The sequence below is a fragment of the [Scytonema hofmanni] UTEX 2349 genome, assembly GCF_000582685.1.
In the GTDB taxonomy this organism is placed as follows: Bacteria; Cyanobacteriota; Cyanobacteriia; order Cyanobacteriales; family Nostocaceae; genus Hassallia; species Hassallia hofmanni.
On record NZ_KK073769.1, the window covers coordinates 1248861 to 1289859 of the forward strand.

The following is a 40999-nucleotide window of genomic DNA, read 5'->3' on the forward strand; positions in this document are numbered from 1 at the left end:
GTATGTAAGCTTGCCAAACCGTTAAGTTAGAAAAATCATAGCCACTCAGGTCAACATCAAGCTGCCAGAGTAAATTGAGAATATTACCACCTGCATATCCTGGTTTTCGCGGAGCAACCGACTTCAGCTTTGATAAAAGTTGATTTAAATAGTTTTGCACATTTTCTTGAGTACCCAAGAGGTTTAGTAATTTATCCGCAAGGGGTTTGAGGAGCATCTGAATTTGGGCATTGATGACGTAATCTTTGGCAGTAGCTCTGATTAATGCACAGCTATTATTAAATAGTGCTATTTCCACCGTTTGAATTTCTTGGCATATTTGTTCGATTAAGCGATCGCTAACATATTCCATCACCACTGGTTGTTGAGTAAAATTTCCCGAATTCTTCTCAATTAGTGAGCGCGATTGTAGAGATTCTAAAGTTTCTAATAAATCTTTGAATGAAACAGCAGGAATAATGTCCTCTTGTAACTCTCTAAACGATACCCATTCTCGATTAATTGTCAACCAGTACATTACCTGTTGTTCTAAAGTTGACAAGCGATTAAACTGCTGGTCAAGTAAATCCGAAATATCACCAAAGACAATGGCTCCTTGTTCTAAAAACTGAGCAACATTGCCGTCAAATAACTCATGAATAGTAGTGGCAACAATCTTCAACGCCAAAGGATTGCCTGCATAAAACTCTACCAACGCAAGACATTCGTCTTCTGAGACACAAAAGCCTTTTTCGGTGAGAATTTTCTCACCTTGTACTCCTGTTAAACCAGGCAATCTCAGTGAACGAATCGGAGAGTTTATCCCTTCTTTAATTCTAATTCCTCTGGGTTTCTCCCTAGTGGTCAATACTAGACAACTTTGATGGTTAGTCTCTCCCAAACATCTGAAGAGATGCCCATATCCTTCATATCCTTGGCGATATGTTCCTGCGCGATCGTTACTAGATAGAATAGACTCTACATTATCTAAAACTAACAAACAACGCTCTGCACGTAGATATTGTATTAAACAGGAGATTTTACCGTCTAAGCTCTCTGGTAAAGTTGTTTCTTGTTGATGGGACAAAAAGTTAATTAGGTCGGTCAAAAGCTCATGAATTGGTGGTGCATTACGCAGACTTCGCCAAATAACGTACTGAAATTCGGTTTGCAAAAGCTGTGCTAATTTCACCGATAAAGCAGTTTTACCAATTCCACCCATGCCGATTAAAGTAATCAGTCGGCAATGGTCGTTAATAATCCATTGTTTTAGTGTAGCTAATTCTTCGCTGCGCCCGTAGAAAACTGAGACATCAATTGCCTCTCCCCAGTCTTGATGATTATCAGTGGTTCTTCCTCCAGTATTTTTATCTTGATCTCCAGTCTGGGATGGAACCTCAAAATCCAAATCAGCAATGTCTCTCCACGAGAGTGCCAACTTCTGACAAAGTTCTTCAAAAGTCACATAGTCAACGGGTTTACCAGTTAGGAAGTTGCTAACTGTAGCTAAAGCCAAGCCTACATCTTCAGCCAAAACTCTTTGACTGGGGAAGCCGTTACGCTTGACTGCCAGTTTTACTTTCTGAATCAACTCCTGACGAACCCTGAGCGACCTTGGCATGGCTCGTTTGATTACTATTTATGAATTTTACCAGTAAAGCGTTCAAAGTCAGTCACAACTCAGAAACAAGTCAGTAATCCTCAGGCGATAAGCCAGTATGCAGTGGGTTTTGATGAATATATCAGGTTTGTACCAGGTTTATATCAAGTTTAAACAAAAGGTAACGAAGCATGAGACTCAAGCATCTTTTACTACAAGCCACTAAGTAGAAGGGGTTGCGGGTGATGAAATCCGATCAGGCGACAACTATATTAAATATTAGGAGAAAGTATGAGCAATATTTTATTAATTAATGCTGAAACCAACACCAAAAACCTCTTAATGAAATGCTTGGAGACAGCAGGATTTGAGGTGATTATCACAGAAAATGGTCTGGTTAATGTTCATCTAAAACATGAGAACTTGTCTACTACCACCGAACGTAAAAAATCAGATACTCAGAAGTCCATATTTCCATCTATTCCCCGATTGTGTGAGGTTTTTGAGTTCATTGAATTGAATTATCATCAAAGTATTAGTCTGAAAGAAGTAGCTCAAGCAGTTGGTTATTCTTCAGCTTACTTAACCGACTTAGTGCGACGACTTACTGGAAAAACAGTAAATAATTGGATTATCGAGCGTCGGCTAGCTCAAGCAAGCACCTTACTTTTAGAAACTAACTACTCCGTTGATGAGATTGCTTTAAAAGTAGGCTATCAAAATATCAATCATTTTTATTGTCAGTTTCGCGATCGCTATCAAAATACTCCCCGTGCTTGGAGAGAATCACAGCGTTGTCACGCATCGTAATGATACCCTAAATTATTGCCTTTCTATTAGATGCTAATTAATCAACTAAATATATTATCGCGCATCCTATACTAGATTATGCTATTTGCAAATCTAGTATTTTTTTATTTGAATATTTATGGTAATTTTCAGTTTTCAAGTTGAGATAATTCTGAGAAAATCTTAAATGTTTGACTTAGAAGTTGTTGATGATGATATCTAAAATTTTTTAATTAATAATTAGTATTTTACCTAAAAATAGTTACTTATCAATAATATAAAATCAAGATACTATTATATATGGAAAAAGACAAACAAATAAGTTTGCTTTCCTCTAGCAGCTATTTTGAAATTTTGGAGCGTTAATTATGTCAGTTGAAATCTTTACAGATTCCAATTTCTCTGGAACTACATCAGGTTCTCTCGATCAGGACTATTCTTATATTGGAGATTTTTGGAACGACAAAATATCCTCGATTAAAGTTTACTCCGGCACTTGGGATTTTTTTGAACATGCCAATTTTCAGGGAAGAAGTTTCCGACTTGGACGAGGTGAATATCCCAGCTTTAACAATGAAACGAATGATACTATCTCGTCATTTAAAAAAGTGGGAGAAGGTGGCTCACCTGCTCCGTCAGATAATGGTGTTCTGAAAAGAATCCTTGACCTCACAAACATGGAGCGTGGTAAGGTTGGTTTACCTCCGCTCACATTCAATTCCAAACTCGCTGCTGCTGCACAGAAACACAGCCGGAGCATGGCAATGCAGGACTTTTTCGATCATCGGCAAATGGTGGAGCGAGTCAGAGCGGAAGGTTATCAGTACTCACGAGTAGGGGAAAACATTACCGCAGGCAACCCTACACCAGAAGCTGCTATGCAAAGCTGGATGAATAGCTCAGGACATCGTGCCAACATTCTCAATTCTCAGTTTCGAGAGCTTGGGGTCGGTTACTACTTTTTGGAAAACGATCAGGGTAGCGTCAAATACAAACACTACTGGACTCAAGTGTTTGGCACACCCCAGTAACGCTCAATAGCAGGGCAAACGCACCGTAGCAATGGCAACTTAGATTTACCAGATTATAAATTATTGCAGCAGTGAGTAATTGTTTCGGCAGTTGCTCACTGCTACAATAATTTATAAAGTTTTTCGCATTCATACATTTATCCTGAATAAAGAAACTACAGCTTATATAGAGAGAGAAAAATTATCAGTATCTAAAAATAATTAACTCTCGCTTCTATAAGTTCCGAAAAATAGTTAATTATCAATCCTATTGTGTCGAAATACTATATGTATATAGAAAGGCAAAGAGGGTTAGCAAAGAAGCTGAAACCTCTTTAAATATGTTGAATAATTAAAGATTATTTCTATGATTATTCACTAAAAACTTTCCTTAATAAAATTTTGAAAGAATAAAATCATCATGAATACACATCCTAATGGTGTTTGGATTTGGAATTTGTCAGAAATCGAAAATAACTACCTTGACAGGTTAGTTAAATGCCAAGTTAAGCGCGTCTACCTGAAAGTTTTTGATGGTAAAAGTAGACCCATGTTCTGGAGCCGTCAATGTTCTCCAGAAATAATTAAGGAATTCAAATCTCGCGGTATGGAAGTTTACGGATGGGGATATCATTACGGAACTGATAATATCGCTGAACAAGTATCAGCAGTAAAGCAAGCTCTTGATTGCGGATTAGATGGCTATATCCTTGATTTGGAAAAGGAAGTTGAAGAAAAAAGCACTCACATTTCTGTAGACAAACTTCTGTTTGCGCTTCGTCCTTTGCTCAAGGAAGGTACACTTGGATATACCAGTTTCGGTCATCCTGGACTTCACCCTAATATTCCTTGGGAGATTTTGGACAAGTATTGCGATATAGCTTTACCACAGATTTATTTTGAAAAATTCACTTTCAAGCCTACCACAAAAGAAAAGGTTAAGGATTGTCTAGATGCACATCAGCGCATAGGCTTGGAAAAACCAATTCTGCCGATTTGGGGTTCCGAAAGTGATACACAAAAGCCTGCTACCAAGGCAGAACTTCAGGATTATCTCAATAATTATCCAGGGTCATCAATTTGGCGTCTTCCTAATAAAGGTGAACGTGGAGAAGCTTGGAATTTAACATATTCGTCTTCTGACTTGGAATTACCCATCCTTACCCGTTATCTTCGTCTAGGAGTTGAAGGAGAGGATGTCAAAGCACTGCAAAGAGTCCTAAATGCTAAAGGGTTTAATGCAGGAGAAGTAGATGGAGAATTTGGTTCTCAAACTGAAACTGCTGTGAAGAACTTCCAAAAAGCAACTGGAATTGATGTAGATGGGGAAGTTGGTTCACAAACTTGGGCGGCTCTTGGTGGTAAATTTGAGAACAAACCGCCATCAGACATTCGTGCTAAACTCGCCGATTTTGCTGAACAGGAAGCAGCTAAGAAATTGGTATGGAAGGGACCAAATAGTGAAGCTGAGAAGTATCTCAAGCCTTTCCGGGAACCTATGCAGAAATTAGGTCATATTGGTTCTGAACCAGTCTTTTATAACTGGTGTGCTGCGTTTGTAACTTATTGTTGCCGGGATGTAGGAATTGAGATCCCAATTATTCCTGAAGGATTCTGGGCAACAATGGCTTTAGTTGAATCTTGGAAGTTTTGGGCTAAAAAGAATGGGTATTGGTATCTAAAAGGAAGTATCACTCCTCAACGTGGAGACATCGTTGTTTTTGATTGGCAAAGAAACAATTCACAACTAGATCACATAGGCATTGTTAGGAGATACACAGCTGGAAGTTCTGAGATTCAAACCTCTGAAGGTAATCACAGCGATGATAATATCACCGGGAACTTTACCCAAAACATGGCAAATGTCGCAGGATTTATCAGAATAGGCTGAATTACAGCTATTAATCCAATACGCTTGGTTTAAGCCCAAAATACGAGCGTTGTAGGAAGTATGAGGTTCAAACAAGCAGAACCTGATGTTCCAATACGGTTCGGATAAGAAAATTCGATAAACCAAAAACCTTGTAGAGACGCGATATATCGCGTCTCTACATACCCTCAATCACCACGAAAAATCCTTAACCGAACTGTATTGCCTGATGTTCAACAAAACTTAATTTCTCAAAATTTAGGAGAACCGTAATGAATACTATGAAGTTTCCACAATTTCAAGGAACATCAAAAGAAGGGGATTTTCAATCTGCTCTTTTGGAAGCTAATAAGAAAGCGTTAGAAGCTTTAAGCATAGGCACTTCAGATCAACGCATTGAATGGAAAATCATTAAAATATCAGGTAGCCAAGGTGGATTATTAGGAGAGAACACGATTACTGTGACTATAGAAGCCGAACCACATTAGTGCGATCGCGCCATTATTTGCTTATTCAACCTGACCTAAAAGCGATCGCTACATTACAATTTATTTGACAATCGCGCAATGCGATCGCCGATCTTGTCGGTTGGGTTGAGTACCGACACCAAATAATAAAATTACACCTAATTTATTTTCCCAATAACTCAAAGAAAGTTTCCTTGTCAATACCAATATCTTGAATCATGCCTATGAGAGTCCCTTGTTTTAGGTCTTTTCCGGCATGAATAGGAACAACAACCCTTTGTCCATGACTATCCTTGTAAATAGCATGACTCCCCTTTTGACGATCAAGATAAAAACCTAAATTTTCGATGACTTTGATAAATTCTTTCGCTTTGACACTGGGAAAATTACTCATGCCAAGATACTTAATGGCTTAACAATTAAATCCTCTTTAGGAATTGACTGATTATCAGCCCTTAAACTTTCAATATATAATTCAATAGCTTCTGTAATATTCTCAATGGCTTCTTCAAAAGAATCTCCTTGAGAATGACAACCTTTTAGGACAGGACAAAAAACGTGATAACCTCCATCTGATTCTTTTTCCAGAATAACTGTGTAATTGTAAATTTGTTTATTGTTATTTTCCATGTGTTTTCAGTTTTTTGACGATCTATCTGCTTTGAACTTAGACTGATTCCATAATAAAGGCTTTTAGATTATGTCGATAAAAGGAGTGCGATCGCTCGTCGGTTGGGTTGAACCATGAAACCCAACAACTCAATATTTACACATTCAAGGGAACATTAAGTAATTACTAAAATTTGCATTCTGCCAAACCCAAATACTGAATGCCTTCTGGAGTGACTTGAAAACGACAGGGTAAAACTTCTAAACCGAGAGCGATCGCTTCCCGCAACAACTTACCATATACAGGGTCAGTTATATCACCAGGGGCAAAATGCGTACAATCGCCCCGATTAATAAAGTAAAGCATTACTGCACGACTTTGGGGCAACAACGCCATCAATTCTCGCAGGTGCTTTTGCCCTCTTGTTGTCTCCGTATCGGGAAATAACGCCAATCTTCCTTCCGCGAAAGTTGTGTTTTTCACTTCTAAAAAAATCGGGCGATCGTCATCACTTCCTGTCAAGAAAAAATCAACTCGACTTTTTTTATCTTGCCCATAAACCACCTCACCCCGAATTTGGCTATATCCACCCAATTCCGGAAAAAGGTATGTTGTCAAAGCTAACTTCACCACCCGATTTGGCAAAACAGTATTAACACCTACCCAAGTCGGTTCGTTATCATCTACCTGAATCAATTCCAAAGTATAAGGCAATTTACGCTTAAGATTATCACTTAAAGATAACTGCACCGCACTCCCAGGAGTGGAAACCCCAGTCATTGGTCCTGTATTCGGACAGTGCGCTGTTACTATTTCCCCAGAAGCAAGTTGAATATCTGCAAAAAAACGCTTGTAACGCTTCAGCAAGATACCAGGATATAAAAGCGGGTAGCGGTAAAGCCAATCATTCATCATTGTATGGGGCATTGGGCATGGGGCATTGGGCATTGGGCATTGGGCATTGGGCATTGGGCATATAGATTGATTTTGCAGTAATTTTGCATAAGGTAGCTAAAAATCGATAATAAGCGATAACCAATGCGTGAAAATCAACTTAAACAAAAACTCAAGCGTGGTGAGGTTGTCCTCGGTCCATTTATGAACTGTGCTTATCCTGCGTTTATCGAAATCTGCGGACACGCAGGATTTGATTTTGCGGTGATTGACATGGAGCATGGAGCCTTGCATACACTGGCTGCGGAAGACCTCTGCCGTGCGGCAGATTGCGTCGGAATTGCCCCAGTGATCCGCATCAGAAAGAATGACGCACCGCAAATTCAAAGAGCGCTTGACATTGGTAGTGCTGGGGTGCAAGTGCCGCAAATTGAAACGAAATCTGATGCTTTATCTTGCGTTAAGGGAGCCAAATACAGCCCTCTCGGTTCGCGGGGACTTTCATTTGCCACGCGATCGGGTATGTACACAGCAGCGGGAACGCAAATCACAGACAAGTTAAACGAAGAGTCTTTGGTTGTGGTTCATGTCGAAGGTCAGCGCGGTGTGGAGAACATTGCAGAGATTGTTAGTGTACCGCACATTGACGTTATCTTTCTCGGTCCCTACGACTTATCGCAGTCGCTGGGTATTCCCGGTCAGGTAAGAGATCCGCGTGTTATTAAGTTGATGCAGCAATGCGTCACTATTATTCGCGACTCTGGCAAAGCAGTCGGCACCTTTGCTGACAACCCCGAAGTTGCCAAGCAGTGGATTGATGCAGGAATTCAATACATCGGGCTGGGTGTGGATGTGAGCATCTTCTTAAGAGCCTGTGAGAATTTAGTCAACGCAGTCAGAACGTGACGACGAAAATTGTAGAGACGTTCCGGCGGAACGTCTTTACAGCGGTTAGACATATCATAAAATGTAAATTTATGTAGTCTATTTGACGACATTTACTAAAAAAATAATTTATACTTAGTGTTATAAATCTCCCAAGAGAAAAATTGGGAAAGTCTCTGCAATCAGGAAAAGATGATGCAAAAAGTATCGGAATTCATGCAACTAGAATATGCCTTTATGTTTACATTGCGAAAGGTAAATTCTATAAATCCAGAAGGTTTCAAGCAATTTTTTAACGATTTGCCTCTAGACCCTTATATTAAAGGTAACTATCGCTCTAGAAGGTTATCTCGTTTTATAGTTTCTGAGAAGAAATTAAGCAAATTACCTCATGGCTACCTTTTTCAAAGCAAAGAATACAATCCATTAGTGGGTGATGTTAAAAGAGAGTTTGCAGAATTAGATGATGCATTAATAGAACTTGATATTTTTAAGTATATGGTTTTGGCATTTAGTGATTCTTGTAAACTTCACCCAGAAGCCGAAATAGGAGTTCATCAAATTAGAACGACTTGTTCACCAAATAATTTAGGAAATCCCGCACCTGAAGGTATTCATCAAGATGGTACTGATTTTATCGGGATATTTTCTGTTGCTAGAGAAAATATTCAAGGTGGAGAAACGCATCTTTACACTGCTAAAAAAGAAAAGCCTGTTTTTAATAAAATTTTGAATTCTGGAGAATTACTATTGGTTAATGACCATGAATTTTATCATTTTACTACTCCGATTAAACCTCAGACTGAGGCTCAAGGAACAAGAGACGTTTTTGTTTTAACTTCTCCAAGTTTGCTTTCTAATTAATTAAGTAGAAGTATTGAAAATTTTGGCGTTGCTGATTGAGAGGATGAAAGTTTCGCACACTCGTAGCGAAGAACAATTGATTGTCGTTTAGAGGATGTTTGAAAAGTCCTGTTGTCAGTATCAAAACCTTCTAAATCCCCCTAAATCCCCCTTGAAAAGGGGGAATTTGATTCCGGTTCCCCCCTTTTTAAGGGCAGGGCTGTTTCATTCCCTAAAAAGCTTGCAAATGCAAGCCTTCAGGAGATGGAAAATAAGCTTTGCACTCAATGTTTCGTATCCCAATCGTCAAAATTTCATCACTTTTGCCCAGATATTTATCGCCAATGATCTTGACAAAATCCTTACCTTCTCGAATGAAACAGCCCTGCTTTTTAAGGGGGGTTGTTCGGATCAATAAGTGCCTAAAATCACAGTTAACCACTTTTCAAGCAACCTCTTAGTAACGCCCAAATTTTTTCACTGATGATTTACACTGGAAATTGAACCTCAGATTCTATATTACAAACAAACATGTCTATTTCTGAAATTACTCAAAAACTTTTAGCAGCAAAAGAAGACAAAGGATTAACTTTTGCTGAATTAGCACTCCGAATGCAACGTAACGAAGTATGGATTGCTTCTGTAATTTACCGTCAAGCGAGTGCTTCACCTGAAGAAGCACTCGTATTAGTTGAGGCATTAGGGCTTGATGCGGACTATGCATCATATCTGACGAAATACCCGATAAAAGGTAGTGATTCTATTGTTCCAACTGACCCTTTTATTTATCGGTTTTATGAAATTATGCAGGTATATGGACTTGCACTGAAAAATGTAGTTCAAGAAAAGTTTGGTGATGGAATTATGAGTGCTATCGATTTTACTTTGGATGTAAGCAAGGAAGAAGATCGTTTGGGCGATCGCGTGAAAATTGTCATGTCAGGTAAGTTTCTCCCTTACAAAAAATGGTAATTATCACTAGATAAAAAGCGCTCTTTGAGTAATAAGCTTCATCATCTCTACAATGTGATTTGCCAAAAATGATATAAAAGATAAATGTCTAAGTATGACAACATATATGAGATTGTGCGCCAAATACCAAAAGGTAGAGTGGCAACTTACGGACAAATAGCAGATTTGGCTCATTTGTACGGAAAAGCCCGTTTAGTCGGTTATGCTCTCTATCAAGTTGATATCAGTTTATCAGATATACCTTGGCATCGAGTAATTAATGCCAAAGGGGAGATATCCCATTCAATGCAGCGAAATGGTACAGATTACAAACAGCGATCGCTTCTGGAAGAAGAAGGAATAAAATTTAATTCTGAAGGAAAAATCAATTTGCGTGAGTATCTGTGGCAACCTGAACATACTGAATAATTTCATTCACATATTGCACCATACGTCAACAGGCTGGAAGCCTGCGGCTATACGAACGAAGTCCACCTACGTGGACTACAAAACGTCTAAATTATCTAGCCTCCGAAGGGAGGCTTTGTTTGTATAGCCTCACCCTTCCAGGGTGTAGGTGCAAAATATGATTATAGTTCAAAATTAGTCGCAGACTACTCCCCTCAACGGTAGGATGGAAAAAGCAAAGTGAGTATTATCCAGCCGCAAATCTGCTGAGTAATGCTTAACACACCGAAAAGAAGATTTAACAATAAATATCTATGGATTCGACAGTTCCCCCTAAAAGTCGCAAATTACCAATCCAAGCAATAGGTGCGAAAATTTTCCATTCTTGTAATATCATTAGTTTGTTTATCATGCTCACTAGTGGGCTACAAATTTACAACGCTAACCCTGTTTTTGGCGGACGTGCAGGTTTACATATTCCTCCCCTATTTACTTTAGGAGGTTGGCTTGCGGGAGGCAGGCATTGGCATTTTGCGGCAATGTGGTTATTTTCGTTGAATCTATTGTGGTATGGAATTTATGTTTTAATCACCCGCCGTTGGCGACATCGCTTTGTAAATATAAATGATATCAAAGCATTACAAAAAACTCAAAACTCGAAGCGTTTAAATTATGCTTGGCATCGCATCGTTTATACAGCTATTATTCCCATTTTACTGCTGGCTTTATTTACAGGAATAGGCATGTATAAACCTGCCCAATTCTACTGGATTGTTGATGCATTTGGCAGTTGGGAAGCATTAAGAATTGTTCACTTTTCTTCAGTACCAAGCATTATCCTATTTGTAATAATTCACCGACATTTAGGGCATAAAGTTGGAGGGGAACAGTTGACTGATTCGATGTTTTGAGTTGAATAGATAAATAGACGGTTATTCAGACAAATCACAAAGGACTAATTTTATGAATTTAATTCGCGTACCTAGTTCTCAATTAACACGCCGAAAGTTTTTACAAGTTTCGGGTATTTCGAGCATGGGTTATCTTCTTAGTAGTTGCGGCACACCGTTATTTAGTGATGTTGCAAGCAACCTTTCTGAACCGTTGAATGAGAAGGTTGAAACATTAATATTTAATCCCCAAAAGCCTGTACCGGAATTCTCCAAGAGTGATATTAAACCGGAGGAGTTGCTAGTTAATAGTTTTCAAGGTACTCCAATTATTGACCAAGCAAAATTTCGCTTAATTGTTGATGGTGATGTCAATAAACCTCTCAACTTGAGTATGGCAGATATTCAGGCTTTGCCGCTAACTTCGATGATTATTCGTCATGTTTGTGTTGAAGGTTGGGCAGCAATTGTGCAATGGGGTGGTATACGTCTGCGGGAACTTATTGCCCTTGCCCAACCGAAAACAAATGTCAAATTTGCTTACTTTAAATCTGCTGATGGCTATTACGAAAGTTGGGATATTGATTCAGTATTGCATCCCCAGACTTTGTTAGCTTATCAGAAAAATGGTGAACCTTTGCCATCTGAAAATGGTGCCCCGTTACGTTTAGCTTCGCCAATTAAACTTGGTTATAAGCAGAGTAAATGGGTGACTAAGGTTACTTTGATTAGTGATTTGCCAGCGATGAAAGGTTTCTGGGAAGATCAGGGTTATGAATGGTATGGAGGGTTGTAGAAAGTTATAAATTATAAGTTATGAGTTATGAATTAATAACTCATAACTTAGTTTTGTTTGTAATGTTTTAAATATTTAATATGAACTTTTTTGATAAATTGAATCAGGCGATCGCCCAAAATCAAAGCTTACTATTTGTTGGGCTTGATCCTAATCCAGAAATGATGCCTGCTCGCTACAACTCTGATGATATCATTTCTAGTTTATGGGATTGGTTGCAATTCATTATTGCCGAAACAGCCGAACAAGTTTGCGTTTATAAACCCACACTCGGATTTTATCAAGCTTTGGGTATTTCTGGTTTAGAATTACTGCAAAAAACTTTAGCATCTATCCCGGCTCACATTCCAATTATTTTAGATGCAAAACACAGTGATTTAAATACCAGCACAATTTTTGCCCGTACTGTGTTTAGTGAATGGAATGTGGATGCAATCACTCTCAGTCCTTATGCCGGACAAGATAATGTCGCACCGTTTTTGGTTTATCCTGGTAAAGCGGTGTTTATTTTATGTTGTACTTCTAATTCAGCCGCAGAATCTTTACAACAGTTTCCCACAGCGGAAACACCCTTTTATTTGCAAGTAGTAAAAGAATCAAAAAATTGGGGTACTCCAGAACAATTAGGTTTAGAAGTAGGAACAACAAAGCCTGAGATTTTTGCTCGCATTCGAGCAGATGCACCAGAACGAATTATTATGGCTCGTAGTATCTGGGCAGAAGGTGGCAACCTTAATCAAGTCCTAGCGGCTGGTTTGAATAAGAATGGTGATGGTTTGCTGATTCCTGTTCCTCAAGATATGTTGAGTTCAACAGAATTATCTCAAGAAGTCCAGTCTTTAAATACCCAAATTAATCAGGCAAAAACTGAAATTATCCAAGATGTTTCTAGCTGTTCTCTATGGTTGCCAGATGTTTGTTTTTTGGATCAACATCCGCAACAAGATTTAATTTTGCAACTTTATGATATCGGTTGTATTATGTTTGGCAACTTTGTCCAAGCATCGGGAGCCACATTTCCTTATTACGTCGATTTACGCAAAATAATTTCTAATCCGCAAGTTTTTAATCAAGTTATTATTGCTTATGAAGAAATTTTGGTCAAGCTAAATTTTGATAGAATAGCAGGTATTCCCTACGGCTCTTTGCCTACTGCTACTGGTTTATCTTTGCGTCTTCAATGTCCGATGATTTTCCCTCGTAAAGAAGTGAAAGCACACGGAACCCGCAGGGTAATTGAGGGTGATTTTCATCCTGGGGAAACAGTTGCGGTAGTTGATGATATTCTCATCAGCGGTAAAAGTGTTATGGAAGGGGCTGAAAAGTTAAAATCGGCAGGATTAAATGTGAATGATATTGTCGTTTTTATTGACCATGAACATGGTGTAAAAGACAGATTACGAGAAAATGGTTATCAAGGTCATGCGGTTTTAACTATTTCTGAAATTACACAAACGCTGTATCAAGCTGGACGGATAGATGATGAGCAATTTTCAGCTTTGAAAGATGTATAATATCATCTCCGTTTAATTAACAGTAATAAAAATATCGTAACGCCGTAGAGACGTTCCGCCGGAACGTCTTTACACTGTAAGCCCTGGCGACTAGAAGTCGCGGCTACACGAACGAAGTCCGCCTAGCCTGCGGCAACGGCAAAGCCGAACGCGGACTAGAAAAATCTAGTGTTTTGAAGCCTGCGCTCGTCTGGCTTTGTATTTGAACCAGCGGCTTTCAGCCTAAGTGTAAGCTACAAAATCAATGGTTTTGTCTGTGTAGCTGCGATTTCAATCGCCTTTGTTTGATGAGGGCTTTTATATCCTAAAATTTGTAGGATGGGCAATGCTAATTCTAAATCTGCTAATTTTGAAGTTTTAATTATGACTGTTTCATTCAATCAATTACTTAAATGGTTAGTTATAACGCTGCTATTTCCTTTAATCTTTCTCAATGGTTGGCTACTATTTCGATTTTTTCAATATTTTCAACCTTTGGTGACAACTTTTGTTTTGGCAACTTTGCTAGGATTCATTTTGAATTACCCCGTTTCAATTCTTGAGGAACGTGGAGTTAAGCGTGGCTATGCGATCGCATTAGTTTTTTTCTCTAGTATTATAATTTTAGCTGCTTTGGGTGTTATTTTGGTTCCCATTGTATTAGAGCAATTTCATGAAATGGTTCAACAGCTTCCGCAATGGATTGATTATAATAAGCAAAAACTTGATATTTTAAATGATTGGGCTATCAATCACAGTTTAAAAGTAAATTTTCGTCAAATATTTACGCAAATAACAGACCAATTGCCTAGCGAGTTCGAGTTTATCGGAGACAAAATTTTTAGCGCTATTTTAGATGCTATTGATAGTATTTCTGAGACGTTAATTACAATAGTGCTAACTTTTTATCTTTTAGCCGATGGAAAGAGAATATGGGATGGGATATTTAAAAAGTTACCTTTGAGTTTTGGTCAGAAGGTAAGAGAGTCAATTCAGGAGAATTTTAAAAATTATTTAATTGGTCAGGTAGCTTTGGCTTTGCTGATGGGAGTTTCACTGACAATAGTGTTTTTGATTCTCAACGTTCCCTTTGCTTTACTCTTTGGTTTGGGAGTAGGAATTTTGAGTTTAATTCCTTTTGGTGATGTGGTAAGTCTTGCGGTGATAATTTTAATAATAGCATCGCATGATTTTTGGTTAGCAGTAAAAGTTTTTGCTGCATCTGTTGTAGTTGACCAGTTAATTGACCAAGCGATCGCTCCCCGTCTTTTAGGTAGTTTCACAGGACTTAGACCAATCTGGGTGTTAGTTTCTTTGCTAGTAGGAACTTATATTGGTGGGTTGTTGGGATTGTTGATTGCTGTACCTGTAGCTGGTTTTATCAAAGATGCGATCAATAATTTTGCTTCTATGGCTGATTATTCAGATAATGTTGATGGTAAGGAAAAATCACTCTTAAATGTTAGTGAATGATGGGGATACTTGCATCAGACAGCGATCGCATTAGACATCTGGTAGAAAAGAGACGTAGCATTGCTACGTCTCTACAAGAGTTTCGGGCAACGCATAATTAATTTAAGGTTTTTTTTCCAAATCATTCTGTTTCACCCCCAATCACTCTTGCAGTTCCATTAGGGTAAGATGAATTCAAAGGGGGTTAAATTTGATTGGAAAGATAGAATATTAGGCACTTACTAAATTATGTAGTTGTTTTTCGCATTCTTGGAAGATGAAATTTACAACAGCAAAGAGTTTATCTAACTCCTGAATAGTATAAAAAGTAGTATTTAGAGTAAAAACATCTCTTTCTAATTTGCCAAATTGCCAAGTATTACCATTAGACACAATTCCAAAAACAGTGATATTCATTTCTTGATTAAGACCTCTTGCTGCAATCATTTCTACTAAACATTGTGCCCAGCCTGTTTCAAAATTATCTTGCTTTGCTTCAACTAAAATAAAATAAGGTTTATCAAAAACTATTTGACCCAAAGGAGAGCGTTTAGCAATTATATACTCTGGAAAACCTGAGAGTTTTTCATCATAGTTGAAAGATTGATGGCTCCAGATTGTGAGTTTGGTTTTATACTTCTTCCATACTTCTTTTAAGACTGGATAGATTAAATTCTCACATATTGCAAACTCTGAGTTGGAAAAAACTCCATCCTGCATTACTTCATTTAAGTCTTCTCGGAAGTAATCAGGAACATTAAAGGGTGTTTCTTCAATAAAGTTAGCTTTGGTATAAGTAACTTGATATTCTTTGAGAACTTCACCGATGATTTTGAAATTACTAAAAGCCATATTTACCCCTTCATCTCAGTGCTAGTTTTATTTAATTTACTAGTTGTCAGCTTATCAATTAATTGTTGTACCCAATGGTCTTTAAATTCCCGCGCATCCTCATAAGCACTTTTATCACCCATCACCAATTTTTTGAGATAATCAAGTAATAAATGTGGTTGGTCTGGGGGATAATCAAACCAAAGCATCTCACCAATATCTAGTTTAACAGCACCCAAACCGCGCGATCGCCCACCACCGAGGGGTATTTGTTCGGTTTCAAATTGGTGTAAACCAATCATCAATAATCCTAATTCCCATTCCTCGCTATTTTCGGCTATTGCTTTGAATTCAAATTGCGTTCCTGCGGGTAGTACTTGGAAATCATAAAGTTTTCTGTCTGCTGCGGTTTCGGTGTCTCTGTCAATTGATACACCATCGCGTTTAGCTGTGTCTGAAAACCACGAACCATCACCATCGGGACATCCCGAAACAACATAGGATTTTGGTGCGTTGGCTATTCTTAATAATGCTTGTTTTAATCTTTCGTGAAAGCAGGTTTTTCCGGTGTTTGCAAATCCACAAATTGCTACTTTGATATTAGCTGGATTTTCTTCTCTGCTGATATCTAAAATATCGCCAATTTGATATTTAGGATTCTTGCTAACGGTGATGACATATCTATCTAAACCTTTATCACCTTGCTTGGGGTCAAAAAAGGCGATCGCACTATATATTTCCCCCAATTTATACCCCAAAACCTGGCTCACCAGCACCGATGCGCGTCCGTTAATTTTGATTAACTCACCACCTGGTAATTCCCCGGATGCGATCGCTTCATCCAATCGCAATACCACATCACGGACTATTTTGTCACCGGTCGCTAGTGTTTCCCCAAACCCAACTTGTAAAACATCGCCTTCAAGATTAATGTCATAGGTAGTCATACAACTTACTGCTAGTTAATAAACCCTAATCCAAAATCCAAAGTTAATCAATCAAGTCTCCCAGATTATACGCAGGGTTATGTGTGACGCATATCACGAATTTGCCTAATTTTGGGTCAAATACTGCGATCGCACCGTAAAGATGGCAGAGTCGATGTGCCAAAACAAAGGCTACAGGAATGGATGTGGGACCATTGATTTTCAGTAGTTGTCCTCCCCGTAGTTTGCCAGATTTTGCCATTTCTTCTAGTCGTGCGGCTGCATCTTTGACAATTTGCTCGTTTGATGCAGGTTCGCCAAAGTTGACTTCTAATATGTCTTCGTTTAACTCGATGTTGTAAGTAGTCATTGGTTTACCTTGTTGCATGGATACATCATACACCCGGCGGAATAAGCCTCTTCCAAATCTGCGAAAGACGCAACTATTCCTGAAGCTTCAGGATAAAATTGAAGTAATAGTCAAATTAAGTTTAAGTCTCAGGAAAAGCCTAATGGCAAAAGACCGATTTCACGATGCAGTTAGAATAGACATCTGATAGAAAAGACGTAGAGACGCGAAATTTCGCGTCTCTACAAGGATTCTGGTTAATGCATAATTAATTTTCGGAGTTGTCCAATGGCTGTAGAAGAATATCGGCAAATTATCCAACAGTTAATTTTAGAACGCGCAGAACGCCCATCTCCATTACCGGAAATCGAAAAACAAGCCATTCTTGATACAGAACGTGACCATTATCTTTTATTACACAGTGGTTGACTGTCTATGCAGATGGGTGTAATTTTTTTCATAGTGAAAAATCTATTGTCAAACAAATCGACACCACTCGCCCGAACCTAAACCGCATAACTTCGTTGACTGGTGTCGATACCTTGTGTAGTAAGGTTTCCAGGCTGCAAAATCGACAAACTTTTGACAGTTTTTTGTCATTTTTCAAAGTGGTGTCGATTAGGGCATCTGAAACTCCCTCGCAGTAAGGGTTCCAAAGGTGAACTCTTTACAACTACCTCGCCCCGAAAGGGGATGGAAACCAGATGTTTTGCTGCTTTGGAACTCTTTGATCCGATACTTTACAACTACCTCGCCCCGAAAGGGGATGGAAACTTTAAATAAAAATCTGTTGTCTCTTGCAACTTGTCCTTTAGAAATGCTGTTACCCTAACGGGGATGAAATCCAGCAAAGAAAAAACCAAGAGAATTAAGCTGAATAATATAGAGTAATTTGTTAGACTAAAGCTATATTTTAGGAAGTAAAAGTTAAACTTCTAAACTCATGCCAGCTAGAGACCTCTACCACAATGCAGTTATCAACGCACTGTTAGCAGATGGCTGGAAAATTACCCATGATCCTTTTTATCTAGCCTATGGTGGTAGGGAAGTTTATATTGATTTAGGAGCAGAAAAAGTTACTATTGCCGCAGAGAAAGAATCTGAAAAAATTGTAGTAGAAATTAAAAGTTTTCTTCGTCCTTCCCCAGTAACTGACTTACAAGAAGCTGTAGGAGTTTATGAAATATATCGCAGTCTTTTAAAAGAACTACAACCAGAACGTAGACTATATTTAGCAATTGCGAAACGCGCATATGAAGGAATATTTACGGAGCGGTTTGGTCAATTAATATTGGAAAATTTGAATTTGAAACTAATTGTTTTTGACGAAAAAGAGCAAAGGATTTTGACATGGATAAATTAACAAAATATCGTGAAATCGTTCGTCAATTAATCTTAGAACACGCAACTCATAAACCCGCGAATGGCGAAATTGAACCAAAACCAGTGATTGATTCAGAAAGAGACCATTATGAGGTGATGCATATAGGTTGGGATGGTGTTCGTCGGGTACATGGTTGTTTGATTCATATAGATATTATCGGAGAAAAAGTTTGGATTCAGTATGACGGAACTTCTACCCCTATTGCGGAAGAATTAGTTGAAGCGGGTATTCCCCATGAAGATATTGTTTTAGGTTTTCATCCATTAGAACTGCGACAGTATACTGATTTTGCAGTTTCCTAGTTCTAGCTTGACTATGCCAGCAAAAGATAGACATCTCCAGAAAAGAAAAAACCCCTGAGAAAAGGTTATAGTCCGTTTTAACTGATATCTTGCACCAATCCCAACAACCGCCTTAGAATGAATTCTAAGGCTAATAGCTAAAGTCGTCTTTAGACGACTAAGTAAGGCTTTCAGTCAGTTTTAACTAACTTTAGCTATAAACTGTGGAACTTCAGTTCTGGACGATTTCTGTGTAGAACGAAATAGCCCTGACTCAAAATAACCTTTTATTAAGAGTTGTGGATACAGAAAAGGAGGAAGTTCGGCAATGGATAAACTAGAACAATACCGCAGCGCAATTAAAAATATATTGAGCGAATACTATGAGATAACTATTGCTCAATCTGGTGCAACAGAAGGGTTTGAAGCAAGCGATCGCCTAGCTTTTGATGAAAAACACGACCAATATCTCTGGTTTCGCTTTGGTTGGCACGAAAAAAAGCGAATACAGCATATTATTATATATCTATGCATCAAAAATGGGAAAATTTGGGTGGAAGAAGATGCAACTAATTTGTGTGTTGTTGATGATTTGCTCTCTGCTGGAATACCTCAAAGTGATATTGTTTTAGGTTTTCATCATCCGAAAAAACGACCTTACTCTAGCGCTAGAATTGGAAATGCGGTTGATTGCGTTGTTTTCCCTGTTTGTATTTATTACTTCCAGCGTGCTGTTTATTTGTGTGGTTATGGGGAAAGTCAAACCCGCGAAAAATTCGGGAAATGTTCGGTGATGAAGTGGTAGAAATTATCGATGGTTGCACAGAATGCGATACCTACCCGAAACCACCTTGGAAAGAACGCAAACGCAAGTATTTAGAAAATCTCCGTCATGCATCCCCATCTGTGCGGTTGGTTTCTCTCGCTGATAAATTGCATAATGCGCGATCGCTACTTCTAGATTGTCGGCAAAATGGCAATGATATTTGGAGTGAATTTAAAGCAGGGAAGGAAGGTACTTTATGGTTTTATCGGGAATTATTGCACATTTATCAAGCAACTGGAACAGATTCGCTGACTGAAGAATTTGCGCGATCGCTTGAAGAACTGAAACAGTATCCCGTCGCTTATGTGCCTCAGTAACCCAAGCAGCCTGAATTGTTGGGTCAGTATCAAATTCCAAGCTTTCCACTATCTTTTCTGCCAAGAGCGCTCTCGACGCACTAGGCAAAGATATAGCAATCCGATTTGATTTCTGAATCACTCGTAGAGGTAAGGGACTGGGGACTGGGGACTGGGGACTGGGAAGGAGGAATAAAAGTGTACTGAGTTTTGTTCAAAAATCAAATATGAGTCCTATAGAATTTATTCTGTCAGTTGCTCAATTGACTGCATAGCTACCCGCAGAATGTTGAATTCTGCTCACAGTGTAACAGCAATCTGACTTAACATGAGCTTGAAGCAATCGTTTGATGAAGCATTTAACTTCATTTCCCAAGTAAACTATCAGCCTGTAACGGATACACATGACACAACCTGCGCCAATCCTGGAATGGCTGATCATCAATCATTACCTCTGGTTTTGGGAGATAGCCGACAAAGCAATCCAAGAGTCCAAATTCTTCTGCTGAAGCACGAGCATACTTGCTACCGCCACTACTCCAACAGTACAATATTGCTCCTTGCGCCTTTAACTGTCGAATCACCCTAATCACACTGGGTATCGGAATCCGCTTTGTACCAACCGATCTTACAAGAGTGTCATCAACATCAACAAAAATAACCACAGTTGCCGTCGCTTACTTATATGAGCTTTTCTAAAATAAAAGTTTATTTTATTTTTAATTTTAAATTATTGACTGACACTTTATCTACATTGATAACCGTAAGTCAAATGATTGGTAAGCTAAAAACCCTACTTAACAACTGCAACGAAGTTCACAGTCCAAGAACCACTCGAAGACCCTCTTCAACTAGCAACATAACATGGTCACTAACTTGACTCACCTGTTCGATTAAAAACGATTTATCTACAGTTATTATTTGTGAAACATTTACAACAGAATCTTGTGGCAAACCTGTTTCATCAGATCTAACTAAAACGTTACCTGGAGCTTCAGCCAACCGAAGGTTGCTAGTCATTACAGCTACAATTACAGTGCGAATTCGGCTACGGTTAAAGTCATCAGATTGAATAACTAGAACTGGTCTACGATATCCTGGTTCAGAAGCAACTGGCGTTGGCAGATCTGCCCACCAAATTTCACCTCGCTGCATTACCAAGTTTCCTCTGGCAATGTGTGGATTTGTAGTTTAACTAAAAATGGGTCAAGACTGCTATCTTCATCGGCATACACAGCATCTAACTGCTCCGTAATGCGATCGCCACGATGAACTTTTAAGTATTCTTGGAGCGCTATAGCATACAGTTCGCTTCGAGATAGCCCCATTCGCTTTGCAAAGTTTTCCGCTGCTTCAAAAATAGTATCTGGTATTGAAATAGCTGTTTTCATTGCCATAGTATAACTAAAGTTATACCATGATGTTACCACTTCTAATCAAAGAACTTAAATCAATTTTAATCAGCCGACGTACTGTTGTAAATTATTGAAGGTGGGCAATGCCCACCCTTTAATTATGCAGCGTGTTGACGATACCACTCGATGGTATTTTTCAGCCCCTGCTTAAAGTCTACTTGAGCGGTGAAACCAAAGGCTTGTTTCGCCCGTTCAGTATCCAAACAGCGACGGGGTTGACCATTTGGCTGGTTAGTTTCCCAGACAATTTCGCCATCAAACTCCATCAATTCGCAAATCAGATTAATCAAATCGCGGATGGAGATTTCATAACCGGTTCCCAAGTTAACGGGTTCAAAATCGTTGTATAATTGAGTACCCATAATAATGCCCCGCGCTGCATCTTCAGAATAAAGAAATTCGCGAGTAGGACTACCATCACCCCAAACTGGAAGTTTCTTTTGTCCCTGAATTTGTGCTTCATGAACTTTGCGAATTAACGCTGGGATGACATGGGAACTACTGGGGTCAAAGTTATCTTCTGGTCCGTATAAATTTACTGGCAGAAGATAAATGCCATTAAAGTTATACTGCTGACGGTAAGCTTGCAGTTGAACTAAAAGCGCTTTTTTGGCAACTCCGTAGGGAGCGTTGGTTTCTTCTGGGTAGCCATTCCAAAGATCATCTTCTTTGAATGGTACTGGAGTAAATTTAGGATATGCACAAATAGTGCCAACACAAACAAATTTTTCGACTCCAGCTTGATAAGCAGCGTGAATTAACTGTGTACCCATCATCAAGTTGTCGTAGAACAACTCTGCGGGTTTTTCACGGTTGAGACCGATACCGCCAACGTGAGCTGCTAGGTGGATAATAATGTCTTGTTGGTCAGCTGCGCGTTGGCAATTTTCCCAGATACGTAAATCGCAGTCAAGCGATCGCGTAACTGTAATTTTCTGGCGATCGGCTCCAGCTTTACACAGCTTCTCTATTACCTGACGCCCCAGAAATCCAGCCCCACCAGTAACGAGAATTCGTTTATTTTTAAGTTCTAAGGCGGTCATATTTTTCTCCTTATCGGTGTGTTAATCAGAAGTGGAGAACACCCAGTTCTTGACGAACAGTAGCAATATCATGAGGCATTTGCGAACCATGTCCATTTGGTGAAGTGCAACCGAGTGCTTGCAAATCCGCTTCCATCATCAGTGATACCAACTGGTTAAATGTTACCGATGGTTCCCAGCCTAACTTTTGCCGTGCCTTGGTAGAATCGCCGATTAACAAGTCTACTTCAGATGGTCGCAGATAACGTTGGTCAAACTCAACATAATCTTCCCATTTCAGGTTCACATAACCAAACGCTAGGTCTAGAAACTCGCGCACTGTATGAGTTTCATTCGTGGCAATTACATAATCGTCTGGCTGGTCTTTTTGTAACATGAGCCACATTGCCTTTACGTAATCTTTGGCGTAGCCCCAATCCCGTTTAGAATCAAGATTGCCCATGTAAAGTTTTTTCTGCTTACCTGCAAAAATCTTGGCGACTGCCATTGTAATCTTGCGCGTTACAAATGTTTCACCCCGTCTGGGCGATTCATGGTTAAACAGAATGCCATTACAAGCAAACATGTTGTAAGATTCGCGGTAATTCACCGTTTGCCAGTGAGCGTAAACCTTAGCACAAGCATAGGGACTGCGGGGGTAAAACGGTGTTGTCTCGTTTTGTGGCACAGCTTGTACCAAACCATACATTTCCGAAGAACCTGCTTGGTAGAATCGCACTCGAATACCAGTGCGATGTTGATAGTCGCGAATCGCTTCCAACAAACGCAGAGTTCCCATTCCGACTGCATCCACCGTGTATTCCGGTGAATCAAAACTTACCCGTACATGAGATTGAGCGCCCAGGTTGTAAATTTCTATAGGCTGGACTTCTTCTAAAATGCGGCGTAGTGTGGTACCGTCTGTCAGGTCTCCGTAGTGAAGAAATAACCGCACTCCCTCTTTATGAGGGTCTTCATAAATGTGATCGATGCGGTCTGTGTTGAAAGTAGAAGTCCGGCGAATAATACCATGAACTTCATAACCTTGATCTAGCAAAAACTCACTCAGATATGAACCATCTTGACCAGTAATACCAGTAATTAACGCTCGCTTTTGTTGGGTCATGCTCAATTATCCCTTGTCGTTTTTGATTAAATAAATACAGGCAAACTGATACAACGTAGCAGTTAATTGCTCAATTGCCTAATGGGAAACCTACGAATTTCGTTGGCATTGGTGCTAAAAAATTAAGTAAGAATACTTAAGATTCAGTATTTTTACGTTATTCCCCTTACTCTTATTCAGCAGACTTGACCTAATTCTGTATAATTTTTTCATCTTTACCAAAACTTTATAAAAATTTCAGAAGGCAGAAGGCAGGAGGCAGAAGGCAGAAGGCAGAAGGCAACCCACCCTTACTCATAGTGGGATTGAAACAAGGACGTTTTATACCGTCCGTGCAAGCCATCTTGAGTATAATTATTTGTTTCAACTGGGCTTTAAACCCACAAAGTAAGTTTTAATTGATACTCCTAACATAAGTGCCTTCTGCCCTCGAACTTCTGCCTTTCTTGTAATTTTTGTTAAAATACAATGAAGTTTAACAATTCAAAATTAAAAATCCCACATGCTCATAGCTGTGGGATTTTGTAGGCTTTTGATTTGTTTACTTTTGGGTTGACAAAACAATTAGCTTATCAATACGCACCGTTATTTTTTGGAATAACCACAACACCAACAGTTTTCAAGATGATCCATAAATCGAGCCAAAGATTGCCAAATTTAACATAATGTAGGTCTATTTGAACTCTCCGAGGGTAGGGAATGTCATTGCGCCCTGAAACTTGCCACAATCCCGTAATTCCAGGTCGGATAGTTAAAACTTGATCGATCGCAGACCCGTATTTTGGCAGTTCTTCCTCTACTAAAGGTCGCGGACCAACAACACTCATATCCCCTTTTAAAACGTTCCAAAATTGAGGAAACTCGTCTAAGCTGGTAATTCGCAAGAATCGACCAATTTTTGTGATTCTGGGGTCATGTTTGAGCTTAAAACTAGTCTCAAACTCTTGTCGCAATTCCGGTGATGTTTCCATCATTTGCATGAGAACTTCGTCAGCATTACTCACCATTGTTCGGAATTTAATACAATTAAATGGCTTGTAGTTTTTGCCAACTCGCTCCTGTATATAAAAAATTGGTCCTTCTGAGCTAGAAGCAATCAGTAAGGTCAGAACCAAATAAACAGGCGAAAACAATATCAGTACTAACAGCGAAAACAAAATGTCGAACAGTCGCTTGGCAAACTCTCCGTTTAAACCCTGTAAAGTCAATGCTTTGGGTTTAAATCTAGGTGTCTTGGTTTTTTGACCACCTTTTAAGAAAGTACGCGTAGACGCGCTACCATCTTGCCGTAGGCTTCGCCGCTTGCCGGAGAGGAGTGAGCTCTGGGCAGTCATCATACTCCTAAATAATCCACACCACACATAGTCCCAATCTTAAAGCCTTTCGGAGGTGCTTCTGGGGATAATTTTCCAAAAGCTTATAAAACTATCGCAAAAATTAAGACCGTTACTCCAAAGATGGTCTTTTTTCGTTGCACGTATTTAAAAAATCTAGATAATGTTTTGCAAATGTTTGCACATTAAATTGGGCAGCGTGCGATCGCCCATATTCTGGATTAAACTTACCCTCGTATGCTTCAAAGGCTTCTACTGCCTCTACAAGGTCTTTCTGAGTCTGATGAGGGAAGAATATACCCGTCCCTGTACCCACTTCACTAGTGCGAATATCGCGTACAGTTTCTAAAGCACCACCCGCACCATAAGCAATCACCGGCGTACCACAAGCTTGTGCTTCTACCAAGGCAATGCCAAAGTCTTCACAAGCTGCATACACAAACGCTTTGGCACTAGCCATATATTTTTTTACTACATCATCAGGTTGCCAACCCAGTATTTGTATATGAGAATCCGCTATTTCCTGAATTTTTTTCATTTCTGGTCCTGTACCAATTACTACTAAAGGTCGTTGGAGTTGATTAAAAGCTCGGACAATTAAAGATACTTGTTTGTAGCTGACTAACCGGGAAACTATTAGGTAAAAATCCTCTTTGTGAGGAAAAAATGGTAATCCTTCAATATTCACCGGTGGATAAATTACTTTTGCCTCTCGTCGATAGCAGCGCCAAATTCGACGAGCTGTATGCTGTGAGTTAGCAAGAAAATAATCAACCCGATTTGCTGTTAACACATCCCAAAAGCGCAAACGATGCAGTAAATACCGCGTTGCCCATCCTGGTAAACCATTGCCTAACTTACTTGCTTTTAAATAATCAAAAGTCAAGTCCCAGGCATAACGCATAGGACTATGGCAGTAACAAATATGCAACTGATCGGGAGTGGTGAGGATGCCTTTAGCAACGGCGTGGGATGAAGACAAAATTATGTCATACTCCCGTAAATCTAGTTGTTCAATCGCCAGGGGTAAAAATGGCAAGTATTTTTGAACACCATCGCGGGCAAAGGGAAAGTGCTGAAGAAAGGTTGTGCCAATTCGACGCTTGTATAAATAACTTTCAGGATTAGTAGATTCAAAGTCGATCAGGGCATACAAATCAGCATCAATGTGATTCAGAATCTCCCGCACAACGAGTTCTGATCCGCCTGTGGCTTTGGGTGTAAGCCACTCATGAATTAAAGCATATTTCAAGGACACTGCTAACTGTAATTGGTAGAAAACACGCTGCCGTAGTTATAAAGTTAACTAAAAACTTACTGATTGTAATCAATGGGAAGCACCCCACATTCATCAAAAGACGTAATCCTTGGGAAAGTGTTTCCACGTCCGTTGCCGCAACCTGATAACCTCAAATTGGGGACGCTTAAATGGGAATGGCGCTTAGACTCTTGGACTAGAACCTGATAACCTCAAATTGGGGGGATCAGCATTAGAAACATTAACTCCTAGCTGAAGCGCCCTTACTACTGAGATAAATTAGGAGATTTATGCGAATTTTAATTATGGGTGGTACTCGGTTCATTGGTGTCTACCTAACGAAGCTGCTGGTGGAATCCGGACATAAAGTGGTACTGTTCAATCGTGGTAATCGTCCAGTACCCGAACAAGTAGAACAAATTACAGGCGATCGCACTGACGCAACACAACTGAAAGAAAAGTTGTCACCAGAAAACTTTGATGTCATTTTTGACAATAACGGACGGGAACTTACTGATACTCAACCATTGGCGGAAATTTTTCAAGACCGCGTGCAACATTTTGTTTACATGAGTTCGGCTGGGGTGTATCTCAAATCAGACCAAATGCCTCATGTAGAAGGGGATGCGGTCGATCCAAAAAGTCGCCACAAAGGTAAGCACGAAACGGAAGCTTTTTTAACACAATCGGGATTGCCTTTTACGTCGATTCGTCCAACCTACATTTATGGTCCGAGTAATTATAACGAGTTGGAAAGTTGGTTTTTTGATAGAATTGTCCGCGATCGCCCGATTCTCATCCCCGGTAATGGGATGCATATCACCCAATTTGGTCATGTAAAAGATTTGGCAAAGGCAATGACTAAGATTGTAGGTAACAAACAGGCGATAGGACAAATTTACAACGTATCAGGCGATCGCTTTGTTACTTTTGATGGTTTAGCTCGTGCTTGTGCTGTTGCAGCTGGTAAATCCTCTGAGTCAGTGAAAATTGTTCATTATGACCCAAAAAAGTTTGATTTTGGCAAACGCAAAGCTTTCCCCATGCGGGTACAGCATTTCTTTGCATCAGTGGACAAAGCAAAGACACAATTGGATTGGCAGCCTGAATATGATTTAATTTCTGGGTTACAAGATTCTTTACAGAATGATTATCTCACATCTGGGCGCGATAAAGCTGAGGTAGATTTTTCTACTGATGAAGAGATTTTGAAAGCGATTGGTGGTGAGGCAGCGCGCTCCTGAGGGTTTCCCCCATGAGCGACTGCCGAACCCGAAGGGTTAGTTGAAGCGTTGGTGCGATCGCGTTTTTCTGGGCTGGTATTATTTCCATTATTCTAGGCGATCCCTAGTTGGGCTACGCCGTTTCCGATTTTCGTTCTTTATAAGAGAGTAGGCTGAAAACCCTTCGGCTTCAGCCAAGGGATGAAAGCCACTTTAAGGCAGGGTTTACCCTGCGGTGATATTTTCTTTTTGTGGTTCGGGTAAAGAATCTATCCATTCATCTACAAGACTACTGATAGTTCTATCCATTTGAGTAGATAATAAGACTAACTTATAATACCTGCGGTCTGTGATTCTACAATTTAATCTTTAAGCAAGACGAAGATATGCTCAAAAACACTTAAAAGTAAATAGGCAACGTAATGAGCATTTTAAGAGAATAGGACGCTGCGTATGCAAAGCTAACGCTTTAGTCGCCTATGAAGATTTAAGTGTTAAGAACATGGTAAAAAATCATTGTCTTGCCAAGTCAATTAATGATGCTGCTTGGTCTACTTTTCGTTGTTGGTTAGAATATTTTGCTGGTAAGTTCATAAGCGCTGAGTCCCAAGGGGACACGCTACGCGAACGCTATCGCCTAAAATTAGGGTTTGCTGATTGTGGTGTAAATACTTTTGTATCGATTTAGTAAATGGCTAGTACCGCAAGGCGGAAGTCACTCATTCAAAAGTTAAAAGTAATATGGAGTAAGCTTTTTAGCGATTGAGAATGGTTGGTTTATTTCCGCGCCCGTTGTACTAGCTTCTACAAAATATTATGAAACGCAAAGTCTCTAAACGCGATCGCTTGAGATTGGTAAGGCTCGTTTTGGCGATCGCATTTATATTAGCTGGTATTATTCCTGGTAGGATAGCGATCGCCTTTTATCAAGCCCCAATACCCCAGGCTATTTTAGTTTTGGGGAGTGCTTCCGAAAGAATGGAATTTGCTGCCCAATTTTGGCACACTCACTCTCATTTAGATATTTGGGTTTCTGATTATGCCTGGAACTTGGATGTGAATCGCCGTATTTTTCAGTCCTTTGGTGTTCCGAATCAGCGGTTGCATTTAGATGGTAGAGCAACGGACACTGTGACTAATTTTACGACCTTGGTAGAAGATTTTGTCAGCCAGAAGTTACAGCATATTTATCTGATTACGTCCGATTATCACATGAATCGGGCAAGAGCGATCGCAAGCATCGTCTTCGGTAGTCAGGGGATTGTGCTTACACCTGTAGAGGTTCCTTCGCAAGGAGACGAGTCAGAAACCCTGGTGCGGGTGTTGCGAGATTGCGGGCGATCGCTTTTGTGGATTTTTACCAATCGAACTGGAGCTAGTTTGAATCCTAAGTTATGAGAATCGCTTCTTTTATATCAATGCCGCCAACACTCTAATTTCCTTGATTGGAACTTTTCATATTTTCTAACTCAGTGAGCGACAAACCAGTAAATTCGCAAATTGTGCGATCGTCAACCAGTCCCAACATCTTTCTGGCGATCTCATAGGTTTTTTCTTGTTTACCCTCCTCACGTCCCTCCTCACGTCCCTCCTCACGTCCCTCCTCACGTCCCTGAGACAAAGCCTTGGTAATTGCTCCCTTCTGATCTTGAATAAAAATCTCGCGTTTCTCTTGATCTTCCAACTCATCCAGGCTGAGATTTGCTTGATTGGCAATGTTAAAAGCTTTTTTAATCTCAGGAATATCATCCATATTCACGGGAATCTCTTGTAAATTTCGCGCATTATTCAAGAAATACAGCCATTTATCGACTATCGTTTCTAATTTCGATAACTGCTTCTGGAATTTTGGCAATTCCACAAAAATTAATTCAATATCGTAAATGGGATAATCGATCAGATAATCTTTCTCTTTTAAAATGAATTTTGAGATCACACTATTCAATTCTGCAAACATGACAAAATCGGTAATTGTTAAGGCAATTACGGGATTTAGCAGGTTATAGCCTTGTCCAGATATTAATTGCGTGGAATAAGATTTAGCCGCATTATATAAAATTCTTTTTTCAAATCCTTCTACATTCAGGACTTGCATTTCAATAATTACAGTGCGTTGCTCACTCGTCTGAGTATCAATAATCTTTGCTTTGATATCTAGATAAGTATCCTTAACGCCGCGAATTTTTGGAGCCAGATAGGGATTGAGGATTTCTAAATCTTGAATGATGTCCTGTTCTTCATAAATTAATGCATTGAGAAAACTAATCAAAATGTCTTTACTATCTTCTGAGCCGAAGATTTTCTTGAAAGCAAAGTCAATCTTGGGATTGATGAAGATCATAAATTTATATTGAAAGCTTGCCTAGCTAATATTATATTCTGGCTTCATCTGCATCTGGCGCGATCGCCAATATAATTACTGGCAGAAGTTACAGCATATTTATCTGATTACGTCCGATTATCACATGAATCGGGCAAGGGCGATCGCAGCCATAGTTTTGGGCAGTCAGGGGATTGTGCTGACACCTGTCGAGGTTCCTTCGCAAGGAGACGAGTCAGAAACCCTGGTGCGGGTGTTGCGAGATTGTGGGCGATCGCTTTTGTGGGTTGTGAGTGGGAGAACGGGAGCTAGTTTGAACCCGCATTTAATGTCAGTAGATCACAAACTTTTTCCCAAAGGGCGATCGCTTACAAATTTTGTAGTCAGTGATACTTTTTATCAGTTACTGTTTAAGCAAGTAGGTAGAGTATCAATAATAATTGCTTATAAACAAGTAGCAACTGAGCTTCTGTCAATTAGCCCGATAGAAGATAAATACCTTCAACAACTTAATATATTTTCTCAACAGCTTGACGGAGGAAGGCTAAGATCTGTTTGAGACTAAATAATTTACGATAAATTAATCTTCCACCTCTTCTCTTTCGATGGTTGAGATGGTTCAAGACATGGGATGATTTTGCTACCTAGAGCTAATACCTCATCGTCGTAAGCACAGTGTTTTGTAGTTTCAACTAAAAAGTCCATTTGAAAACGTTGCCGATCGCAATTTCGCAAAACCTGCATTAACCAAGTTTCCAATCCTCCTCTATCCATCAAACCAACAACATGAAGGATACGAATTTTATCTTTATTTTCAGTAATAGTTCTCATACTTTTTTGAATCGTGTATTAATTAAAACCGCATAAATGACAACTGCCAGACTGCCAATCAATTGCGCGATCGCTCCAATCGCAAATACTAAGGCAGCACCTTGTAGCTTTCAAGAGCATTGCTTTTAGTTACCGAATTTTCTTAGCTTCGCGTCGCTGATTATAAAGCATCATTTAGGCTGCTGCTTTTTTGCGGTAAAAGATAAATTGCCCCAGAAATTAACGTCAAAGCGACAGAAAGCCAAAATGCAACCAGGGTAGGTATCTGCCACACTTGAGGAAGAGGTGCAATTAAAAGGGCGATCGCCACTATTTGACTTACAGTTTTCAGCTTACCCCAAATATTCGCCCCGGTAATTGTAGTTTGATTAACTCGCCAGCCAGCGATCGCTAACTCTCGTCCTAAAATTAAAAATACTCCCCAAGCTGGAACTCGTCCTAACTCAATCAAAACCAGTAACGGTGCCAATACCAGCAATTTATCTACCAACGGATCGAGAAATTTACCCAACTCGCTAATTTGGTTGAGTTTCCGCGCTAAATAGCCATCTAACCAATCAGTCAGCGCAGCAACGAGAAAAATCGCCAAACACACCCATCTCAATTGAGGAGCAGGATTATACAAACCATAAAGCAAAAATGGTATACCCAGAAGGCGAGAAAAAGTAATCCAATTTGGTAGAGTCATCTGAAGGATGAAGTATGAAAAAAGAAAGAATTTAACTGTAGGGTGTGTTGTCGCGGTACGGGCAACGCACCATCAATAGTGTTGAGAATTATTGCTCCTGAGTCAGACACATCCTCAAGGGTTTTCGGCATTTTCCTTATAATGCGATCGCCCAAAACCCAAAAATGCTCATTCGGCACTCACCTTTGGGTATCGCTGCATCAATTCCCTGACTTCTTCCGCATGATATGAGCTTCTTGTCAAGGGGGAGGAAACGACTTGTAAAAATCCAATTTCTTCGCCAAAAGCTTTCCAAGCGTCGAATTGTTCTGGATGAATGAAATTATCGACTTTCAGATGTTTGTGACTGGGTTGGAGATATTGTCCAATTGTCAAGATATCGCAATCGACATCTCGCAAATCTTGCATACAGGCGCGGATTTCCTCGTCGGTTTCACCGAGTCCAACCATGATACCGGATTTGGTGTATATTTGGGGTGCAAGTTGACGCGATCGCCTGATTAATTCCAACGTTCTGTCATAATTACCTTGGGGACGCACTCGCCGATATAAACGCGGAACAGTTTCTGTATTGTGGTTGAGAACTTCTGGAGCAGCTTGCAAAATTACCGCCAAAGCATCCCAATTAGCACACAAGTCAGGAATTAGCACCTCAATTGTAGTCTGAGGTGAAACAGTGCGAATTCCTTCAATACAACCGACAAATTGAGAAGCACCACCATCGGCTAAATCATCCCGGTTTACAGAAGTGATGACCACATGATTTAATTTCATGCGTCTTACTGCTTCTGCTAATCGTGTGGGTTCGGTGGGGTCTAGCGGTTTAGGTTTTTTCTCAAAATCGATATCACAGTAGGGACAAGCGCGTGTACAAGCAGGTCCCATAATCAAAAACGTGGCAGTACCAGCATTGAAGCACTCACCAATATTTGGACAAGATGCTTCTTCGCAAACGGTATTCAGGGCTAAATCCCGCAAAACTTCTTTAACGTTACCGACGCGCTCCCATTGAGGGGCTTTTACCCGCAACCAGTCTGGTTTAACAGTCACAATCCGCTTTTATCGAGATATACATTCGTTTATGTTAGCAAGCTTCCGGCAAGTTGGAAGGAGTGGGGGAATCCTTGGAGACAACGAGAATAATTCTTCTTTCCCCCCATCCCCCTTGTTCCCTAGTTTGTCATTTATTACGGGTCATGTTATGCTGTGATATGGTATGCCATTTTTATGGCGGGATGTAGCGCAGCTTGGTAGCGCACTTCGTTCGGGACGAAGGGGCCGCTGGTTCGAATCCAGTCATCCCGATTTTTGTTGTAGATGACAACATATTGGTGTACTTAGTTAGTTCCCATTAGCAAGTACTTGTTGACATTTTTCAAGGTAATTTTCCACCTCTGAATGTTGGGGAAATAACCGTTTTACTAACTGAAATTTTTGTAATGCTTGAGTGTATTCACCTCGGTAGTAAAATTGTAATGCTTCGCGGTATGTCTGGTTTGCTAATCCCTGTTGATTGCTAATATTGGCAGAGTCGAGAAACTCTTGAATCGTATTACTGGTAAAAATAAAGGTAAAATCATCATTGGGACCAAAGGTGACTAAACCGATAACTTCACCGTCGTCGTTGAGAACTGGACCACCGGAATTACCATTTGGTACGGGGGCAGTAATTTGTAGAACCGGTGTACCGTCTTTCAGGTTTTTCTTAGCAGAAACTTGACCGCGAGTAAAGCTAGCTTCGTAAAAGGAATGCTCGTTAAATACGGGTAAATTTTCAACTAATCCCGGATATCCCACTACCGTTACTGAGTCTAAAAGTTTGACTTGATTAGATTGTGCAAGTTTGAGGGTAGGAGCATTAACGACATTAACTTTGATGATGGAAACATCCTTACCTTCACCTGCGATCGCACCGGAATTAATTATTTCAAAAGGTAGCTGTTCTTGATTTGGTAAATACACTAATTGAATCGGTTTGACTTCAATCCACTTTAATTCTGCTTTGACATTTTCTAATGTTTGTCCGTCAGCTTCAAGTTTTGCGGCTAAATCTTCCTGAAGAATTTGCTGGCAATCTGCTGGGTTTGTAACATGGGCATTGGTGGCAGCGTAACCATTAGGATTAACAAAAAATCCAGAACCGTGACCTGTTATTTGTTCCAAATCATAGATTTTGCCAGTATTGGGTGAGTAAACCTTGGCTTTACAACCAACAACTACCCGAACTACCGATGGTTTGACATCTTCAGCTACCAAGTTGGCTTGCGATCGCTTTTCTGGTTGACTGGAATTAGTTTGTAAGGGTTGTTGGGAAATTTCAATTGTTTGAGATTTGGCTGCTGTGATGGGGAATGTAGCGGAAATAGCAGTAATTGCAGCGAGGGTTCCGAATAATTTAGCCTGAAGTGTTTTGTGTAACATGTGAATTGCCTGTTGAACTCGACAATCCAACTTTCCCCTACGATTATTGATTTATGCCTTGAGAAGTTTGTGTAATTAACGACTTTTATTTTTTATCAGAAAATTGGGTTTAAAACCCCGTCCTAGAAGGACGGCTTTATATTAATCAAACATCTTACAAGATATTTGATATAATGTAAGCATGACACAAAAAGCTTTCAAGTATCGCTTCTATCCGACATCTGAGCAGGAAACCTTGCTGAGACGAACGATGGGTTGCGCTCGGCTTGTCTATAACCGTGCTTTAGCCGCGAGGACTGAGGCATGGTACAAAAGGCAAGAACGAGTTGGGTATGAGGAAAGTTCTAAGATGCTGACTGAATGGAAAAAGAAAGAAGACTTGCAATTTCTCAATCTTGTTAGCAGTGTTCCTTTGCAGCAGGGATTGAGGCATCTTCAGACAGCTTTTAGTAACTTCTTTGCGGGAAGTGCTAAATACCCAAACTTCAAGAAGAAACATAACGGTGGTAGTGCTGAATTTACTAAGTCGGCTTTCAAGTGGAAAGATGGCAAGGTATTCCTTGCTAAATGTCTTGAACCATTGGCTATTCGTTGGAGTCGCCAGTTACCATCATGCGTAGAACCATCCACTATTACGGTGAAGCTCTCGCCTTCTGGACGGTGGACTGTTTCTTTGTTGGTGGATATCGAGATTAAGGCATTACCTAAAACTTCTAATCAGATTGGGTTGGATTTGGGTATTACAAGCTTGATTGCGTTGAGTACAGGTGAAAAGGTTGCTAATCCCAAAAGCTTTAAAGCCAAACGAGCTAAGTTGCGAAAGGCGCAGAAAGCTTTGAGCCGTAAGCAAAAAGGCTCTAACAATCGCCACAAAGCCCGTCTCAAGGTTGCTAAGGTTCATGCTGGAATTAGCGACGCTCGAAATGATTTTCTTCACAAGTTGACGACTCGATTGGTACGTGAAAACCAAACGATTGCGGTTGAGGACTTGGCTGTGAAGAATATGGTTAAGAATCGGAAACTTGCCCTTGCTATCAGTGATGCTAGTTGGGGCGAATTGACCAGACAACTTGAGTATAAGTGTGACTGGTATGGTCGCCAATTCATCAAGATTGATCGTTGGTTCCCAAGTTCTAAGCGTTGTGGGCATTGTGGTCACAACGTTGATAAATTACCTCTGAATATCAGAGAGTGGGATTGCCCTAAGTGCAGCACACATCACGATAGAGATGTTAATGCTGCTAACAATATTTTGGCGGCAGGGCTTGCCGTTTCAGTCTGCGGAGCGAACGTAAGACCTGACAGGCATCAGTCTGAAGGGCAGTTGCGAAACCCCAGTAATGGGAAGAAACAGAAACCTAAGTCGTGAGTCTTAGGAATCACCGTTGCTTTAGCTCGGTGAGGATGTCAACTATTAACTTACTAAAAATTCTGAAAATATTGGCGATAAAGCTCGTTCCGTGGTTTAACCTCATCATTGAACAGATTTACCAAACCGAGGGCTTTTAATTTATACCGGACTGCATCGCTGAATTTTGCTGAACTGGTAGCATTGACAACTTCTTTCATTGCCGTGCCTAATTCGCTTTGTTGTGTCAAAATTAACCCCAGATGTCGCAGATGGTTGCTGTAAATTCCGGTTGTGGTGGGTGCGGTTTCCAGTAGATGAGTTAAGCTGACTTTCTGATAGGCTATTTTATACAAAGCTAAACGTACTAAGAAAGGATGTCCTCCGATCATTGCTCGTAATTGCTGGACTTCTGTATCGCTCCATTGCAGTTGATGACGCTTTGCTAAATCTAGCGCTTGTTCGGGAGTAAATTCTGGTAATTCCACTGGTAAACCCACGTTAAACGGGGATTGGTTGATGTTCATCGGTATGTAAGCTTCAGTGGAATGTACTATGACTAAGCGGAGTTTTTGCCAAATTTCCTGCTGACTTCCCTCTTGATGCATAATCCGCAGAAGTCCGAAAAAGTCTTTATAAATTCCTGGGTATTCAAATAATATCTCTACCTCTTCCAGTGCCAAAGTCAAGGGTTGTTTCAGTTGGGGAAGCAGATATCGCTCGAAATAATCTTTTACTGCAACCTTAGCACCAAAGCTTTGAGCAAATTTCCAATGTGCATCTAGTTTGTTTAGTAGTTCTGCCCCTAAAGCTGGATTCTCTTTGGACAATTCTAAAATAATGCGATCGCAAACCCAGCGCAAAAATGTACTTAAGTTGCTGAAAAATTCCTTCTCCCCTAGCTCAAAGTTGATCACCACCGTTGCGTCACCTTGATTTTTCGCTTCTTGAATAATCCGCATTAGCAGGGAAGATTTACCCATTTTCTGGGGAGCTTTAATACAAATCAGGGAAGCGGGTTTGCGAATTTCCTCAAAACAGTACTTTTCCACAGGGGGACGTTCGACATAAAAGCTGGAAGTCAGCGCTATCAGTCCCTCTGGATATTCTAGATAGTTGCTTGGTGATGGTGCTGGGGTTGGTGCGGTGGTTAATTCCTCAAAATCGTCATTTTCTGCCTCATCTGCTTGTTTTCGCATGGGGGGAGCAGCAATACTTCGCCAATCTTCTATACCCAAAGCTGCACAAATCTTAATAAATATAGGACGGTCAACAGGTTGCAGATTGATAAACTTGCTTACTGTACCTTGGGATATTTCTAAATGGTCAGCTAAATCTTGCTGACTAAGGTATTGTCCATCCAAGCGGTCTATAACTTTTTGCTGGCATTCCTTGCGTACTGCTACTGAGCGAGGCATGGCTAAATTATAAAATAGTTACAAAGTTTAGCTTAAAGGATAAGTGTTTCTGTAGTAAAGTCAATAACAAGTCAATGACAAGTTGATAAGTAATTGATATTCTCTTGCCCTAAATCAGGTGGTGTTGCTGTTTAATGTAACTTACTAGTAGGGTGCGTTACGGGTTTCATCCTAAGAGGATGTTTCAAAAGTATTTTTGCTAACATCTCAGTCTGAAAAACCTAACCCCCCTACCCCCCTTCCCTACAAGGGAATGGGGGTTTCAAAGCCTCTCTCCTTGCAGGAGAGAGGAATGGAAGCGAGGTTTTTAGTATACGTTTTGACTTTTCAAACAACCTCTAACGCACTCTACATATTTTTTCTTTGAGCGGATAAATTATGACGGGAGATTATGAGTATAAAGTTGGTGGCAGTTTACCAGAAAATGCCCCCAGTTACGTATTTAGAAAAGCTGACTCGGAATTTTATCAGTGGCTGAAAGCGGGAGAGTTTTGTTTTGTTTTTAACTCTCGGCAAATGGGTAAAACCAGCTTGCTAAACCAGACAATGAAACGTTTGCAAGACGAAGGTTTCGCTTGTGCCAAGATTGATTTAAATGAAATAGGTAGCGATGAAAGCAACCCCGAACAATGGTATGCAGGTATCGCTTATAATTTAGTTACGAAACTGAAAATTCTGGAAGCACCAGAAGAATTATTGACTTGGTGGAATGAACGCATCAATTTATCTCCCGTGCAGCGACTTGGATTATTTCTAGAAGAGGTAATGCTGCAAAAAGTCAATAGCAATATCATTATTTTTATTGATGAAATCGATAGTATTCTCAGTTTAAAATTCCGCTCCAATGATTTTTTTGCGCTGATTAGAAGCTGCTATGAGAAGCGCACTTTGAATGTTGAATATAATCGCTTGACATTTGCTTTACTTGGTGTTGCTACTCCTAGCGATTTAATTGAAGACAAAAGACGAACACCTTTTAATATTGGTAAGGCAATTCAACTTAACGGTTTTAAAGAAGAGGAAATAAAACCCTTAGCGAAAGGATTGAGGGGTAAGGTAAGCAATATTCAAGAAGTGATGAAAGGTGTTTTAGGTTGGACTGGTGGACAACCTTTTTTGACACAGAAAGTTTGTAAGTTGCTTTTGCAAGAATTATCTACATACTCAAAACGTTACACCCCAGAACCTAACGCTTTAGATTGGGTAGGTAGAGTTGTCAGAAAGCAAATAATTAATAATTGGGAATCCCTGGATGAACCACAACATTTAAGAACGATACGCGAAAGGGTTGTAATTGATGATAGATTTGCTGGTAGTTTGTTGGGTTTGTATCAGCAAATTTTAGAAGATGGTGTAATTGATATTGATGATAGTCCAGAAAAAATGAGGTTGCGTTTGACTGGTTTAGTTGTGGAACAGCAAGAAAAATTGAGGTCTTATAATCCAATTTATGCTAATGTTTTTGATTTAAGTTGGATTGAGAAAGAATTAGATAAATTACGTCCCTATACTGATAATTTTAATGCTTGGGAAGAGAGTGAATATCAGGATGAGTCTTGTTTGTTACGGGGGGAAGATTTAGAAAAAGCTCGTGTTTGGGCTGATGGGAAGAGTTTGAGCGATGCTGATTATAGGTTTTTATCTGCGAGTTTGAATGCTGAATTAAATCAGAAAGTTGCGGAAGCGGAAGGAAGACAAAATAAGGCTTTGGAGGAAGAGAGGAAAGCGAAACAGCGTTTGACGGAGGTGGAAGGAAAGACAAAGAGACAGATTAGTATTGGTTTGATTGTGCTTGCTGTCTCTATTATTGGTGCTGTTGCTGCGTTGATTTTTGCTCGCAGTGCGGAACAACGGCGAATTTTTGCAACATCTCAATTGAATTCTACAAGGTCGGAACTAAGTTCCACAAATTTTGAACTCAGGAAAGCTAGAGAAAATATCAACACACTAATGAGGCAAAAAGAAGAAGGACAAAAAGTACTCGAAACAGCAAATGATAAACAAAAACATGCAGAAAAATACGCAAAACAAGCGGAAAATAAAGCTAAACAAGCAGAAAAAGTCCAAAAAGAAGTGGAAAGCAAAGCTAATCAAGCAGATGATAAATTCTGGAGAGCTAACGCTAATTTACAAACTGCAAATCAGAAATTTGAATTCGCACAACAACAATTTCTAGCGGCAAATAAGAAGGCAAAATCTGCGGAAGAAGAAGCTAAAAATGCCAAAGGAGAACAACAAAAAGCGGAATCTTTAGCTGAAAAAGCTAGAAATAAGCTTGCATCTGCAAAAACAAGCCTAGAAGTAGCACAAAAACAATTAGAAACAGCTAATAAAAACCTTCAACTAGCTCAAACAGCACAAGAACAAGCTCTAAAAGAACTGAAATTAGCCCAGGAAGCTACAAAACTCGAAGTGGCTGGAATCAATATTTTACGAGGATTTGAGTATCAAGAGATAGAATCCTTATTGTCATCTGTTAAGATAGCACAAAATTTTAAAGAATTATTTGGGAATCCACAGTCATTCCAAAAATATCCAATATTCAATCCTTTATTAGCTTTACAAAAAATAATTAATAACATTGATGAAAAAAACAAATTTGATGCAAAACAAGGTAAAGTTAAAAGTTTATCTTGGAGTCCAGATGGCAAGAAAATTGCAACAGCAGGAAGTGATGGGACAGTAAAGCTTTGGAAGGTATCTGGGCAGGAAATATCTGAGTTTAAGGTAGACAAAGAAGGGGTTTACAGTGTTAGTTTTAGTCCAGATGGACGTAATTTGATTACAGTTGGACAAGATGATAGTATTGCCAAGATTTGGGACTTGTCGGGAAAATTCTTGGCTGAATTCAATCATCAAGCATTAGTCAATAGTGTTAGTATTAGCCCAAATGGAAAGCTTCTTGCGACAGCATCAACAGATGGGACTGTCAAAATTTGGACTATTTCAGGGCAGCAATTACAAAAATTTCAGGCTCATAAATACGTAGTTGATTGTGTAAGATTTAGCCTAGATGGACAATCTATTGTTACAACAGGAAGCGATGATGATTATTGGCTTTTGCGATGGCTTTCTCCAAAGGATGATGCACATAATTATGCGCGTTTATGGAATTTATTCGGACAAAAATTAGCTGAATTCAAGGGGCATGATAATAAAATTAATAGTGCAATTTTTAGTCCAGATGGGAAACATTTAGCAACTGCTTCAGATGATGGTACAACTAGACTATGGGATTTAGATGGCAAGAAATTAGGTCAACCTTATAAAGGCAAACAAGGTGCTATTAAAGACCTCAGCTTTAGCCCAGATGGACAATATTTAGCAACAGCAGGAGAACAGGGTAGTGTAAGTATTTTAAGTATCCGTAAGGATATGTCTAAATTACGTAGGAATAAACCCTCGAAGGAAACTAATAATCAATCAAAAGGTATAGCTCGTACATATTATTCTCTTTCAAGGTTTCAACAATTCAAAAAATTTAAAGGACACAAAGGTGCTGTTAATAGTTTGAGTTTTAGTCCTAAAGGAGAGTTTTTAGTCACAGCAGGAGATGATGGTACGGTAAGACTCTGGGCAATAGCAAATAACGAAGAATCTCAATGGGAAAAGAACAAAGCTGGAGGATATTGGGTCACTTTTAGTCCAGATGGGAAATTGTTAGCGACTTCAGGTCGTGGTGGTGTTCAAATTTGGGATTTGTCGGGGCGTTTGTTAGCTGATTTTAAACATCAGAGTGAAACCTGGAGTGTTGCCTTTAGTCCACATGGTAATCGTTTATTTACAGTTGGAGAAGATGGATTAATTAGGGTCTGGAATTTATCCGGGCAATTATTAGCACAATGGAAAGGTCATAAAGATAGAATTTCTTGGGTAAGTATTAGCCCAGATGGAAAGTACCTCGCAACAGCAAGCAAGGATAGTACTGCCAAACTTTGGAATTTATCAGGACAACTATTAGCTGAGTTTAATGAACACAAAGGCGGAGCATCAGCCATAATTTTTAGCCCAGATGGTAAAGGCTTAGTCACTGTAGGAGAAGATGGTTTTGTTAGAATTTGGGGATTATCTGGACAAAAGGTTTTAGAATTTAATAGTCAACAAGGTTTCTTAACTTCGGCAAGCATTAGTCCAGATGGAAAATATATTGCAACTGCGGGAAAAGATACTCGAGTTTGGGATTTTTCTGGTCAGCCGATAGTTACGCTCGACCAGGGTTCTATTTTCAGTAATAATTTTGTAGCTAATGGACAACGTTCTACTCAAGGGGAGGTCTTTAGCTTAAGTTTTAGTCCCGATGGACAGCTAATTGCTACAGGAGGACGTGGAATACTTCAGCTATGGCATATAAAAGGGGGACAATTAGCTGAATATACAATTCCTGGAGAAGTAGGTATTAATAGCATAAGTTTCAGCCCGGATGGTAAGCTAATTACTGCTGTCGGTTCTGGTGATACAGTTCGGGTATGGCGCTTAGAAGGATTAGATGATTTATTAACACGCGGCTGTAACTGGCTAAAAGATTACTTCGTTACTCGTTCAGAGTTGCGTCAGGGTATTTGTCCAGAACAGATACCAGAAACAAGCAAAGCATTGCACCCGTAACAGTTAACAAATTAACAGATATTTTAGCGATTCGCATTTATTTGGTATGGAGTGCGATCGCATTTATGATGTTAGGGAAGTGCGATACTCCGCAGGAGTGGTCTCAATACGGTTCGGTTAAGGGAAATTGTAGGTTGGGTTGAACGAAGTGAAACCCAAC

General features: G+C 39.7%; 43 protein-coding genes, 1 tRNA gene and 3 pseudogenes. 24 read left to right on the plus strand and 23 right to left on the minus strand.

Annotated features, from left to right (window positions below; all coding sequences use genetic code 11):
* Positions 1 to 1600, minus strand: a 1600-nt coding sequence (locus TOL9009_RS42765) for an NB-ARC domain-containing protein (RefSeq protein ID WP_038298306.1), incomplete at its 3' end; no start/stop codon positions are given.
* A gap of 270 nt (positions 1601 to 1870) precedes the next feature.
* On the opposite strand from TOL9009_RS42765, the gene TOL9009_RS0135725 reads away from it, so the two are divergent.
* The 4 genes from TOL9009_RS0135725 to TOL9009_RS41635 all read left to right on the plus strand — a co-directional run bounded on the left by TOL9009_RS0135725 (position 1871) and on the right by TOL9009_RS41635 (position 5736).
* Positions 1871 to 2389 carry a helix-turn-helix domain-containing protein gene (locus tag TOL9009_RS0135725; protein ID WP_029638298.1) on the plus strand — a complete coding sequence of 173 codons (519 nt, stop codon included), beginning with the start codon at positions 1871 to 1873 and terminating at the stop codon, positions 2387 to 2389.
* 347 nt (positions 2390 to 2736) lie between these two features.
* Complete coding sequence (locus tag TOL9009_RS44870) at positions 2737 to 3399, plus strand: CAP domain-containing protein (RefSeq protein ID WP_084763454.1); 663 nt, start codon at positions 2737 to 2739, stop codon at positions 3397 to 3399.
* Between the two features lie 400 nt (positions 3400 to 3799).
* Positions 3800 to 5269, plus strand: a complete 1470-nt coding sequence (locus TOL9009_RS0135735; protein ID WP_029638302.1) for a peptidoglycan-binding protein — start codon at positions 3800 to 3802, stop codon at positions 5267 to 5269.
* 251 nt (positions 5270 to 5520) lie between these two features.
* Positions 5521 to 5736 carry a hypothetical protein gene (locus tag TOL9009_RS41635; RefSeq protein ID WP_038298309.1) on the plus strand — a complete coding sequence of 72 codons (216 nt, stop codon included), beginning with the start codon at positions 5521 to 5523 and terminating at the stop codon, positions 5734 to 5736.
* 142 nt (positions 5737 to 5878) lie between these two features.
* On the opposite strand, the gene TOL9009_RS0135745 is transcribed toward TOL9009_RS41635, so the two are convergent.
* The 4 genes from TOL9009_RS0135745 to TOL9009_RS49940 form a co-directional block, all read right to left on the minus strand.
* Positions 5879 to 6109 carry a type II toxin-antitoxin system HicA family toxin gene (locus TOL9009_RS0135745; RefSeq protein ID WP_029638304.1) on the minus strand — a complete coding sequence of 77 codons (231 nt, stop codon included), beginning with the start codon at positions 6107 to 6109 and terminating at the stop codon, positions 5879 to 5881.
* Positions 6106 to 6345, minus strand: a complete 240-nt coding sequence (locus TOL9009_RS0135750; RefSeq protein ID WP_029638306.1) for a type II toxin-antitoxin system HicB family antitoxin — start codon at positions 6343 to 6345, stop codon at positions 6106 to 6108. The genes TOL9009_RS0135745 and TOL9009_RS0135750 overlap by 4 nt, the downstream gene beginning before the upstream one ends.
* A 166-nt stretch (positions 6346 to 6511) precedes the next feature.
* Positions 6512 to 7237 carry a DNA/RNA nuclease SfsA gene (gene sfsA, locus TOL9009_RS0135755; protein ID WP_029638308.1) on the minus strand — a complete coding sequence of 242 codons (726 nt, stop codon included), beginning with the start codon at positions 7235 to 7237 and terminating at the stop codon, positions 6512 to 6514.
* Positions 7230 to 7364, minus strand: a complete 135-nt coding sequence (locus TOL9009_RS49940; RefSeq protein WP_260676012.1) for a hypothetical protein — start codon at positions 7362 to 7364, stop codon at positions 7230 to 7232. Before TOL9009_RS49940 ends, sfsA begins: the two co-directional genes overlap by 8 nt.
* Between TOL9009_RS49940 and TOL9009_RS0135760 the strand changes: the two genes are divergently transcribed.
* The 8 genes from TOL9009_RS0135760 (at position 7364) to TOL9009_RS0135805 (ending at position 14958) form a co-directional block, all read left to right on the plus strand.
* The gene (locus TOL9009_RS0135760; RefSeq protein ID WP_029638310.1) at positions 7364 to 8125 is read left to right on the plus strand and encodes an HpcH/HpaI aldolase family protein; all 762 of its coding nucleotides are present in this window, start codon (positions 7364 to 7366) and stop codon (positions 8123 to 8125) included. The two genes, TOL9009_RS49940 and TOL9009_RS0135760, sit on opposite strands and share 1 nt — an antisense overlap.
* Before the next feature lie 174 nt (positions 8126 to 8299).
* Positions 8300 to 8968: a 2OG-Fe dioxygenase family protein gene (locus TOL9009_RS0135765; protein ID WP_029638312.1), complete on the plus strand. Its 669-nt coding sequence runs from the start codon at positions 8300 to 8302 to the stop codon at positions 8966 to 8968.
* A gap of 510 nt (positions 8969 to 9478) precedes the next feature.
* The gene (cynS, locus tag TOL9009_RS0135775; protein ID WP_029638316.1) at positions 9479 to 9919 is read left to right on the plus strand and encodes a cyanase; all 441 of its coding nucleotides are present in this window, start codon (positions 9479 to 9481) and stop codon (positions 9917 to 9919) included.
* Positions 9920 to 10003: 84 nt separating this feature from the next.
* Positions 10004 to 10327, plus strand: coding sequence for an MGMT family protein (locus TOL9009_RS0135780; protein ID WP_029638318.1), 324 nt, complete (start codon positions 10004 to 10006; stop codon positions 10325 to 10327).
* A gap of 293 nt (positions 10328 to 10620) precedes the next feature.
* Positions 10621 to 11217 carry a cytochrome b/b6 domain-containing protein gene (locus TOL9009_RS0135785; protein ID WP_029638320.1) on the plus strand — a complete coding sequence of 199 codons (597 nt, stop codon included), beginning with the start codon at positions 10621 to 10623 and terminating at the stop codon, positions 11215 to 11217.
* 52 nt (positions 11218 to 11269) lie between these two features.
* Positions 11270 to 11992 carry a molybdopterin-dependent oxidoreductase gene (locus TOL9009_RS0135790; protein WP_029638323.1) on the plus strand — a complete coding sequence of 241 codons (723 nt, stop codon included), beginning with the start codon at positions 11270 to 11272 and terminating at the stop codon, positions 11990 to 11992.
* Positions 11993 to 12072: 80 nt separating this feature from the next.
* Positions 12073 to 13506: a bifunctional orotidine-5'-phosphate decarboxylase/orotate phosphoribosyltransferase gene (locus TOL9009_RS0135795; RefSeq protein WP_029638325.1), complete on the plus strand. Its 1434-nt coding sequence runs from the start codon at positions 12073 to 12075 to the stop codon at positions 13504 to 13506.
* Between the two features lie 363 nt (positions 13507 to 13869).
* Positions 13870 to 14958, plus strand: a complete 1089-nt coding sequence (locus TOL9009_RS0135805; protein WP_029638328.1) for an AI-2E family transporter — start codon at positions 13870 to 13872, stop codon at positions 14956 to 14958.
* 210 nt (positions 14959 to 15168) lie between these two features.
* On the opposite strand, the gene TOL9009_RS0135810 is transcribed toward TOL9009_RS0135805, so the two are convergent.
* The 3 genes from TOL9009_RS0135810 to TOL9009_RS0135825 are packed head-to-tail and all read right to left on the minus strand — an operon-like array spanning position 15169 to position 17064.
* Positions 15169 to 15789: a hypothetical protein gene (locus TOL9009_RS0135810; RefSeq protein ID WP_029638331.1), complete on the minus strand. Its 621-nt coding sequence runs from the start codon at positions 15787 to 15789 to the stop codon at positions 15169 to 15171.
* 2 nt (positions 15790 to 15791) lie between these two features.
* On the minus strand, positions 15792 to 16715 hold the full coding sequence (locus tag TOL9009_RS48635) for an RAMP superfamily CRISPR-associated protein (protein WP_051503213.1): 924 nt from the start codon (positions 16713 to 16715) through the stop codon (positions 15792 to 15794).
* Positions 16716 to 16758: 43 nt separating this feature from the next.
* Entirely contained in the window at positions 16759 to 17064 is a 306-nt protein-coding gene (locus TOL9009_RS0135825) for a CRISPR-associated protein Csx3 (protein ID WP_029638333.1), read from the minus strand.
* A gap of 267 nt (positions 17065 to 17331) precedes the next feature.
* Between TOL9009_RS0135825 and TOL9009_RS41650 the strand changes: the two genes are divergently transcribed.
* The 5 genes and pseudogenes from TOL9009_RS41650 to TOL9009_RS50670 form a co-directional block, all read left to right on the plus strand.
* Positions 17332 to 17472: an element excision factor XisI family protein gene (locus tag TOL9009_RS41650; RefSeq protein ID WP_038298612.1), complete on the plus strand. Its 141-nt coding sequence runs from the start codon at positions 17332 to 17334 to the stop codon at positions 17470 to 17472.
* Between the two features lie 514 nt (positions 17473 to 17986).
* Positions 17987 to 18406 carry an element excision factor XisH family protein gene (locus TOL9009_RS0135835; RefSeq protein WP_029638336.1) on the plus strand — a complete coding sequence of 140 codons (420 nt, stop codon included), beginning with the start codon at positions 17987 to 17989 and terminating at the stop codon, positions 18404 to 18406.
* The gene (locus TOL9009_RS0135840) at positions 18394 to 18729 is read left to right on the plus strand and encodes a XisI protein (RefSeq protein WP_029638338.1); all 336 of its coding nucleotides are present in this window, start codon (positions 18394 to 18396) and stop codon (positions 18727 to 18729) included. Before TOL9009_RS0135835 ends, TOL9009_RS0135840 begins: the two co-directional genes overlap by 13 nt.
* Before the next feature lie 307 nt (positions 18730 to 19036).
* On the plus strand, positions 19037 to 19513 hold the full coding sequence (locus tag TOL9009_RS41655; RefSeq protein WP_084763455.1) for a XisI protein: 477 nt from the start codon (positions 19037 to 19039) through the stop codon (positions 19511 to 19513).
* Positions 19492 to 19668, plus strand: a pseudogene (locus TOL9009_RS50670) (HD domain-containing protein); the annotation flags it as partial. The gene TOL9009_RS41655 and the pseudogene TOL9009_RS50670, both read left to right, overlap by 22 nt.
* 37 nt (positions 19669 to 19705) lie before the next feature.
* Here TOL9009_RS50670 and TOL9009_RS50675 read toward each other — a convergent pair.
* The 8 genes from TOL9009_RS50675 to TOL9009_RS0135890 form a co-directional block, all read right to left on the minus strand.
* Positions 19706 to 19972 (minus strand): addiction module protein, encoded by a 267-nt coding sequence (locus TOL9009_RS50675; RefSeq protein ID WP_072022217.1) that lies wholly within the window; start codon positions 19970 to 19972, stop codon positions 19706 to 19708.
* Between the two features lie 223 nt (positions 19973 to 20195).
* A complete protein-coding gene (locus TOL9009_RS0135860) occupies positions 20196 to 20495 on the minus strand; it encodes an HAD family hydrolase (RefSeq protein WP_029638340.1) in 300 nt (99 codons plus the stop codon).
* 151 nt (positions 20496 to 20646) lie between these two features.
* Positions 20647 to 20985: a type II toxin-antitoxin system PemK/MazF family toxin gene (locus TOL9009_RS0135865; RefSeq protein WP_029638342.1), complete on the minus strand. Its 339-nt coding sequence runs from the start codon at positions 20983 to 20985 to the stop codon at positions 20647 to 20649.
* Positions 20985 to 21221 (minus strand): hypothetical protein, encoded by a 237-nt coding sequence (locus tag TOL9009_RS0135870; protein WP_029638344.1) that lies wholly within the window; start codon positions 21219 to 21221, stop codon positions 20985 to 20987. Before TOL9009_RS0135870 ends, TOL9009_RS0135865 begins: the two co-directional genes overlap by 1 nt.
* Before the next feature lie 122 nt (positions 21222 to 21343).
* Complete coding sequence (locus TOL9009_RS0135875; protein ID WP_029638346.1) at positions 21344 to 22288, minus strand: GDP-L-fucose synthase family protein; 945 nt, start codon at positions 22286 to 22288, stop codon at positions 21344 to 21346.
* A gap of 25 nt (positions 22289 to 22313) precedes the next feature.
* A complete protein-coding gene (gene gmd / locus TOL9009_RS0135880; RefSeq protein ID WP_029638348.1) occupies positions 22314 to 23393 on the minus strand; it encodes a GDP-mannose 4,6-dehydratase in 1080 nt (359 codons plus the stop codon).
* A gap of 572 nt (positions 23394 to 23965) precedes the next feature.
* The gene (locus tag TOL9009_RS0135885) at positions 23966 to 24727 is read right to left on the minus strand and encodes a sugar transferase (protein WP_029638350.1); all 762 of its coding nucleotides are present in this window, start codon (positions 24725 to 24727) and stop codon (positions 23966 to 23968) included.
* A 112-nt stretch (positions 24728 to 24839) separates the two neighbouring features.
* Positions 24840 to 25985, minus strand: coding sequence for a glycosyltransferase (locus TOL9009_RS0135890; RefSeq protein ID WP_029638352.1), 1146 nt, complete (start codon positions 25983 to 25985; stop codon positions 24840 to 24842).
* A gap of 290 nt (positions 25986 to 26275) precedes the next feature.
* Here TOL9009_RS0135890 and TOL9009_RS0135895 point away from each other — a divergent pair, with 290 nt between their 5' ends.
* From TOL9009_RS0135895 to TOL9009_RS0135905, 3 genes and pseudogenes are all read left to right on the plus strand, one after another.
* Positions 26276 to 27229: an NAD-dependent epimerase/dehydratase family protein gene (locus tag TOL9009_RS0135895; RefSeq protein ID WP_029638354.1), complete on the plus strand. Its 954-nt coding sequence runs from the start codon at positions 26276 to 26278 to the stop codon at positions 27227 to 27229.
* A gap of 352 nt (positions 27230 to 27581) precedes the next feature.
* Positions 27582 to 27800, plus strand: a pseudogene (locus TOL9009_RS44175) (RNA-guided endonuclease TnpB family protein); the annotation flags it as partial.
* 224 nt (positions 27801 to 28024) lie between these two features.
* On the plus strand, positions 28025 to 28606 hold the full coding sequence (locus TOL9009_RS0135905; RefSeq protein WP_038298314.1) for a YdcF family protein: 582 nt from the start codon (positions 28025 to 28027) through the stop codon (positions 28604 to 28606).
* Between the two features lie 34 nt (positions 28607 to 28640).
* Here TOL9009_RS0135905 and TOL9009_RS0135910 read toward each other — a convergent pair whose 3' ends face one another.
* Positions 28641 to 29549: an Rpn family recombination-promoting nuclease/putative transposase gene (locus TOL9009_RS0135910; protein ID WP_029638361.1), complete on the minus strand. Its 909-nt coding sequence runs from the start codon at positions 29547 to 29549 to the stop codon at positions 28641 to 28643.
* An 88-nt stretch (positions 29550 to 29637) separates the two neighbouring features.
* Between TOL9009_RS0135910 and TOL9009_RS41665 the strand changes: the two are divergent.
* A pseudogene (locus TOL9009_RS41665) lies at positions 29638 to 29856 on the plus strand (YdcF family protein); the annotation flags it as partial.
* Between the two features lie 242 nt (positions 29857 to 30098).
* Here TOL9009_RS41665 and TOL9009_RS0135920 read toward each other — a convergent pair.
* The 4 genes from TOL9009_RS0135920 to lipA all read right to left on the minus strand — a co-directional run bounded on the left by TOL9009_RS0135920 (position 30099) and on the right by lipA (position 32097).
* Entirely contained in the window at positions 30099 to 30359 is a 261-nt protein-coding gene (locus TOL9009_RS0135920; protein ID WP_029638365.1) for a hypothetical protein, read from the minus strand.
* A gap of 160 nt (positions 30360 to 30519) precedes the next feature.
* The gene (gene pgsA, locus TOL9009_RS0135925; protein WP_029638367.1) at positions 30520 to 31047 is read right to left on the minus strand and encodes a CDP-diacylglycerol--glycerol-3-phosphate 3-phosphatidyltransferase; all 528 of its coding nucleotides are present in this window, start codon (positions 31045 to 31047) and stop codon (positions 30520 to 30522) included.
* Positions 31044 to 31226 (minus strand): hypothetical protein, encoded by a 183-nt coding sequence (locus TOL9009_RS46630; RefSeq protein WP_144238466.1) that lies wholly within the window; start codon positions 31224 to 31226, stop codon positions 31044 to 31046. Before TOL9009_RS46630 ends, pgsA begins: the two co-directional genes overlap by 4 nt.
* Positions 31216 to 32097, minus strand: a complete 882-nt coding sequence (gene lipA / locus TOL9009_RS0135930; protein ID WP_029638369.1) for a lipoyl synthase — start codon at positions 32095 to 32097, stop codon at positions 31216 to 31218. The genes TOL9009_RS46630 and lipA overlap by 11 nt, the downstream gene beginning before the upstream one ends.
* 181 nt (positions 32098 to 32278) lie before the next feature.
* Between lipA and TOL9009_RS0135935 the strand changes: the two genes are divergently transcribed.
* Positions 32279 to 32352 (plus strand) — tRNA-Pro (locus tag TOL9009_RS0135935).
* A gap of 36 nt (positions 32353 to 32388) precedes the next feature.
* On the opposite strand, the gene TOL9009_RS0135940 is transcribed toward TOL9009_RS0135935, so the two are convergent.
* Positions 32389 to 33468, minus strand: a complete 1080-nt coding sequence (locus TOL9009_RS0135940) for a S1 family peptidase (protein WP_029638371.1) — start codon at positions 33466 to 33468, stop codon at positions 32389 to 32391.
* A gap of 181 nt (positions 33469 to 33649) precedes the next feature.
* On the opposite strand from TOL9009_RS0135940, the gene TOL9009_RS0135945 reads away from it, so the two are divergent.
* On the plus strand, positions 33650 to 34837 hold the full coding sequence (locus TOL9009_RS0135945; protein ID WP_029638374.1) for an RNA-guided endonuclease InsQ/TnpB family protein: 1188 nt from the start codon (positions 33650 to 33652) through the stop codon (positions 34835 to 34837).
* Between the two features lie 53 nt (positions 34838 to 34890).
* On the opposite strand, the gene TOL9009_RS0135950 is transcribed toward TOL9009_RS0135945, so the two are convergent.
* Entirely contained in the window at positions 34891 to 36234 is a 1344-nt protein-coding gene (locus TOL9009_RS0135950) for an AAA-like domain-containing protein (RefSeq protein WP_029638376.1), read from the minus strand.
* A 378-nt stretch (positions 36235 to 36612) separates the two neighbouring features.
* Between TOL9009_RS0135950 and TOL9009_RS41670 the strand changes: the two genes are divergently transcribed.
* The gene (locus TOL9009_RS41670; protein ID WP_051503214.1) at positions 36613 to 40839 is read left to right on the plus strand and encodes a WD40 domain-containing protein; all 4227 of its coding nucleotides are present in this window, start codon (positions 36613 to 36615) and stop codon (positions 40837 to 40839) included.
* Positions 40840 to 40999 lie beyond the last annotated feature (160 nt).

Bases quoted from the DNA above. Each gene is read 5' to 3' on its own strand.
- sfsA (WP_029638308.1), bottom strand. From the start codon at position 7,237: ATGAATGATTGGCTTTACCGCTACCCGCTTTTATATCCTGGTATCTTG.
- TOL9009_RS0135905 (WP_038298314.1), top strand. From the start codon at position 28,025: ATGAAACGCAAAGTCTCTAAACGCGATCGCTTGAGATTGGTAAGGCTC.
- pgsA (WP_029638367.1), bottom strand. From the start codon at position 31,047: ATGACTCTACCAAATTGGATTACTTTTTCTCGCCTTCTGGGTATACCA.
- TOL9009_RS41635 (WP_038298309.1), top strand. From the start codon at position 5,521: ATGAATACTATGAAGTTTCCACAATTTCAAGGAACATCAAAAGAAGGG.
- TOL9009_RS0135945 (WP_029638374.1), top strand. From the start codon at position 33,650: ATGACACAAAAAGCTTTCAAGTATCGCTTCTATCCGACATCTGAGCAG.
- TOL9009_RS0135795 (WP_029638325.1), top strand. From the start codon at position 12,073: ATGAACTTTTTTGATAAATTGAATCAGGCGATCGCCCAAAATCAAAGC.
- TOL9009_RS0135745 (WP_029638304.1), bottom strand. From the start codon at position 6,109: ATGAGTAATTTTCCCAGTGTCAAAGCGAAAGAATTTATCAAAGTCATC.
- TOL9009_RS0135840 (WP_029638338.1), top strand. From the start codon at position 18,394: ATGGATAAATTAACAAAATATCGTGAAATCGTTCGTCAATTAATCTTA.
- TOL9009_RS41670 (WP_051503214.1), top strand. From the start codon at position 36,613: ATGACGGGAGATTATGAGTATAAAGTTGGTGGCAGTTTACCAGAAAAT.
- TOL9009_RS0135870 (WP_029638344.1), bottom strand. From the start codon at position 21,221: ATGAAAACAGCTATTTCAATACCAGATACTATTTTTGAAGCAGCGGAA.
- TOL9009_RS0135895 (WP_029638354.1), top strand. From the start codon at position 26,276: ATGCGAATTTTAATTATGGGTGGTACTCGGTTCATTGGTGTCTACCTA.
- TOL9009_RS0135825 (WP_029638333.1), bottom strand. From the start codon at position 17,064: ATGACTACTTACAACATCGAGTTAAACGAAGACATATTAGAAGTCAAC.
- TOL9009_RS0135725 (WP_029638298.1), top strand. From the start codon at position 1,871: ATGAGCAATATTTTATTAATTAATGCTGAAACCAACACCAAAAACCTC.
- TOL9009_RS0135865 (WP_029638342.1), bottom strand. From the start codon at position 20,985: ATGCAGCGAGGTGAAATTTGGTGGGCAGATCTGCCAACGCCAGTTGCT.
- TOL9009_RS0135950 (WP_029638376.1), bottom strand. From the start codon at position 36,234: ATGCCTCGCTCAGTAGCAGTACGCAAGGAATGCCAGCAAAAAGTTATA.
- TOL9009_RS0135785 (WP_029638320.1), top strand. From the start codon at position 10,621: ATGGATTCGACAGTTCCCCCTAAAAGTCGCAAATTACCAATCCAAGCA.
- TOL9009_RS48635 (WP_051503213.1), bottom strand. From the start codon at position 16,715: ATGACTACCTATGACATTAATCTTGAAGGCGATGTTTTACAAGTTGGG.
- TOL9009_RS0135875 (WP_029638346.1), bottom strand. From the start codon at position 22,288: ATGACCGCCTTAGAACTTAAAAATAAACGAATTCTCGTTACTGGTGGG.
- TOL9009_RS0135780 (WP_029638318.1), top strand. From the start codon at position 10,004: ATGTCTAAGTATGACAACATATATGAGATTGTGCGCCAAATACCAAAA.
- TOL9009_RS41650 (WP_038298612.1), top strand. From the start codon at position 17,332: ATGGCTGTAGAAGAATATCGGCAAATTATCCAACAGTTAATTTTAGAA.
- TOL9009_RS0135760 (WP_029638310.1), top strand. From the start codon at position 7,364: ATGCGTGAAAATCAACTTAAACAAAAACTCAAGCGTGGTGAGGTTGTC.
- TOL9009_RS0135810 (WP_029638331.1), bottom strand. From the start codon at position 15,789: ATGGCTTTTAGTAATTTCAAAATCATCGGTGAAGTTCTCAAAGAATAT.
- TOL9009_RS41655 (WP_084763455.1), top strand. From the start codon at position 19,037: ATGGATAAACTAGAACAATACCGCAGCGCAATTAAAAATATATTGAGC.
- TOL9009_RS0135910 (WP_029638361.1), bottom strand. From the start codon at position 29,549: ATGATCTTCATCAATCCCAAGATTGACTTTGCTTTCAAGAAAATCTTC.
- TOL9009_RS0135750 (WP_029638306.1), bottom strand. From the start codon at position 6,345: ATGGAAAATAACAATAAACAAATTTACAATTACACAGTTATTCTGGAA.
- TOL9009_RS0135790 (WP_029638323.1), top strand. From the start codon at position 11,270: ATGAATTTAATTCGCGTACCTAGTTCTCAATTAACACGCCGAAAGTTT.
- cynS (WP_029638316.1), top strand. From the start codon at position 9,479: ATGTCTATTTCTGAAATTACTCAAAAACTTTTAGCAGCAAAAGAAGAC.
- TOL9009_RS0135885 (WP_029638350.1), bottom strand. From the start codon at position 24,727: ATGACTGCCCAGAGCTCACTCCTCTCCGGCAAGCGGCGAAGCCTACGG.
- gmd (WP_029638348.1), bottom strand. From the start codon at position 23,393: ATGACCCAACAAAAGCGAGCGTTAATTACTGGTATTACTGGTCAAGAT.
- TOL9009_RS0135940 (WP_029638371.1), bottom strand. From the start codon at position 33,468: ATGTTACACAAAACACTTCAGGCTAAATTATTCGGAACCCTCGCTGCA.
- TOL9009_RS0135920 (WP_029638365.1), bottom strand. From the start codon at position 30,359: ATGAGAACTATTACTGAAAATAAAGATAAAATTCGTATCCTTCATGTT.
- TOL9009_RS0135805 (WP_029638328.1), top strand. From the start codon at position 13,870: ATGACTGTTTCATTCAATCAATTACTTAAATGGTTAGTTATAACGCTG.
- TOL9009_RS0135735 (WP_029638302.1), top strand. From the start codon at position 3,800: ATGAATACACATCCTAATGGTGTTTGGATTTGGAATTTGTCAGAAATC.
- TOL9009_RS0135765 (WP_029638312.1), top strand. From the start codon at position 8,300: ATGCAAAAAGTATCGGAATTCATGCAACTAGAATATGCCTTTATGTTT.
- TOL9009_RS0135835 (WP_029638336.1), top strand. From the start codon at position 17,987: ATGCCAGCTAGAGACCTCTACCACAATGCAGTTATCAACGCACTGTTA.
- TOL9009_RS44870 (WP_084763454.1), top strand. From the start codon at position 2,737: ATGTCAGTTGAAATCTTTACAGATTCCAATTTCTCTGGAACTACATCA.